Source organism: Herbaspirillum lusitanum, from assembly GCF_026127345.1.
GTDB classification, from domain to species: Bacteria; Pseudomonadota; Gammaproteobacteria; order Burkholderiales; family Burkholderiaceae_D; genus Herbaspirillum; species Herbaspirillum lusitanum.
This window is the reverse complement of sequence record NZ_QXFG01000018.1, coordinates 1-53,564: the sequence shown is the minus strand read 5'-3', so window position 1 is coordinate 53,564 and position 53,564 is coordinate 1. Positions and strand designations below refer to the sequence as shown.

Below are 53,564 nucleotides of genomic sequence, written 5' to 3'. Positions count from 1 at the left end.
CGACGCCCGCAACATGGAGTGGACCACCATCCGGCTGGCGCGCAACCCGGCTTGCCCGGTATGCGGCGCCGCACATCCGGCCTGACCGCGCCGGGCAGGCCCCGGGCGGATGCAGGCAGGCGCGGACGGGCGCACGGCAGTGCGCGAAGTGCTATTTATGCGCCAAGTTCTGGTATACACTGTATTGGATTTGCGTGCCGGATGACACGCTTCCCCATCTGCGTGTCATGGCGTGAGCCAGGCACGATCGTCGATTGACCAGATAACCGGAAGTCTCGGGGGAAGGAATCATGGGCGCCATCGCAAAGAAAGACAGTTCCAAAGTCGTCGCGGCCAAAAGTGCAGTCAAGAAGGCTGGCGCGACTGCCGCAGCGGTCAAAACGCCAACGGCGGCATCTGAAAAACTGAAGCCGAAACCGGCCAGCCGGGCGGCGACGCCAGCCCGCAAAACTGCTGCAGTGAAGACTGCACCGGCCGCGCAGCCCAAGGCCGGCAAGGCGGCGCCGAAGAAGGCAACAACTTCATCGGCAGCCAATGTTGTTGTAGTAAAATCCCTGACCGTTAAAAAAACGGTAGCAGCGACCGCCGGGCCGGGCACAGGGAAGGGCGTCGGCAAGGCAGTCGGAGCGGCGTCTCAAAAAGCGCCTGCAACAGCGGCAACACCGGCAGCAAGGGAAGTGGATTCAAAAGCGACCAAATCCGGTCAGGCTGGCGGCAGCAAAGCCAGCAGCGGCAAGGCAGCAAAGCAGGTTGCAAGCGCCGGATTAAAGGATAAAATTGAAAAACCCGTAGTATTGAAAGTAAGCGAAGTGGCAACTAAAACTCCCAAAACTACCCCTGATACGCAAACCTTGCTCACCGAGGAACAAATCCTCAAGATGGGTGAGAAGGACTACATGAACGAAGCGCAACTTGCTTTCTTCAAGGCCCGTTTGCAACAGCTGGAACGAGATCTGCTCAAGAATGCCGGCGAGACCACCGAGCATCTGCGCGAAACCGTGCTGGTGCCTGATCCTGCCGACCGCGCCACGATCGAAGAAGAACACGCGCTGGAATTGCGCACCCGCGACCGCGAGCGCAAGCTGCTCAAGAAGGTGCAGCAATCCATCGTTTCCATCGACAGCGGCGAATACGGCTGGTGCGAAGAAACCGGCGAACCGATCGGCATTCCGCGTCTGTTGGCGCGTCCTACCGCGACCCTGTCGCTGGAAGCGCAACAACGCCGCGAACTCAAGCAAAAGCTCTACGGCGACTGAGTTCTTGCTGTGATCACAAGCAATGGCGTCGCGAGTCGGCGCCATTGCTTTTGTTTGTACGCCTTCCTTCCTTTCTTCCTCCTTTCGTCCTTCCAGTCCCGACGGCGCGGTAGCCCGTCATCACGTTCTCGCCGTATTTGCGTGCGATATTCTTCCGCAGCATTTCCCGACTTCCGGCGTTTCCCCGGTCGCACCGCTGCGTGATCGTGTGACGGGTGGCGCATTCGTTAATGCAACAGTGTTGCAATTGAGTGCTATAATTCGCGCTCTCCGGCATGCCGGTCGCCGGTTCTTGTCGAACCACCGCTGAATCACCTGCACACCATGGCCGTCGCCATCACCACATTGCTGCGTATTGCCCGTTCTGCCGACGCCGGCACGCTTGTCCGGCGCAGGCGCAGCGGCCGCATGGGTTTGGCGCTGGCATTGGCGTCGATGCTGCTGTTCTCGCAGTGGCTCGGCCTGCTGCACGGCATCGCTCACGCGGGCTGGCCTGAGCAAACGCAGGTGTCGCCGGCTGCGTCCACGGCTGCTTCCTCGGTTGCTTCCTTCCATGCCGCGTTGTTCAACTACCTCGACGCCGACGCCGTCCATCCTGCCGACGGCAAGCATCACGCCGCCCATGAAAAGCAGCACCATTCCTGCGCCGAATACGATGCCGCCGCCGGTGCGGCCGGCATCCACGTCGGCTTCTTTTCTCCTCCGCTGATTCCCGGCGCGCAAGTGCTGGCGCTGTGGCAAGCCTTCGCCTCCTGGGATGCGCCGGCCGTCTGTCACTTTTCCTCGCGCGCGCCGCCACGCTGACATCTGAACGTCTCGATTCTCCGACCGGACCGCCTCGCGCGAATCCGGGTCCGGACGCACGCCATTCATTCATTTGTCAGTCAAGGAACACCATGCAAGTCCAGCCCACTCTGCTGGCCAGCGCCGTCCTGTCCGCGCTCGCCGTCATGTCTGCCGCCGCCTTCGCACAGACCGTGCAAACCGCGCCGCCACCGCAACAATCGCAACAACTGCAGGAAGTCGTCGTCACCGCCAGTCCCTTCGCCGCCGAAGAAAACGCCCAAATCCTCACCCCCGCCAAAGTGCTGGCCGGCGACGAACTGCGCAACAAGCTCGGCAATTCGCTCGGCGACACGCTATCGCAAGAACTCGGGGTCTCGGCCTCCGCCTTCGGCGCCGGCGCGTCGCGTCCCATCATCCGCGGCATGGAAGGTCCGCGCGTACTGATGCTGCAAAACGGCATGTCGACCGCCGACGTGTCGACGGTTTCCAACGACCACGCGGTCGCCACCGAAGCCGCCACTGCCCGCCAGATCGAAATCCTGCGCGGTCCGGCGGCGCTGCTGTACGGCTCGGGCGCCATCGGCGGCCTGGTCAACGTGGTCAACGACCGCATCCCGACCGAGCTGGTGGGCAAGCCGACCGGCCAGGTCGAGGCGCGTTACGGCACCGTCGACGGCCAGAAGAACACGTCATTCTCGGTCGACGGTTCAGCCGGCCAGATCGGCCTGCACGTTGACGGCAACTATCGCGACACCGACAACTACAAGATTCCCGGCAACACCAAGCAAGGCGACGCTACCAGTGCTTCCGGTCGCCTGCCGAACTCCTTCACGCATGAGAGCAGCGTCGGCGTCGGCGGTTCCTATATCGCCGACTGGGGCCACATCGGCGCGTCGGTGTCGTCGCTGGACGACCACTACGGCATCCCGACCGCGGAAAAGTCCTTCATCGACCTGCACCAGACCCGTTACGACATCGACAGCCTGGTCAGGGAGCCGTTTGCCGGCATCGAGTCCTTCAAGTTCAAGCTCGGCTACACCGACTACACCCACACCGAGAAGAAGGAAGACGGCACCGCCAACACGGTGTTCTCCAACCGCGCGCTGCAGACGCGCTGGGAACTGGCGCACAAGCCGCTGGCCGGCTGGCGCGGCAATTTCGGCATCCAGACGGAGCAAAACAATTACTCGGCCTTGTCGGCCGTCGACGGTTCGCCGCAGCTGACGCCGAAGACCAAGTCCGGCACCTTCGCCGGCTTCCTGGTCGAGGAACGCAAGTTCGGCTCGGTGCTGGCCAGCGCCGGCCTGCGCCTGGAGTCGGTCAAGCGCCGTCCGGAAGGCCTGCAGGACCGCGACTTCAACCTGTTCTCCTGGTCCACCGGCGCGCTGTGGAGCTTCGTGCCCGGCTACGGCCTGGGCGCGACCTATTCGGTGGCGCAGCGCGCGCCGACCGTGGAAGAGCTGTATTCCAACGGTCCGCATGAGTCGACCTCGACCTTCGACATCGGCAACGGCAGCCTGCAAAAGGAAACCTCGCACAACATCGAACTGAGCCTGCAAAAGACCGAAGGCCTGGTGCGCTGGAAGGGGAATTTGTTCCAGAACAAGGTGAAGAATTACGTCTACGGTCGCACCAACGGCCAGGTCGACGAGACCGGCAATGCGGATCCGGCCGGCGAATTCCTGCAGCGCTTCTGGTCGCAGGGCGACGCCACCATCCACGGTGCCGAAGTCGAAGTCAGCTACAACCTGAACAACGAAGGCTTCTCGGTGCGCGGCTTTGCCGACACCTCGCGCGGCAAGCTGGATAACCAGGGCAGCCTGCCGCTGCAGCCGGCCACGCGCTACGGCGTCGACCTCGGCTGGAAACAAGGTCCGTGGGCCAGCGGCGCGCGCGTGCTGCGGGCGCTCAAGCAGGACCGCCTGGCGGCCTTCGAATCCAGCCAGACGCCGTCCTATACCCAGCTCGACGCCAACCTGTCGTACACGCAGAAGCTGCAGGCGATGCGCGTGACCTGGTTTGCGCTGGTGAAGAACCTGCTCAATCAGGACATCCGCTATTCCACCGCCGTGCTCAAGGACACCGTGCCGCAATCGGGCCGCAACCTGATCGTCGGGGTGCGCACGCAGTTCTGACCGGAGCCCGCCCGTTTAATGTAATGGCGCGAGGCGCCCGAACCAGTCAAAACCGGCAAAAGACATGTTCTTTTGCCGGTTTTTTGCCAATGAATGGCGGCGTATTGGGCTATTCTGGACCAAGTCACCGGCAATGTCGCCGGACAGCCGGTCCCGGCCCGAGGAGCGCATGCCACCCGTTCGCGTCATTGCAATAGCCCTGTCCTTGCTGTCCGCCTGCGCTTTTGCGCAAGAGCGACAGGTCGTCAGGTTCGGTTTCAGCAGCCCACTGTCGGGGCCGCAGGCCGCCGCCGGCAAGGATGCGCTGAACGGCGTGCAAATGGCGATCGAGCGCCTGAATCAGCAAAACCTGCAGCTGGACGGCAAGGCCATTCGTTTTGAACTGCTGGCGCGCGACGACAAGGCCAGCCCGCAGGAAGGCGCCGCAGTCGCACGCGAACTGGTGGCCGCCGGCGTCAGGGCCGTGCTGGGGCCGTTCAATTCCGGCGTGGCGCTGAGCGTCACCAAGATTTACAACGACGCCGGCGTGGTGTCGCTCACCGTCGCTTCCAATCCCAAAGTCACCCAGACCGCGCTGACGCAAGTGTTTCGCATCGCCGCCAGCGATGCCGACATGGGCGGCAAGATGGGCCTGTATGCAGCGCGCCATCTCAAACTGAAAAAAATGGCGGTCATCGACGACGGTTCGCTCTACGCGCGCGGGCTGATCGACGAGTTCGAGCGGGTCGCCAAGATGAACGGCGTCCAGTTGGTGTACAAGGAAGCGGTCGGCGACAAGGCGGAGGAATTCGGCGCCGCGCTCAACGCCATCGCTGCCGCCAAGGCTGATGCAATCTTTTTCGGCGGTTATGTGTCGCAGGCCGGCGCGCTGCTGCGGCAGATGCAGCAGCGCGGCATGGCGATTCCCCTGCTGGGCGGCGACGCCTTGTGTTCGTCAACCATGCTGGTGCAAGCCGGCAGCGCGCTCGGCGATCGTACTTACTGCGTGCAGGGAGGGGTGTGGCTGACCAGGGTGTCGGACGGCGCCGTCTTCGCCTCCGCCTACCAGGGAAAATACGGCAGCATGCCGGATGTCTACGCGCCGACCTTCTATGACGGCGTACTGTTGCTGTGGCAGGCGATGAAGTCGGCCAATTCGCCCGACCCGCGCGTCTTTGCACCGGTACTGGCACGCATGCGCTACAAGGGCGTGACCGCGACCTACGAGTTCAATTCACGCCACGACATGACCGAAGCGACCGTAACCATCCTGCGGTTCAAGGATGGCAAGCTGGTGCCGCTATCCAGCTTTTGAAGCGGAGTGTTACTTGATCGGCAGCCGGATCGTATTCTTGACCTCTTCCATCACCGCATAGGTGTGCGTCTCGCGCACGCCCTTGAGCTGCAGCAGCGACTTGCCGAGGAATTCCCGGTAGGCGTTCATGTCCTTCACGCGCGACTTGACCAGGTAATCGAAACCGCCCGCGACCATGTGGCATTCCATGATTTCCGGAATGCTCTGCACGCTTTTCTTGAAGGCTTCGAAGACGTCGGCCGTGGTGCGGTCCAGCACCACCTCGATGAACACCAGCAGTGACACGTCCAGCAATTCCGGATTGAGCTGGGCCGCGTAGCCGAGGATGTAGCCGGCGTCCTGCAGCTTGCGCACCCGTTCCAGGCAGGCCGCCGGCGACAGGTTCACGCGCGCGGCCAGGTCGACGTTGCTGATGCGGCCGTCGTTTTGCAGTTCGGACAGAATTTTTTTGCTGATTTTATCAAGCGTAGCCATAGAATCTGAATTTTCTTCTGTGAAATGAAGAATAGCTGAATTAAATTCTGATTATAAGGGCAATTATCGGGACTAATATCATCAAAGAGTAAATAGAATCGAGCACCATAAAAAGTAGTTGCGCCGGACCGCCGGACGCAACGAGCCGACCAAAGCCAGAAGAGAGACTCACCCGCCATGCCTATCTGCAGTTGCGCTTGCGACCGTCTTGCCTTTTTGCCGCCGCGGCTTGAATTCAGTGTTTTATCGCAAGCCTGACCTTCAACCAAGAGAGGAAACAACATGTATAACCGCATGCATATCATCGCCGCTTCACTTGCCATCATCCCGGCATTCGCATCTGCTCAGGAAGTGCAAACAGTGAAGATCGGTTTCAGCAGTCCGCTGACCGGGCCGCAAGCTTCGGCCGGCAAGGATAACCAGGGCGGTTTGCAAATGGCGGTCGAGCGTCTGAATACGCAAGGTCTCGTCATCGGCGGCAAGAAGATCAAGTTCGAAATCGTGGCGGAAGACGACCAGGCCGATCCGAAGTCGGGCGTGGGCGTGGCGCAAAAGCTGGTTGATCAGGGCGTCAAGGCCATCGTCGGTCCTTACAACTCGGGCGTCACCATTCCTGCTTCGCGCGTCTACAACGACGCCGGCATCGTGACCGCGACCGTGGCTTCCAATCCGAAGATCACCCAGCAAGGTTTCGCCACCCTGTATCGCGTTGCAGCAAGCGACAGCCAGCTGGGCGGCAAGATGGCGCTGTACGCAGCCAAGGAACTGAAGATCAAGACCGTGTCCGTGATCGATGACCGCACCGCGTACGGCCAAGGCCTGGCGGAAGAATTCATCAAGCTCGCGCAAGCCAACGGCATCAAGGTCGTCAGCAAGGACTTCACCAACGACAAGGCCACCGACTTCACCGCCATCCTGACCTCGATCAAGGGCAAGAAGCCGCAAGCCGTGTTCATCGGCGGTTACGCGCCACAAGGCGGTCCGATCAAGCGCCAGATGAAGCAACTGGGCATCGACGCGCTGCTGATGGGCGGCGACGGCATCTGCTCGCCTGAAATGGGTCGTCTGGGCGGCGACGCCATCGGCGAAAGCGTCTACTGTACGCAAGGCGGCACGATCCTCGAGAAGGCCAAGGAAGGCAAGGCATTCGCCGACGACTATCAAAAGAAATTCGGTCGTCCTGCGGAAGTCTACGCAGTCTCGTTCTATGACGGCATGATGGTCATCGCCCAGGCAATGAAGGCGGCCAACTCCGTCGAACCGAAGGTCTACGGCCCTGCGCTGGCTAAAATCAAATACAAAGGCGTGGCAGGTCAATACGAGTTCGACGACAAGCATGACCTGAAGCAATCGCCGGTGACGATCTTCCGCTTCAAGGACGGCGTGCCGGTTGCGCTGACCAGCTACTGATCGTCTGTTCGTCTATTTGTTTATTCCCGCGTTTCATTTCTGCCAGGGAACAATCGCAGCTTGCGGTTGCTTCCCTGAAATGATCCCCAGGTAGTCCCCGCAGTTCATCCCCGGCCCTCTGCAATGCAGCAGGGCCGGCGATCGCGTAGCCTCATCTTTCCGATCAGGCCAGGCATTGATGCATCCGTATCACCAATACGGCGCACGTCACGGGAAATGAAATACACTCCCCCTTGCGCATCGTTTCAAGCTGTCGTTCCAGGTTTTTTGTAGAGGAAGTTTCATGCTCAGTTACACCCGCACCGTTCAGACCATTGACGCCCACACCGGCGGCGAACCCTTGCGCATCCTGGTATCCGGCTTGCCGCAAGTCCCCGGCGCCACGATCCTCGAAAAGCGCACCTGGCTGAAGGAAAACCGCGACGACCTGCGCCAGTTCCTCATGAACGAGCCGCGCGGTCACGCCGACATGTATGGCGCCTATCTGTTTCCGCCGCTGACGCCGAATGCCGATTTCGGCGTTATTTTCATCCACAACGAAGGCTACAGCGACATGTGCGGCCACGGCATCATCGCACTGGGCAAAGTGCTGGTCGAAATGGGCTACGTTGAGCGCACTTCACCGGTGACCCGCATCTGCTTCGACGCGCCGGCCGGCTTTATCGACGCCAGCGTGGAGTGGGACGGCCAGCGCGCCGGCAAGGTCACCTTCAAGAACGTGCCTTCCTTCATCTATCAGCGCGACGTCGAAGTCGACACGCCGGGCTTCGGCAAGATCACCGGCGACATCGTCTTCGGCGGCGCCTTCTACTATTACATCAACGCCGACCAGGCCAAGCTCACCGTCAAGCCGGAACAGGTGCGACAACTGATCCAGCTCGGCGCCGAGACCAAGGCCGCCGTCAAAGCCAAGGTCAAGATCCAGCATCCGCTCGAGCCGGGTTTGAACACGCTGTACGGCACCATCATCGACAGCGCCCCCAATTTCCCCGGCGCCGATCAGTCCAACGTCTGCATCTTCGCCGACCGCGAAGTCGACCGCTCGCCGACCGGCACCGGCACCTCCGGCCGCGCGGCGCAGTTGTTCCTGCGCGGCAAGCTGGACCTCAACCAGGACTACGTCAACGGCAGCATCGTCGGCAGCAATTTCAGCGTGCGCGTCACCGGCGCCACCAAGGTCGGCGAGCTCGACGCGGCCTTCACCGAAGTCACCGGTTCGGCGCACATCATGAGCACCAACCAGTGGGTGCTGGAAGAGTCCGACCCGTTCCCGACCGGCTTCTTCCTGAGGTAAATCGATGCACATTCTCGACGCCCGACAAACCGCCGACGCGCTGCCGTACGCGCGCCTGGTGCCGGCGCTGGCGCAAGCCGCGCAGGAATTCGCCGACGGCCGCATCGCCGCGCCCGAACGCCAGGTGGTGCCGATCGACGCCAACAGCGTGCTGCTCAGCATGCCGGCCGTCAGCGCCGACCTCAGCGTCACCAAACTGATTACCGTCCACGGCGACAATGCCAGGCATGGCCTGCCGGCGATCCAGGGCGAAGTCATCGTCTTTGAAACGCAGACCGGCCGCCGCATCGCCTTGCTGCACGGCCCCACCGTCACTGCCCGTCGCACTGCGGCGATGACCTTGCTCGGCATCCAGACGCTGGCGCCGGCCAAACCGAAATCGGCGCTGCTGATCGGCACCGGCGTACAGGCGGCGGCGCATGCCGACGCGCTGGTGGAGTTTTTCGGCGTCACGCAATTCTGGATCGTGGCGCGCGACGTTGCCCGTATGCAGGCCTTCTGCAGCGAGCTCAGCACGCGTCATGAGGGTATCGTCGCCAGTCCGCTGGCAGCCGACGCCATGCAAAAAGACGTGCCCGCGACCGACGTGCTGATCGCGCTGACCACGTCGCGTACTGCCGTGATCCCGGCCAGACTTGCGTCGCACACGCTGGCCATCGGCGTCGGCGCGTTCAAGCCCGACATGGTGGAATTTCCGGCCACGTTGCTGGCTGAACGCACCATCGTCGTCGACGATCTCGGCGGCGCCAAGCACGAAGCCGGCGACCTGATCCAGGCCGGCGTCGACTGGAGCCGCGTACGCGCCATCGGCGACATCCTGGCCGGTCGCGGCGAGCCCGTGCAAGGCGTGCCGGTCTTCAAGACCGTCGGCCAGGCCTCATGGGATCTGGCGGCGGCGCGCGTGGCGCGCGACACGCTTCAAGGCTGATTTTTAAAGCTGATTTGCAAAGATTCAATCCACAGATTTACACAGAACCGCCAGCCAACAAGCAAAGCGGAAAAAAAGGAGCTTAGGAGACATATGGACATATTCATCCAGCAAATCATCAACGGCCTGGTCCTGGGGAGCATGTACGCCCTGATCGCATTGGGCTACACGATGGTGTACGGCGTGCTGAACCTGATCAATTTTGCGCACGGCGACGTGCTCATGATCGGCGCGATGGCGGGCTTGAGCATCCTGAAGCTGATCCAGCACGTGGCGCCGGACCTGCCGGGCATCGTCAAGCTGATCATCGCCATCATCGGCGCGATTCCGGTGTGCGTGATCGTCAGCATGATCATCGAACGGGTGGCCTACCGTCCGCTGCGCAATGCGCCGCGCCTGGCGCCCCTGATCACCGCCATTGGCGTGTCGATCCTGCTGCAGACGCTGGCCATGATGATCTGGGGCCGCAGCCCGCTGCCGTTCCCGCAGATCATGCCGTCGGACCCGGTGCACATCGCCGGCGCGCTGATTTCGCCCACGCAGATCATGCTGTTGCTGCTGGCCCTGGCGGCGATGATCGGCCTGGTCCTGATCGTCGAGAAGACCAAGATGGGCCGCGCCATGCGCGCCACGGCCGAGAACCCGCGCATTGCGGGTTTGATGGGCGTGGATTCGAATCGCGTCATCGTCGTCACCTTCATTATCGGCGCCGCGCTGGCGGCGATTGCCGGCGTGATGTGGGCGGCGAACTACTCCACCGCCCAATTCGCCATGGGCTTCGTGCCGGGGTTGAAGGCCTTCTCGGCGGCGGTGCTGGGCGGCATCGGCAACATCTACGGCGCCATGCTGGGCGGCATCCTGCTGGGCCTGATCGAAAGCCTGGGCGCCGGTTACATCGGCGACCTGACGGGCGACTTCCTGGGCAGCAACTACCAGGACATCTTCGCCTTCATCGTGCTGATCATCGTGCTCACTCTGCGTCCCTCGGGGATCATGGGTGAACGCGTGGCCGACCGCGCCTAAGTTAAACAAAATATCAAAGAGAGACCGACATGGCCTTCCTCACCTTCGACAAGAAACGCAACCCGCAGCAGGCCAGGATCAGCCTGGCGGCGCTGTTGATCATCATGATCGCCTTCCCCTTCGTTGCCAGCATGTTCGGCAACTCGTGGGTGCGCATCATGGACATGGCGTTGCTGTACATCATGCTGGCCCTGGGCCTGAACGTGGTCGTGGGCTTCGCCGGCCTGCTGGACCTGGGCTACATCGCGTTCTACGCGATCGGCGCCTACACCGCCGGCTTGCTGGCCTCGCCGCAGTTCGCCGACGTGCTGCAATCCTTCGTCAACACCTATCCGGCGGTGGGCAACTTCCTCGTGATGGTGTGCGGCCCGCAGATCGTGCAGACCGGCATTCACTTGTCGCTGTGGATCATCGTGCCGCTGTCGGCCTTGATCGCGGCCCTGTTCGGCGCCTTGCTGGGCGCGCCGACATTGAAACTGCGCGGCGACTACCTGGCCATCGTGACCCTGGGCTTCGGTGAAATCATCCGCATCTTCATGAACAACCTGAACGCACCGGTGAACATCACCAACGGTCCGCAGGGCATCAACCTGATCGACCCGATCCGCGTCTTCGGCGTCTCGCTGGCCGGCGAGCCGGGTTCGGGCTCGATCGTCAAGTTCCTCGGTTTCAGCATGCCGTCGGTCAATGCTTATTACTTCCTGTTCCTGCTGCTGTGCATCGGCGTGATCTTCTTCTCGATCCGCCTGCAGGACTCGCGCCTGGGCCGGGCCTGGGTGGCGATCCGCGAAGACGAAATCGCGGCCAAGGCCATGGGCATCAACACGCGCAACGTCAAACTCCTCGCGTTTGCGATGGGCGCGTCGTTTGGCGGTGTGGCCGGCGCCATGTTCGCCTCCTTCCAGGGCTTCGTGTCGCCGGAATCCTTCTCGCTGACCGAATCGATTGCGGTGCTGGCCATGGTGGTGCTGGGCGGCATCGGCCACATCCCCGGCGTGGTGCTGGGCGGGGTGATCCTGGCCGCCTTGCCGGAAGTGCTGCGCCACGTGGTCGAGCCGGTGCAGATGAGCCTGTTCGGCAAGGTGTGGATCGACGCCGAAGTGCTGCGCCAGCTGCTCTACGGGCTGGCCATGGTGATCATCATGCTGAATCGTCCTGCCGGCCTGTGGCCGTCGCCGCGTCACGAAGACCGGCCCGAAGCCGACCACCCGCACGGCAGTGACGCCGTCGGCGTCGTCAAGGCGTAACCACATCGACGCGCATATAAAAGACAGCAGAGGACGAATCCCCCATGAGCACCAACACCCTGTTAAAAATCGCCGACGTCAGCAAACGCTTCGGCGGCCTGCAAGCCCTCTCGGGCGTGAGCCTCACCATTGAACAAGGTCAAATTTACGGCCTGATCGGCCCCAACGGCGCCGGCAAGACCACCTTCTTCAATGTCATCACGGGGCTGTACCAGCCCGACACCGGCAGCTTCGAGCTGGCCGGCAAGCCGTACAGCCCGAGCGCCCCGCACGAAGTGGCCAAGGCCGGCATTGCCCGCACCTTCCAGAACATCCGCCTGTTCGGCGACATGACCGTGCTGGAGAACGTCATGGTCGGCTGCCACGTGCGCACCAAACAGAACGTCTTCGGCGCGGTGTTCCGTCACAAGGCGGCCCGCGACGAAGAAGCGGCGATCAAGGACAAGTCGCAGAAGCTGCTCGACTTCGTGGGCATCGGCACATTCTCGTCCAGAACGGCGCGCCACCTGTCCTACGGCGACCAGAGAAGACTGGAGATTGCCCGCGCCTTGGCGACCGAACCGCAACTGCTGGCGCTGGACGAACCGGCGGCCGGCATGAACGCCACCGAGAAGATCGGTCTGCGCGAACTGCTGGTGAAGATCCAGGCCGAAGGCAAGACCATCCTGCTGATCGAACACGACGTCAAACTGATGATGGGCCTGTGCAACCGTCTCACCGTGCTGGACTACGGCAAGCCGATCGCCGAAGGCGTGCCGGCGGACGTGCAAAAAAATCCCGCCGTGATTGAAGCCTACTTAGGCGCTTCCCATTAAGCCCGCAGGACACACGACAATGACAACGAACATCTTGAAAATCGAAGACCTGAGCGTGGCCTACGGCGGCATCAAGGCCGTCAAGGGCGCGAGCCTGGAAGTCAACGAAGGCGAGCTGGTGACGCTGATCGGCGCCAACGGCGCGGGCAAGACCACCACCTTGAAGGCCGTCACCGGCACCTTGCCGGACTCGAAAGTGCAAGGCCACATCAGCTACCTGGGCCAGCCGCTGAAGGGGCAGAGTTCCTTCAGCCTGGTCCAGAAAAAGCTGGCGATGGTGCCGGAAGGGCGCGGCGTCTTTACCCGCATGAGCATCCACGAGAACCTCCTGATGGGCGCCTACACCAGCGACGACAAGCAGCAGATCGCGCAGGACATCGAGCACTGGTTCACCGTCTTCCCGCGCCTGAAGGAACGCGCCGGGCAGATGGCGGGCACCTTGTCGGGGGGCGAGCAGCAGATGCTGGCGATGGCGCGCGCGCTGATGAGCCATCCGAAGTTGCTGCTGCTGGATGAACCGTCGATGGGCCTGTCGCCGATCATGGTGGAGAAGATCTTCGAGGTGATCCGCAACGTGTCGGCGCAGGGCATCACGATCCTGCTGGTGGAGCAGAACGCCAAGCTGGCGCTGGAGGCGGCGCACCGGGGTTATGTGATGGAGTCGGGGCTGATCACCATGAGCGGCAATGCCAAGGACATGCTGAATGATCCGCGTGTGAAGGCGGCTTACCTGGGTGAAGCGTAGGACAAGAATCCTGCGCTTGTGGTGTAGCATGGCATGGTGTTTCCGCGTTTTCCGTCTTCCTCTCTTTGCATAAAAGGACACTGACATGAGCGATACGAACATCACCATTCTCGGCATTTCCGGCAGCCTGCGCGCGGGCTCTTACAACACGGCGGCGTTGCATGCCGCCGCCGAATTGCTACCGCCCGGCGTGCGCCTGATCCAGGCCGACATTTCAGACATTCCGCTGTACAACGACGACGTGCGCGCCAAAGGATGGCCGCCTTCGGTCGAGCGTTTGCGCCGGCAGATCGCCGAGGCCGATGCGATTCTGTTCTCCACGCCGGAATACAATTATTCGATTCCAGGGCTGCTGAAAAATGCCATCGACTGGGCCTCGCGCCCACCGGAACAACCGTTCGCCGGCAAGGCCGCCGCCATCATGGGCGCCAGTCCCGGCGCCATCGGCACCGCGCGTGCGCAATATCACCTGCGCCAGATCGGCGTGTTCCTCGACCTCAAATTCCTCAACAGGCCGGAGGTCATGATCGGCGGCGCCGGCGATCGGTTCGCCGATGGCAAGCTCACGCATGAGCCGACCCGGGAATTCATCAAGACCTTGCTGGCCGCGTTGCACGACCTCGCGCTGCAATTGAAGCAGAACAAGAAATAAGCGTTCGATTTACCCATGAAAAAAGCGGCTCGCAGGCCGCTTTTTTTAATGCGCGAGGAAAAGCTTAAGCGGCCTTCCTGGCGCGCACCTGATCGCGCAATGCCTTCACACGGTCATGGTTGGCCAGCACGCCCTGATACTGGCGTTCGATGATCAGGCGGACGTCGCTTGGCAGGTCCTCGGCCAATGCCTTGCGATAGGCATTGACGGCAGCGTCTTCGCCGCGCTCGCACTCGTTCAGGATGGCTTCATCATCCTTGCCCATGATGGCGCTCTTGATGTTGACCCATTGGCGGTGCAGGGTGCCGCTCACACTGCTGTGGGTGGCGGGATCGCCGCCCAGCGCGCGCACCAGGTTTTGCAATTCCAGCACGGTCTGGCCGCACGCCTGCGAGCGTTCCAGGAACTGGGTCTTGTAATAGGCCTGACGCTCGGAAGCATCTTCGGCGCAGGTACGGAAGCCCTCTTCGCCGTCCTTGGAGATTTGGATCAGGTCGTTCAGGGTATCAATCAATCGATCGTTTTTCATGATGTTCCTTTCAGTCGAAGAGTGGAAAAGAAGTTTTTATTTTTTGTTAATTCTGCTGCGCATCAGTGCACGAAAAAATAAATCAGCACCAGTACGAATGCGGGGACGCCGAGGATCCAGGCGAGAAAATATTTACCCATGGCTTGCTCCTTGTTGTTCAAGAGTGAGGTCAAGGCGACCGGGCAGATGCGCACGCCGGCATCGACATAAGCAACGTAAGCAACTTCAGCATCGCGCAAATCTGTCATCCATCAGCCAGCGGCGTGCGCCGCTATCCAATGCCTGCATCGTAGTCGCCGCCACGGACAGCCGCCATCAGACGCCTGCGCAATCGGTTGTAGGAGAGCAAGGGGAAATACAGGTAAATATTCCTCCTTTATCTCCTGAATCCCTTTGCCGGCGCGGCTTCTCATCTTGTCCTACAAGACAATGGGCGGGCGTCCTATACCTCTTGCCAAGGGGCATTGCTACGATCTGTTCCATTGCTTCACCCCATCCAACCGAGGAGCGCGCCATGAACAAGGATCAACTGCTGGGCAGCATGAAAATCGCCGTAGCTCGCATGGAACAAAACCTGGCCGGCCTGATGCGCGATCAGGCGCACCTTCGCCACGCCGCGCAGCTGCAGCAAGCCGGCAAGGTGCAGCGCACGATGGGTGACGCGCGCCAGCTTATCAAGCGTTCGCTCAAGCAGCACATGTCTGCCTGACCGCCGCGGCAGAATTACCAAAACACGGAGCCGACCATGCTGAACACGCGAAATTTTCTACTCACGGTGGGACTGACCGGTGCCGCTGTCGTGGCGGTACTGAATGTCTGCGCCAATCGTTTGTCGACCCGTGAAGCACGTTTGCAGCGCAAGGCGCTGCATCGCTGGGAAGGCGAAGGCGGCAACGTCATTACGCCGGCCATGCCAGTCAAGGATGAGTTGTCGCAGGACGCAACGCCTTGATGACAGCCGATTGCGGGCTTGTCCTACAAGGTAATGAGCCGCAGTCCTATCGCTGATAAACGGTACTGCCAGTATCGTTCAGTTATCGGCTTATCGGCGCAAACAGCAAGCAATGCAGCAGTAATCGAATGCAATCGAGGAATAGCACGGAAGAGACAAGCGGTTCGTTTCAACACAAGAACTATCGAAACGGGTGCAACCATGGAAAAAGAAAAACTGGTGATTTGCTGGTTACTGGGCATGCCTCTGCTGATGCTGCTCATCCTTCAGTACTTCATGTATTAGAGCGTCGGCATCGAGAAGATGTCGCCCCGCTACTGAAGCTGCCAACCAACACGAAAGAGAGGAAAAAATGCGCGAAGAAAAATTGCGAACCGTCCGTAGCGACGTCCAGGTCCTGCTGCAGGAAGCACAGGAACTGTTCACCGAAGCCGCAGCCACTACCGGCAAGAAAGCCGAAGATTTGCGCGCCAAGGGTGAAGAAATCCTGGATCGCGCCTTCGTCAAGGCGCAAGGCATCCAATCCTATGTGGTCCAGACCGGCAAGGAGATCGCCTCCACCACCGACGACTACGTGCAGTCGAATCCATGGCGCGCCATCGCGATTTCCACCGGCGTCGGCTTGCTGCTGGGCTTGTGCGTGGCGCGTACCGGCGAACGTTGAATTCGCCTGTTCATTGTCATCGCAGCCATTCGTAGCCATTCAGCCAATCGAATAAAGGAACATCATCATGTCAAGCAACCCATCGACGGTCAGTCATATTTCGGGTGAACGAGGTGCGCCATTTCATATCGACCGCGAGAAAGTGCGCGAAGCCGCTCAGAAGATCGGCGACGGCGCCGTGACCCAAGGTTACAAGGGCAATCGCGAAGAAGTCGTGGCGATGCTCAATGACGCGCTGGCGACCGAGTTGGTCTGCGTATTGCGCTACAAGCGTCATTATTTCACCGCTACCGGTCTGGAAAATGAGCCGATCAAGGCTGAATTCCTGGAGCATGCGGCGGAAGAGGAAGCGCATGCCAACCAGATCGCCGAACGCATCGTGCAACTGAACGGCGAGCCGGATTTCAATCCAGGCAAGCTGTCCGAGCGCAGCCACGCCGATTATGACGATTCCAGCGACATCAAGTCGATGATCCGCGCCAACCTGATCGCCGAGCGCATCGCCATCGAGACGTATCGCCAGATGATCGAACGCATCGGCGACGACGATCCGACCACCCGGCATTTGCTCATTTCCATCATGGCGAAGGAAGAAGAACACGCCGACGACATGAGCGATCTGCTCGATTGACTACGCCTGTCCGGCCTTTGAGCCGGGCATGCATCATCAACACGGCATCCGTGTCATCAACGCGAAGGAGAACACCATGAATTGGGACATCATCGAAGGCAACTGGAAACAGTTCAAAGGCAAGGCCAAGGAACAATGGGGCAAGCTGACCGACGACCAGCTCGATGCCATCAACGGCAAGCGTGAACAGCTGGCCGGTCGCATCCAGGAAGCCTATGGCATCAACAAGGACGAAACCGAGAAGCAGATCAAGGCATTCGAAGACAGCAACGAGGATTGGCGTCACTGATCTTTGCTGAAATCGGCAAGTTGCTTGTTTGTCGTACGCCGGCGCAAAAATCAATTTTTAATAAAACCAGAGGAGCTTACCCATGAAAAAACTCATCGCCGCTTGTATCCTGACTTCCGCCGCATTGGGCGCCCATGGCCTGGCCAGCGCAGCTGATGCCGTCAAATCCCAATACAAGGCCGACGTCGCGGCCGCCGATGCGGATTACAAGACCGCCAAGGCCAAGTGCAAACCGCTCAAGGGCAATGAACAGGACGTCTGTCAGAAGGAAGCCAAGGCTGCTCATGAAACCGCAGTAGCCGACGCCAAGGCAAAGCGCAAATCCACTGACGCCAAGAAAGATGCAAAGAAGACCAGCAATGACGCCGAATACAGCGCCGCCAAGGAAAAGTGCGACGCAATGAACGGTGCTGAAAGGGACAAGTGCCAGGCTGATGCCAAGGTGAAGTTCGCCAAGTAATCCGGGGACGCGCCAGGATGCAATTGAGTAGTTGAATTGAACTGCTGAAATTGAGTAATCGAGTATGCAGTAAGGTCATGGAGAGGTGCGATGCTTCTCCATAAAAAATCGCAGGCAACACGAATTGAATTTACCAACAAGGAGATCCATCATGACTTTATCTTTGACCAAACGTATCACAGGCTTTTTCCTCGCACTGATGATGGTGTCGCTGGTCGGTTGCGCTTCCGGTCCGAACAAGGAAGGCACCGGCGAGTACGTCGATGACGCAGTCATCACCACCAAGGTGAAGACTGCCATCCTCCAGGAACCGAACCTGAAGTCGGCCGAAATCAACGTCGAAACCTACAAGGGCGTGGTTCAGCTGAGCGGTTTTGTCAGTTCGGCAACGGCAGCCAGCCGCGCAACCGAGTTGGCTCGCGGTGTGAAGGGTGTGACTTCGGTCAAGAACGACCTGCGTCTGAAGTAAGTCGCCGGTCGGTCGGGGGTGGCCGCCGCGAATGCGGTCGCCGCCCCTGAGGTGCATTCAAATGGTACGAAATTTGCAATCGTTGAGGTATAGTTAGCCGCGGAAGATGTCCGGGTCCCGGATCACTCTGAACAAATGATGGGCAGGCTGCACCCCGGCAGTTTGACCGCATTTGCCTGATCAATGAGAGATATGCAGCATTGTCTTGATGCTGGTAAAAACTATGACAAAAATATTGGTAGTCGATGATCACGCAGTAGTGCGCGCCGGTGTTCAGCATTTCATTGCCGACATTCCGAACATGGAAGTCGGCGGTGAAGCCAGCACGGCGGAAGAAGCTATCCGCCTGGTGCGCACCCAGGAGTGGGACATTGTCCTGCTCGATATCGCGATGCCGGACAAGAGCGGCGTCGAAGTGTTGAAACAGATCAAGCGCGAAAAGCCCAACCTGCCGGTTCTGATGCTCAGCATGCATCCCGAAAGCCGCTACGCGGTGCAGGTATTGCGCAGCGGCGCCAGCGGCTACGTGCAGAAGGAAGCGCTCGCGACCGACCTGGTCAGCGCCATCAACACGATTTTGCGCGGCCACAAATACATCAGCTACGGCGTGGCCGAGTTGCTGACCACCGATCCGGTGGATTCGGAAAAACCGCTGCACGAGACCTTGTCTCAGCGCGAATACGAAATTTTCTACAAGCTCGGCCAAGGCCAGGGCGTGACGCAAATCGCCGATGAGCTGTGCCTGAGCGTCAAGACCGTGAGCACCTACCGCTCGCGCGTGCTGCAAAAGATGAACATGGCGAACAACGCCGACATCATTTATTACGCGATCAAGAACAACCTGATCGACTGACGGCAGCGTTGCCGGTCGGGAGGGAAATGACGAGGCGGGAAATGAGCGGCCGAGCGCCGTGTTGATTGTTGGGTTGTTAGTCGTTTTGGATAGTTATCATGGAAGATGTGCTGCAACAACTGGTGACGACGAAGGGGCATTCTGTCGATGCGCCGCTCAAGATCTTCCTGGTGGAAGACTCGGAGGACGTACGGGATCTCATCATCGAGAGTCTCACCGAAATTCCGGGTGTGGTGCTTGCAGGCTATTCCGAGACCGAGCAGGATGCCATGGCGCGTCTGGAAAACGAGAGCTATGACGTGCTCATCCTCGATATTCAGCTCAAGCAGGGCAATGGCATGCATTTGCTGCAATCGCTGGCGCTCGCCGGCAAACGTCGCCATGACGAACTGAAGATCGTCTTCAGCAATCATGTCAGTTCGACCTATCGCCGCGTCGGCGTTCAGTACGGCGTGCAGTTCTTCTTCGATAAATCATCGGAGTTCACCAAATTGCGCAGTCTGATCGAACGTATCAGCGGACGGGGCGCAGCGGGCAAGAACAATTCACCGCGCGGATTCGCTCCAGCCTGATTTCCAATGGTGCGGACCTCGTCCCGCCATTGACATCGCCATGATGCGGTGTTGCAACCCAATATAATGTCAATGCATGCCGCCGCGCCTCGCCGTGGGGTCAACGAAAAAATCAAGGGTTTTCAGCACATGCATACGACATCCACCAGAAACGATACCGGCGAAAGCTCTTCGCTCGAACATTACGTCGCCACCCAGGCAAATTTCGCCAGCATCATCAGTGCCGCCATGAGTCTGGCCATGATTATCGCGTTGTTCGGCGTGGTGGTGCTCATCAGCTGCTATGCCGACGACGGCTACCGCAAGATCCTGGCCGACCTCATCTCGGTACAGGGAAGTTCTGCGGCCGGCTTCATCCTGTCCGGGGCTGCCTTGTACCTGCAATGCCTCAATGTCGGCAAGATCAGTCGCAAGCTGGCCTTGGCATCGCGCGTGCTTATCGTGCTGCTGTTGCTGTTGAGCGCAGGATTCCTGCTGCAGAATCTGTTCGGCGTGAAATTGCTCCACGGTGCTTTCTCGGTGTTGTCGACGGCGGGCAGCGCATTCGGCGCCGAAATCCATCCGCTCGCCGCCGGCTGCTTCCTGCTCACCGCGCTGATCCTTATGTTGCAAGACCTGCGTATTCGCGGTGGACATTACCCGGCTGAATATCTGGCCTTCGTACTGCTCGGATTGAGCGCGATCCCGCTGGTCGGCTATCTGTACGGCATCAACAAACTGACCTTCCTGCGCTATTCGACCGGAATTCCCTTGCTGACGGCGCTGGGCTTTTTGCTGCTCGGCGCAGCATTGCTGATGGCGCGGCCGTCGCATCGTCTGATGTCCATCATCATCGGTCACGCACCGGGCGGCAACATGTTGCGGCGCCTGTTGCCTTCTATGCTGTTCCTGATCCTGCTGCTGAACTGGCTGGTGTCGAGGGGTGCTGAACGCGGCTTGTATTCCGATCAATTGATGCTGCCGTTCCTGACGCTGATCGACGGTGCGCTGGTGGTGTTCGTGTTCTGGCGTTTTGCCGGCAAGCTCGATCGCGAATACGGTGCGCGCATGCAAAGCGCAGCCAAGCTGGCCGAGGCCAATTCCCTGCTGACCGCCGTCAGCGACAGCACCCGCGAACCGATCTTCGTCAAGAATCGCCAAGGCTTGCTGGTGTTTGCCAATCCCGCGTTGTTGCAGCAGGTTGGCAAGACCTGGGAAGAAGCCATGTATCGCTCCAGCCGCGAGCTGTTCACCGAGCGGGAAGAAGCCGATCGCATCGACGAGGACGACAAGCGCGTCATGGCGCACGGCCTGCCGGAGACGATCGAGCAGACCTTGCATCTGCAGCATGGCATCTTCACCTATCAGTCCACGCGCGTGCCCTGGTTCGACAAGGCCGGCAACGTACTGGGCGTGATCGGCATCAGCACCGATATTTCCGAGCGCAAGCGCGCCGAAGATTCCCTGCGCGAACGCGAAGCGCAGCTTGAGAAAGCCGTGGTCGAGCGGACCGCCTTGCTGCGCGAGCTGACCAACCATCTGGAAACCGTGCGCGAAGAAGAGAAGCGCGCCATCGCTCGCGAGCTGCATGACAACATGGGCGCCTCGCTGACGGCGTTGAGCATGCATCTCGAGAGCGTCTACAAGATCCTGCCGGAAGACGAGAAGTGGCAAGAGCGCAAGCCGCGCATGCAGGGACTGATGAGTTCGCTGGTGAGCACCACGCGAAGGATCCAGACCGAGTTGCGTCCGAACATGCTGGACTTGTTCGGACTCAAGGCGGCAATCACGGAACAGCTCGACGAACTCGCTGAGCGTACCGGCATCACCTGCAAGTCCAGCTTGCCTGACGAGGATGTGACCATCGGTCACGAGATGGAAATCGCCATCTATCGCATGTTGCAGGAGATGCTCAACAATGTCACCAAGCATGCCAAAGCCACTCAGGTCGACGTCATCCTCGACGTCGATGAAGAACAGGTCTCGCTGACGGTGCGGGATAACGGCGTCGGCATTCCGCAGGAACGCCAGGATAACAACAAGACTTACGGCCTGCGCGGTTTACGCGAGCGCGCCACTTTCTTCGGCGGCAATGTCGTCATTCGTTCCACTCCGGGCAATGGCTCCATTATCTCGATACGCCTTCCCCTGGCGCCCGTCGCCGACGTCTGAACCCCCGGCCTGCACGCTCGCTGCAGGCCGATTCCCCTTTCTGAGACCGACTTTGCGTATTGTCCTACGCCGCAAAGCGAGGCTGTCTTATGGCCTCAAAAAGCGCTCCTGATTAAGATGAGTCATCGCGTTTCCATTCAAGGAGATGTGTGCAGTTGACTGTTTCAAAGACAGTAACTGGTCCCTTCATTTTCAGGAGCCATCATGAATAAAGATCAAGTTCAAGGCAAGGCAAAGGAAGTAGCAGGCAAGGTCCAGCAAAAGGCCGGCGAAATGGTCGATAGCAAGGAACAGCAAGTCAAGGGCGCTGCAAAGCAAATTGACGGCAATGTTCAGGAGAGCTACGGCGACGCCAAGGAAGCGCTGAAGGACCGTTAAGCCGGTTGCTGAAAATGGGGCGCGGCTTTCATTTTCAGGCCCCCGTCATGTCGGGCCTTGGCGAGATTTGTAGGAATCGTCTTACGGCAGAATCGGAGAAGCACGGCTGTCGGGTGCGATCCTCTTTTGTCATGATGCTCCGGTATCGCTGGTGCGCTCCGTTTAAACATTCCCGCGTCGTGATGCGCACGACTTGTCGAGGGAGGGATTATGAAAAAAATAACTACAGTGGCTTTGCTCGTATTGGCCGGCGCAATGGTGTGTCCCCCCACCTTCGCCGCCACCTCGCAGGCGTTGACGCTCATCAAGGCGAACACTGCAAAGTCCAAAGCCGTCGCCGCAGCCGGCGTGGGCAAGAAAAAATTCCTCTACCTCGACATGGTTCAACGCAAGCATCCTCCATCGATCCGCAATGCGGTCATCGTGTATGAGCATCCCGGTCTTAAAAAACAAGCCTGCGATGCCAACGACGCCAAAAGTGTAAGCGAATGTTTGCATAGTCCTTCGACATGAAACTCGCATGCTGAACATGGTCTAAAAAATACCGGCTCTTCATTGGGCCCAATGATCGGCTGCTGCGCTGCTGTATTTTTTCGCAGCAACAACCATTTTTAAAGAGGTGTCATCATGAAAATAAGTAAAATTTCAGTGACTGCGATCACTGTCTGTGCCCTGACAATCCTGAGCGGTTGCAGCGGCATGTCGCAGCGTGACAAGAATACGGCGGTCGGCGCTGGCGTCGGTGCAGTGGGCGGCGCCGTCCTGACCGGCGGCAGCGGCATCGGTACTGCCGGTGGCGCTGCAGTTGGCGGCGTGATTGGTAATCAGGTCGGAAAATAAGGCCGGCAAGTAAAGACCAAAGTACGGCCGGATCGATTCAGCCGCAATGAAAAAAGGGGACCCGCGGGTCCCTTTTTCGCTTCTGTGAAGACGCAGTCTACCGCGAGCGTGTCCGGTTCATTCCACGGCGCTGCGTGCCTTCAGAATGCGTTTGGCGCGTGCCAGATCGCTGTTCTGATTGTCGCGTGCTTCCTTGCGGCAGCCTTTGGCTTCTGCGCCTTTGAGGGATTTGCATTCCTGCAGCGCCTGGGCCCCGGCGGCGCGGGCTTCTTTGACCAGCGTTTTGTAGTGCAACCGGGCGGTGTCGTCGCCTTGATACCAGCGTGCGGGATCTTCCTGGGAAACGTCTTCTTCAGCGGCCAACGCCGGCGCATGCACGGCAGCGGCGGCAATGCCGGCCGCCAGCAGGAGCGGCATCAGAAGCAGGTGTGGTCGGCGATTTTTTCTCATCGTTGCAGACTCCTCGGGTAGAAATGATGAACGGCGTTGCACCCTCAAGGTGCAACGCCGCCATCATATCCTGTTTGCCCTGCACGGCATGAAATCCCCGGGACTATAGTCGTCCGAGCAATACCAGGATCAACAGGATGATGACGATCGTGCCGGCAATCCCGCTGGGGGCATAACCCCATGAGCGGCTATGCGGCCAGGTCGGCAGGGCGCCGATCAGGATCAGGATAAGAACGATCAGAAGTATGGTGCCGAGTGTCATGTTGTTCTCCTTGTTGTTACTGCAGGGTTGCAGCGTTCATCGTCGCCATGCGAAGCCGCATGGCGTCCATGTCAGAAACGTACCTTCACGTAAGCCGACGGACCTTTCAGGCGGATATCCAGATTGGCGTCGTCGATGGCGCCGCCGCCGTCGCGGTTGATCTTGATGCGCGTGATGCCGTAGTCGGCGCCGATACCCAGGTTGGCCAGCGGATACCACTCGGCGCCGACTGCTGCGCCATAGATGTGGCCGGTGACCCTGCCCCAGTTTTTCTTCACGCCGGAGGCTTCCGCATAGAGACGGAGGTCCTTGCTGAAGGCATGCTTCCAGCCGACTTCCAGCAGCGGCGCCCAGGTTTTTTCGGAGTAGCTGTCGCTGAACGTGCCGGCCGCGCCGTTGAGCGTGGCTGCCGCATTGACGTCAATCTTGGCGCGATAGTAGCCGGCGCCGAGGCCGATGCCGAAGACGTCGTTGCCTTGGCCGATCCACCACTTGTAGGCCAGCGACGCCATGTCCACCTGGATATTGGCGTCGCCATTGCCATTGAGGGTGGAGCCGGTGCCCACGGGAATGGTGCGGTTGATGGCGCCGCCGTAATTTTTCTTGTAAGTGAAATAGTCGAACGACAGTCCTTGGCTGTCGAACAGCAGCAGCTCGGCGCGGACGCGCGGCAAGGCGGTGCGGTCGCGGTCGATGTCGCCGGACTGGTACGAGCCGTACTGCGAGTTGGCGTTGACGCGGAAAGTCGGGTCAACGTAGTAGGCGCCTGCCGACAGGCTGAAGCGATCCAGCGCCGGCGACGGGTCGGCCAGCGCGCTGGCCGACGTCAATGCAAGGGCACTGCCTGCGGCAAAATAGGTAGCGAGTTGCACGGACTTGCCGACAACCGGCAGGCAACGAATGCGACGTGACATGGGTAATCTCCTCCGGGCTGATAGGGTGCAAGTGCGAAGCAATGTTGATGCGATGGATGTTAACAATCGCCTTGCCTGCGGTAGATAGGCGTCTGCCTCAATTTCCTGTAGGAAAAGGCGAGTGGCGGAGTAGGGGATTCGGAATGGCGATACCGTTGCACCGTGTTTTCTGGTTTGATTTTTGCTTGTTGCTGACAAGCGCGCAGCGGCGTCCCATTTAAAATGCCTCACAAGATGAGGGAAAGTGTGCAGCATTTCCAAATGGGTTACTATTCGCCCGCTGCATCCGGAGGATATTCGGGCGGGCATGCAGCGTGGAGGTGTGGCAACATGAAACCGGCGCAGTCCAGGTCCGGTACGGGATGCGCCACAACCATCCAGACCCGTAACGAGTTCAGAAGCGATTCACGATGTCCAGTCGAACATTGGAACCTCACATGCGCAATCTACGCATTGTCGTCGTCAACACCATCATCGACCACGCCGATGAGACCGACACCGACCTGCAGGAGCAGGCCGAGCGTAGCAAAGCCTTGCGCATCGGATTGCTGGAGGCGGGCTACAATATCGTCGCCTCGCTACCGGCCGACCTGTATCTGCCCGAGCGCATCGCCCAGCTCCAGCCCGACATGATCATCATCGACGCCGAATCCGACGCGCGCGACGTGCTCGAGCACATCGTCATCGCCACGCGCGACGAACGCCGCCCCATCGTCATGTTTACCGAAGACGACAACACCAGCAGCATGGAAGCCGCCATGGAAGCCGGCGTCACCGCCTACATCGTGGCCGGGCTGCAAGCCGAGCGCATCAAGCCGGTGCTCGACGTGGCGCTGGCGCGCTTTCGCCGGGAACAGAAGCTGCTGACCGAATTGTCGGACACCAAACACAAGTTGGCCGAGCGCAAGGTGATCGAGCGCGCCAAAGGTCTGCTGATGTCCCGGCACAAGCTCTCGGAAGACGAGGCCTATCAGAAGTTGCGCAGCATGGCCATGAACAAGAACCTCAAGCTTTCCGAAATCGCCCAGCGCCTGCTGGACGTCGAAGATTTGCTCGGCTGACACTTTTCTTCGCTGTGGCGGCGTGCATGCACCGCCAAATTGGTGCGCAGCACAAAGCCGGTGCGCCGCCGGCATCGTCAATTTCTCTCTTTTTGCTTTCCATCCGGCCACGGCGGATTGCCGCCATGCCCATGAACGGCGCGGCTTTCACGTGCTTTTCCATGTGCTTGGCACGCTCTTTGCTGAATCGTCTGCATTAGCGCAAGGTTTGCGCAATGAACGATCCGGCCAATGGCGGTCGGATCCATCCAAGACAAAGGCGTCTTTCGACATGACTCAGTGCATGCCGGAGGGACGCCTTTTTTTTTGCCGCCGAACAAATGGGGAATGCGATGGAATTCAAAGAGCAAGCGAGCAAGGCCGTGGAAGCTGTGAACGAAGTGGATTTCAAGCGTCGTCAATTGATTCAGACTGCAGGACTTGCAACGGGAGCGAGCATGTTGGGACTAGCCACGGGAGGAGCCTGGGCGGCCGGTTCCGACAAACCGGAGAAGGAAGAAGTGAAGATCGGTTTCATTCCGCTGACCGACTGCGCTTCCGTCGTGATGGCCTCGGTGCTCGGCTTCGACAAGAAATACGGCATCAAGATCGTGCTCAGCAAGGAAGCCTCCTGGGCCGGCGTGCGCGACAAGCTGACCAACGGCGAGCTGGACGCGGCACACGTGCTCTACGGCCTCATCTACGGCGTGCAGATGGGCATCGGCGGTCAGAAGAAAGACATGGCCGTGCTCATGAGCCTGAACAACAATGGCCAGGCCATCACGCTGTCGAAGAAGATTGCCGACAAGGGCGGCGTCGACGGCGCGTCGCTGGCCAAGCTGATGCAAACCGACAAGCGCGAATACATCTTTGCGCAGACCTTCCCGACCGGCACCCATGCCATGTGGCTGTACTACTGGCTGGCCGCCAACGGCATCAATCCGATGAAGGACGCCAAGGTGATTACCGTGCCGCCGCCGCAGATGGTGGCCAACATGCGGGTCGGCAACATGGACGGTTTCTGCGTCGGCGAGCCCTGGGGCCACCGCGCGATCGTCGACGGCGTCGGCATCACCGCCACCACCACGCAGGACATCTGGAAAGACCATCCGGAAAAAGTCCTCGGCACCACGCTCGACTTCGCCAGGAAATATCCGAATACCTGTCGCGCCATGATGGCGGCAATCCTCGAGGCCAGCAAATGGATCGACGCCTCGCTGGCCAACAAGAACAAGATGGCCGAAGTGATCGCCGACAAGTCCTACGTCAACACCAGCAAGGACGTCATCGATCAACGCATCATGGGCCGCTACCAGAACGGTCTCGGCAAGACCTGGGACGACCCCAACTACATGAAGTTCTACAACGACGGCGCGGTCAACTTCCCATACCTGTCGGACGGCATGTGGTTCATGACGCAGCATCGCCGCTGGGGTCTGCTCAAGGAAGATCCCGACTACCTGGCCGTAGCCAAGTCGGTCAACCAGATCGATTTGTTCAAGGACGCCGCGACCATGACCAAGACCAGCATTCCGAAGGACGTGATGCGCACCTCGAAGCTGATGGACGGCACCGTATGGGACGGCAAGAATCCGAAAGCCTACGCCGCTTCGTTCAAGGTCAAGGCTTGACCAGACAAGCCGCCGGATCGCAGGACATTTTGCAGCAGCACCAAGTGAAGGAATCGATATGAGCGCAGTCATGGACACGATGATGAACGACAAGCCGGCACCAGCTACCGCAGAAGTGGCGATACCCGCTGCCGTTGCTGTTCCGAAGGTAAAGAAGACGAAGGCCGCGAGAAGAAACCTGCCGTTTGCGGGTTGGCTGATGAAGATATTGCCTCCCGTGACCGGCCTCGCTTTCCTGGTGCTGGTGTGGCAGATCGTCGCCGCCAAGACCGGCAATTTCCCGACGCCGCTGGTGACCTTGCAGGAGGCGATCAAACTGTTTTCCGATCCGTTTTATCGTACCGGTCCGAACGACCAGGGTATTGGCTGGAACGTGCTGGCATCGCTGCAGCGCGTGGCGATCGGTTTCGGCATGGCGGCGCTGGTGGGGATTCCGCTGGGCTTCATGATCGGTCGCGTGCGCTTTTTGTCGGGTATGTTCGGTCCCATCATCAGCTTGTTGAAACCGGTGTCGCCGCTGGCCTGGTTACCGATCGGCCTGCTCGTGTTCAAGTCGGCCAATCCGGCAGCGATCTGGTCGATCTTCATCTGCTCGATCTGGCCGATGATCATCAACACCGCCGTCGGCGTGCAGCGCGTGCCGCAGGATTACATGAACGTGGCGCGCGTGTTGAATCTGTCGGAATGGAAGATCCTGACCAAGATCCTGTTCCCATCGGTCCTGCCGTACATGCTGACCGGCGTCCGTCTGGCCATCGGCACCGCCTGGCTGGTGATCGTGGCGGCGGAAATGCTGACCGGCGGCGTCGGCATCGGCTTCTGGGTCTGGGATGAATGGAACAACCTGAACGTGCCGCACATCATCATCGCGATCGTGGTGATCGGCGTGGTCGGCCTGATTCTCGAGCAATTGCTGGTGGCGCTGGCCAAGGCCTTCACCTACGAAGAAGTCAGCAGCTGATTCCGTTTCGGTGCAACGCAATGCAATGACTCAATGACTTAACGCTTAACAAAGCAACAGGGGATTCTGATGGACATGCACAACAAGTTTATCGACATCAATGACGTCGAGATGGTGTTTCACACCAAGAAGGGCAGCTTCCACGCGCTGCGCGACATCAACCTGACCGTGCAAAAGGGCGAGTTCATTACGCTGATCGGTCACTCCGGCTGCGGCAAGTCGACGCTGCTGAACCTGATCGCCGGCCTGCTCAAGCCGAGCGACGGCTTGCTCCTGTGCGCCAACCGTGAAATCGCCGGTCCGTCGCCGGAGCGTTCGGTGGTGTTCCAGAACCATTCGTTGCTGCCGTGGCTGACCTGCTACGAAAACATTTTTCTTGGCGTCGAGCGCGTCTTCGGCGCCACTGAAAATCGCACCCAATTGCGCGACCGTACACGCGCCGCACTGGCGCTGGTGGGATTGACGGCGGCCGAGAGCAAGCGTCCCAATGAAATCTCCGGCGGCATGAAGCAGCGTGTCGGCATCGCCCGCGCGCTGGCGATGGAACCCAAGGTCTTGCTGATGGACGAACCGTTCGGCGCACTCGATGCGCTGACCCGCGCGCATTTGCAGGACGAGTTGCTGAAGATCGTCGCCAAGACCGAGTCGACCGTCGTCATGGTCACGCACGACGTCGACGAAGCGGTGCTGCTGTCGGATCGCATCGTCATGATGACCAACGGCCCGGCCGCCACCATCGGCGAGATCCTCGAGGTCAAGCTGGCGCGTCCGCGCGAGCGCGTGGCGCTGGCGCAGGATGCACGGTATTCCGAATACCGTACGACGGTGCTGGAATTCCTGTATCGCAAGCAGGCGCATCCGGCCAAAGAAGCGGCATAAGAATCTCTTCGGGACTCACATGAAAGGAATGCCATGACGGCGTCCGCACAAATCAGGCTGGTGCAGAACAACGAGACCGGAGAGGACGACAGCGGCATCAAGCCGTTGTCGGGTGAAGTGTTCGGCGCATTGATCAACCTGTCGGGACGCCGGCGATTCACCTCGCAGCGCCTGGTGCTGTATGCGGTGCTGGCGTCGCAAGGCCACGACGGTGCAGTGAAGACGGCGCGCGAGGCGCTGGCCTTGTTCCGCGGTGCGCACACGGCGCTGGTCAGGGGCTCCGATACGGTGCCAGGAATTTTTTGCGAAGAAGTGCGCGAAGCTTATTTCGGCAAGCTCGCCGGCGATGCGCAGATCGTCTACTTCATGAACCTGGCCGAACGCACGCTCAACGCCATCGAGGATCGCCTGCGCGATGCGCCGGCGCTGCTGGAAGAACTGGTGCGCATCACCACGCCGCTGTTGGGCGTGCTGAACCAGATCACCACCGTCTACGAAGAGCAATCGAAACGCCACGCCGTGCTGATGAAGAAGCAGTTGCGCGGCATCATGACCGACATCGAAACCATCGCCAAGCAAGCCAAGATGGTGTCCTTCAATGCACGTATCGTGGCTGCACGCGCGGGACAGGCGGGCAAGGAATTTTCGGTGGTTGCGGGCGTGCTGTCGAACATCACCACCGAGATCGACGACCTCGTCAGGGCGGCGCTCAGCGGCGCGGCGGCTTAGGTTTTTCGTCGTGGATTGAGCTCATTTCCCTGATTCTGTTCTAATTGAGGCAACTCAAAACAAAACAGGCAGGGAAGGGCGATGAAAAAACTCAGCGAGCAGCGGCTCGTCTATTTCTTTGAAGCGGTCCAGTGCGGCAGCGTACGCGCGGCAGCCGACAAGCTCGACATTGCGCCCTCGGCGGTGAGCCGCCAGATCGCGCTGCTCGAACAGGAAATCGCCATTCCCGTGATGGAGCGCCATCGCCGCGGCGTGGTGCCGACCGAAGCGGGTCAGTTGCTGATTGATTACTACCGTGAGCAAGGGGCTCACCAGGCCGACCTGTTGTCCAAACTGCAAGGCCTGCGCGGGCTCAAGCGCGGGCATGTCAGCATCGTCATCGGCGAAGGTTTCGTGAGCGATTTCATGAGCCGGCCGATGACGTATTTCTGCGAACGCCATCCGCAGATTTCAGTTTCCCTTGACCTCGCCGGCACCAACGACGTGCTGCGGATGGTGGCCGAGGACATCGCCGAAATCGGCCTGGTCTACAATCCTCCCGCCGATCCCAAGATCGTCTCGCGCTCGGTGCAGCGGCAGCCGATGATGGCGGTGGTCAGCGCCAACTCGCCGCTGCGCAACAGCAAGTCCTGCACCTTGCAGGAGCTCAGCGAATATCCGGTCGGACTGATGCACACGTCCTATGGCACGCGGCAATTGCTGGCGCTGGCCGAATACGCCGCCAAGATCAAGCTCAATCCGACGCTCACCACCAACTCCATCAATGTGCTCAAGCATTTCGTCAAGTCCGAACTGGGCGTGACGCTGCTGCCGCGCTTTGCCGTCTCGACCGAACTGGCGGCGGGAGAATTGTTCGCGATCCCGCTGGAAGACGATGTGCTGGCGGTCGCCGAGGTGCATCTGGTCACGCGTGTCGGCCGCAAGCTGTCGGTGGCGGCCAATCGCTTCGTGTCGTACTCGAGTTCGCTGATGCAGGCGTTCCAGGTCACCAGCTGATCTTTTTCCTGTGTTCTCATAAATAGAACAATATTGGCTTTTCGATGTAATTGACGCTCATTCCCTCAGCTTGCACACTGGACCCGTCTGATTTGACGTACGACTTATCCAGTGAGGAGCGGCATGAAACATATCGGTGTGGCAGGGTTGGGCAACATGGGACGCGGCATGGCGCTGTCGTTGCAGCGCGGCGGCTTTACGGTGTCCGGTTATGATCCGGCGAGCGCAGCGGTGGAAAATATCGCCCGTGAAGGCGTCAATACATTTGCGTCCGTGGCGGCGCTGGCGGCGGAGGTCGACGTGCTGATCCTGTCGCTGCCGACGTCGGACGTGGTCGAGGCGGTGGTGTTCGGCGCCGACGGCGTGCTTGCCGGCGCCAAGGCCGGCCTGCTGGTGGTCGACACCACCACGGCCGACCCCAACAGCACGCGCAAGGTCGCTGCCGCGCTGGCGGAAAAGGGCGTGCGTTTCATCGACGCGCCGGTCAGCGGCGGTCCCAAGGGCGCGATCACGGGCACCATGACCATGGTGCTGGGCGGCGCGGCGGAAGACGTTGCGGCCGTCACGCCGGTGCTCGAAGCGATGAGCGCCAAGCGTGTGCATGTCGGCCCGGTCGGCGCCGGCCACGTCACCAAATTGCTCAACAACCTGATGTGCGGCGCGCACCTGATCGTCGCCGGCGAAGCGGCGCGCATCGCTGCCGCAGCCGGCCTCGACGCGCAACAAATCTTTGAAGGAATCAACGCCGGCTCGGGCCGCAGCGGCGTCACGCAAGTCAACTATCCCACCTGGATTTTCAACGACGCCTTCGACTCCGGATTCACGATGAAGCTCATGCGCAAGGACCTGCGCCTGGCCATGGGTTTGCTGGACGAGCTCGGCACCTCGGCGCCGCTGTCGGGCGAGGTCGGCCGCCTGTGGGCCGCGAGTGCGGACGCAGCGGGCACCGCCGACGGCGAGGATTTCAATCGCATCGTGCAGTTCATCGAAAAATAACTCACCTACGTCATCAGGAGTCTTGAATGCAATCGAATGAAGCAGAACAATTGTTGGCGGCGTTCGCGCCGTTCTTCCCCGGCGCCGGATTTGTCGGTTCATATGTCGGCGGCAAGCTGGTAGAAGGCGACGGCGCGGCCGTGGTGCTGCAAAATCCCGCTACCGGCGCCGACAGCCTGAGCTATCGCGACGCCGGTGCGGCAGTGGTGCAACTGGCGGCCGAGGCTGCAGTCACGGCGCAGGCCGAATGGTGGAAGCTGACGCACGCCGCGCGCGGCCGCATTGTCTTCGCCGTTGGCCAGAAAATCCGCGACAACACCGAAGCGCTGGCGCAGCTGGAGTCGCTCAGCGCCGGCAAGCCGATCCGCGATTGCCGCGGTGAAGTCGGCAAGGTCGCCGAGATGTTCGAGTACTACGCGGGCTGGACCGACAAGTTTTACGGCGACGTGATTCCGGTGCCGAGTTCGCATCTGAATTACACGCGCCGCGAGCCGGTCGGCGCGGTGCTGCAGATCACGCCATGGAATGCGCCGATCTTCACCTGCGGCTGGCAGGTCGCGCCGGCGATTGCGATGGGCAACGCGGTGTTGCTCAAGCCGTCCGAGCTGACGCCGTTTACCTCGCTGGCGGTGGCGGCGCTGGCCGAACAGGCCGGCGTGCCGAAGGGGCTGATCAACGTGCTGGCCGGGCAGGGCCACACGGTCGGCCAGGCGGCCATCGATCATCGCGTCGTCAAGAAAGTGGTGTTCGTCGGCTCGCCGCAAACCGGCAAGAAGATCGCCGAAGCCGCTGCACGCCGCTTGCTGCCGTGCGTGCTGGAGCTGGGCGGCAAATCGGCCAACATCGTGTTCGCGGACGCCGACCTCAAGCGCGCCTGCCTCGGCGCCCAAGCGGCGATCTTTTCATCAGCGGGGCAAAGCTGTGTGGCCGGATCGCGCCTGCTGGTGCAGCGTTCCGTCTATGAGGAGTTCGTCGCCATGCTGGCCAACGGTGCGAGCAAGATCAAGGTCGGACAACCGCTCGATGCACAGACCGAAGTCGGGCCGATTTCCAACCGCAAGCAATACGAACACGTGCGCGGCATGATCGCTGAAGGCGTGCGCAACGGCGCGCGGCTGGCGACGGTGGCGCAGGATTTTTCAACGCCGGGATTCTTTGTGCGGCCGACCGTGCTGGCTGACGTCAGCAACGACATGGCCGTGGCGCAGCAGGAAATCTTCGGGCCGGTGGTGGCGGCAATTCCGTTCGATACCGAAGAAGACGCGGTGCGCATCGCCAACGACAGCGACTTCGGCCTGGCCGGCGCGGTCTGGACCAACGACGTGGCGCGCGCGCATCGCGTGGCGGCCAGCATCAACGCCGGCACCTTCTGGATCAACGGCTACAAGACCATCAACGTGACCTCGCCGTTCGGCGGTTACGGCCAGAGCGGCTATGGCCGTTCCAGCGGCGTTGAAGCCCTGTACGAATACACGCAGACCAAGAGCGTGTGGGTCGAGACGGCGAAGGAGCCGGCTGCCGCCTTCGGCTACGTATGACATGAACCGGCGAGGCGAACCGGATGGCGGTTCTGTTCCCGTCCGATGAGAACGTTTTCATTTTCATTGCAGCGCGGAGCAGGGCAAGGCATGATTGACGCCGGACAACGAAGGCATCAGGAAACACGTCGAAAACACGTCATCCATCGTTGCAAAAAGAACAGCTGTACCAGGGAGGGCCGCGCACAATGCGGCTTTAAATAGTCCTCGCACACAGGACTCAAGATCCGGAGGGAAAATATGCAAGCATCCGCAACAACTACACCCGTCATCCAGCCAGGGCTGCAGACATGGAAACTCTATGTCTACGCGGTGCTGATCCTCGTCGTGGCCGAACTGATCGGGTCGGTGGCATTCAAGATGGGACCGGGCAAAGTCGTGCTCCTGCCGATGGTCTGGGCGCTCATCATGGGCGCCGTGATCGGCAGTCTGCAATCGAAAATGGGACCGCTGGCGCTGACCCAGCCGCTGCAGTTCCGCGCTGCGGCGATCCTGCAGCCGGCGCTGCTGCTGTTCGTCGCCAAGCTGGGCCTGATGGTCGGCAGTTCGCTGCCGAAGATCATCGGCGCAGGCTGGGCGCTGGTGTTCCAGGAGTTCGGCCACTTTGTCGGCACCATCTTGATCGGCTTGCCGCTGGCGCTGCTGCTGGGCATCAAGCGTGAAGCCATCGGTGCGACGTTCTCGGTCGGTCGTGAACCGAGCCTGGCGATCATCGGCGAACGCTACGGCATGAATTCGCCGGAAGGACGCGGCGTGCTGGCCGAGTACATCACCGGCACGCTGTTCGGTGCGGTCTTCATCGCGATCTTCGCCGGCTTCATCACCAGCCTCAACATCTTCCATCCGGTCGCACTGGCGATGGGCGCGGGCGTTGGTTCGGGCAGCATGATGGCGGCCGCAGCGGGCGCCATCGCGGCGCAGCAGACGCCGGAGATGGCCAAGGACGTGGCGACTTTCGCCGCGGCCAGCAACCTGATCACGACCACCATCGGCACCTACTTCACGCTGTTCATTTCGCTGCCGCTGGCGGTGTGGGGCTATCGCGTGCTGGAACCGATCATCGGCCGCACTACCTCGTCCTCGAGCACGACCGCCGACGACAAGCTGCATGAGCAGACCCATACCGAAGTGGCCGACCTGAACCTGGCCGGCCGCATCGGCGCCTGGGTGTTTGCCGGCGTGCTGACCATCATCGCCAACTGGATCGCCTACAAGGTCGCGCCGTTGGAATCGGTGGGCTGTATCGTGATCATGATCGGCGCGGTACTGGTTGGCGACCTGCTGTGCAACCTGACCGGCAGGAAGATCCCGGCGGTCTGCTGGGTGACGCTGGTGGCGATGTTCCTGACCTCGCCGGCCTGCCCATGGGCCGACGCCATCGTGGCCATTACCGGCAAGATCAACTTCCTTGCCGTGATCACGCCGATGCTGACCTTCGCGGGTCTGTCGATCGCCAAGGATATTCCGGCGTTCCGCAAGCTCGGCTGGCGCATCGTGCTGGTGTCGTTCGCCGCCAATGCGGGCACCTTCATCGGCGCCACGCTGATCGCGGAGTTCTTCCACTGATCTGCATGCAAGTTGTTCGTAAAAATGAAAAGGCCGGTAATGCGAATTACCGGCCTTTTTTGTCTTTGCACGTTTGCAGCGAGGATTATCGCGCCTTGTAAGCCGCCCACGCCACCAGCAGCCAGCCGGCCAGGAAAGCCAGGCCGCCGATCGGCGTGATTGCGCCGAGGAAGCGCACCCCGCTCAATGCCAGCACATACAGGCTGCCGCTGAAGATCACGATGCCGATGAACATGGCACTGCCGGCCCAGCCGAGGATGGCGGGACCGAACTTGGGCATCAGCAGCGCCACGGCGAACATGCTCAACGCATGCACCATCTGGTAGATCACGGCGGTTTGCCAGATCGCCAGCATGTCGGCGTCGAGGATCTGCTTGAGGCCGTGTGCGCCGAATGCGCCGGCGCCAACCGCGATGAACATGTTGAGACCTGCCAGGATGACGAGAAGACGTTCGCTCATGTGTGATTTTCCAAAATAGTAGATGCGTATTTTAATTCTTCTGCCGCAGCGTCATGGATGACGCTGCGCGGCTGCTTCAGACCCCGAAAATCGGCATCAGCCGCATGATGGCTTCGCGCCATTCGCGCGGCTCGGGCTGGCCGTTGGACTTCTTGCTCAGGAAGCTGGCGATGTGCGTGCCCTGGCGGTTGAACAATTCCAGCGAGGTGATGATGCCGTCGGTAGTCGGTTTCTTGGCGACCCAGATCGAATCGATATGGTCTTCGCGCAGCTGCATGCGGAAACCCGCGTTCATGATCTTCAGGCGTGAATCCTTGACGCGGATGTTCTTGATCTTGCCGTAGTAGGCCTGGACGATGCCGGCGTTGCCGACCTGCGCCATGATGGACGTGCCGAATTCGGTCATGCGCTGCAGGATCACGCGCGCAGAATCGTTGGCGACCTGATAGGCGAACGCTTTGCCGGCCAGCCGCAGCTTGCGCAGCCGTTGCTGGTCGAAGGCTTCCTGACGCTGGACGAAATCGTCGTGGTTGTGGGTGTGCGCCCACTCGGCGCGCAAGGCGTCGACGTCGATCTGGCTCAGGGTGTCGTCGTTGCCTTCCGTATCGCTCTCGCGCGGATGGATCAGGTGCGGCGCGAGCTGTTCTGCTGCGGCATGGTCTCTGACCAGTTGCCGGAACGAGGCGATGTCGCCGTTTTCGCCCAGCACGATCTTGTGCATCATGTTGCCGTAGCGGTCGAAGAATTGCAGGCTGTGTTGTTTGCCGCCATTGCAGGCGTCGTGCTCTTCGAGCGCGTAGCCGTGTTCCCATTGCGGGTAGAAAATGCGCAGGTGCATGGCTTCGGCCGGGGCCAGTTCGATTTCATTGTTGACGTAGAGCGCGCCGCTGACGTTGTCTTTCTCAAGCAGGGCAGAGGGATTGCGCGTCACTTCAGTGAGATTGCCGAGTGCGGCGAGACGCTGTATCAGAGGGGCGAAGTCGCCGTTCAGGCGCGTCGCGCGCGGCTGCAGCGCAATGCGTTGTACATCGGTCAGGTTGGGCAGTTGCTGATCGTCGAGGGGGCGCGGACGCATCATGATTTTTCCTTCTGGTGTTCTTCACGGCTTCATTTCCGGCGGCCGGGGCGAATGGTTGGCAGCTTCGCTGATGTGCTTTGCATGTTCCGGATTCCTGATTCCGACCCATGTGGGGGCGGGTTGCCAATATCCAAGAGATCAGGAGATATCGAGGCCGCCGATGGAGTCTCATCGGAAGAAAAAATCAAATGCACTCTGCGTGCTGGATCTCGAAATCCTTCAAATGAGAATAATTCTCATCAATTGTCATGCATGCCTCTCCAAATAGCAAGTCCGGTTAAACACTTTTACAGAAAGTTGATGGCGTCCAGCTGTCAGGAAAGTGTTGAGAGTGTGTCCATGTGTAAGTCCTGTGGCGACCGATGCTGCGCTGCGATAACCTGCATCTGTCTCCTCCGATTCCTCCCCTGAATTGGATTCAGCCCCCGGTCTGCGAAGCCCGGGGGCTTTTTTTCGCCGTGCTCCACCGCCTTCCGGCGCGTCTCGGCAACGGCGTATTCCGCTCCCACCCTGCTGCTGTGCGCCATCGAAGTTCGCCCGTTTATCCCGATTTCAGGTTGACAGCGAATTTTTGCAGACCTAATATGTTCGCGCGAACATCGATTTTTGCTTTCATCCGGATCGCGGCGAATTTCTCTGCCGCGGCCGTTCCAACATCAAGGAGAGCACCCATGCTGACCCCTGCGCAGATCGAACAGTATCGAACCGATGGCTTGCTGGTCGTCCCCGGTTTATTGGACGTTTTCACGCTGCAGCGGATGAAGGAGGCGCTCGCGCAATGGCTGGAGCAATCGCGTGCCGTCAACACCCACACTCAGGTCTTCGATCTGGAGAACGGCCATAGCGCCGACGATCCGCGCCTGCGCCGCATCAAGCAGCCGCACAAGCATCACCCCGTGTTCGAAGAGTTCATCCGCTCGCAACCGGTGGTGGCGGTGCTGCGCGATTTGCTGGGGGAGGGGCTGCGATTGCAGAGCTCCAAGCTCAACCTGAAATCGCCGCGCTTCGGTTCGCCGGTGGAATGGCACCAGGACTGGGCCTTTTATCCGCACACCAACGACGACATCCTGGCGGTCGGCGTGATGCTTGATGACACCTCGCTGGAAAACGGCGCGATGCTGGTGGTGCCGGGTTCGCATACCGGTCCTACTTATGATCACCACGCCGACGGCCGTTTCTGCGGCGCCATCGATCCGGCCACGCCGGGACTCAATCTGGACCGGGCGGTGCCGGTGACGGGCAAGGCGGGGTCGGTGTCGTTTCACCACGTGCGGGCGGTGCACGGTTCAGCGCAAAACCGCTCGACCATGTCGCGCAATTTCCTGCTGTATGAAGTGTGCGCGGCGGATGCTTTCCCGTTGTTGGGCGTGGCGGATTTCGATGAATTCAACTCGCGCCTGCTCAGTGGGACGCCGACCATCGTGCCGCGCTTCCGCGACGTGCCGGTGCGCATGCCGTTGCCGCCGGCCTTGAATCAAGGCTCGATCTACGAGAACCAGGCGTCCAGCGGAAAACGCTTTTTCGACATTGCCGACGATGCGGCAGTGCAAGCGGCCTCCACCTGAGTCGGATGCGCATCATGCAACAGCTACGCGTCTATCAATCCCTGTGGGCCATGGAACGCCGCCGTCCCGACGGCCATGAATGGACCCTGGAGCAGAAGCTCGCCATGATCCGCGACGCCGGTTTCGACGGCGCCGGCGTGCGTTTCTTCGATCGCGACTATGCGCGCGAAGTCACGGCCTTCCTGCGTGAACATGGCATGAGCTGGCAGGCGCAGTGTTATCCGCGCAGCGTCGACGAGCTCAAGCCCATCATCGAGCATGTGCAGGAGTTCGGCGCCGATCACATCAACCTGCAGGCTGACGTGCGTCCTTATACGCTGGACGAATGCATTCCTTACATCGAGGGATGGCGGCGGCTGGCCGATGATGCCGGCATCGCGCTGCACATCGAGACGCATCGCGACCGCATGACCACCGACCTGTTCTTCACGCTGCAGTTGCTGGACCGGTTTCCGGATCTGCGGCTTACCGCGGACTTGTCGCACTACGTGGTGGGCCGCGAATTCGCCTGGCCGATCTCGGACGAGAACCATGCACTGATGCACCGGATCATCGACAACGCCTGGGGCTTCCACGGCCGCGTCGCGAGCCGCGAGCAGATCCAGCTGCAACTGGCGTTTCCCCAGCATCAGCAATGGCTGCAACTGTTCATGCAGTGGTGGGAGTACGGATTCCGCAGCTGGCGTCGTCGCGCGCCGGCCGATGGCGTCCTGACTTTCCTGTGCGAACTCGGTCCGCCGGAATACGCCATGACCGGCGCCGACGGCTATGAATTGTCGGACCGCTGGCAGGAAGCCGGCGTCATGAAGGACAGCGTGCGTGCGCTGTGGCAGACCTGCGCAGACGATGCGGCAACGGCGGCGGGTGCGACGCAGGAACGGGCTGCCGCGTGATTTCAAGTTTTCACATTTTCATTTCAACCAGCAAGGCCAAGGAGAAGTATCGCTTCCATCAATGAGCACATGGCGCCCCCGCCGGTCGTAGATCGAGACAACACGACACGCCCCCATGCTTTACCATGGGACCGGCAAGGGCGCCGACATCCACCAGGAGACAGACAGCATGAATACAATCGCCAGCAGCCCGCGCGCGGACCACGCCCTCGGGTCCGTTTCAGAGCACCAGACTGAACGCGACGCCAGCAATGCTGCAGACCGCGCCAACGCCGGCGCCGGACTCGAACGCCAGCGCGTCATCGCGCTGCGCTCTTCGGTGGTCGGCACCGCGCTCGAATGGTATGACTTCTTCCTTTACGGCACCGCCGCGGCGATCGTCTTCAACGTCCTGTTCTTCACCAAGCTCGATCCGATGATCGGCACGCTGGCTGCCTTCGGTTCGTATGCGCTGGGGTTTGTGGTGCGCCCGCTGGGCGGTTTCGTGTTCGGCCATATCGGCGACCGCATCGGGCGCAAGAATGTGCTGGTGATCACTTTACTGATGATGGGACTGAGCACGACGCTGATCGGCTTCCTGCCGACCTATGCCAGCATCGGCATTGCCGCGCCCATCCTGTTGACGTTGTTGCGATTGATCCAGGGTTTTGCCGCCGGCGCGGAGTTCGGCGGCGCGGTCACCATGTCGGCCGAATATGCGCCGGTCAACAAGCGCGGCTATTACGCCAGCTGGCCGGGCGTCGGTGTGGCGCTGGGCGTGGTGCTGTCGGCCGGCGTCTTCACGCTGGTGCGGCAGATGCCGGAAGCCGATTTCATGAACTACGGCTGGCGCATTCCCTTCATCCTGAGCAGCATCGGCCTGGCGGTCGGGATGTACATCCGCCTGTACGTGCTGGAGTCGCCCGCGTTCGAAAAAATCAAGTCGAAGAAGGCCGTGCGGAAGTCGCCGGTTTCAGCGGTGTGGAAGCACCATCGCCGCCATCTGTTCATCGCCATCGGCGCGCGTTTTTCCGAAAACACGGCGGGCTATATCTTCCAGGTGTGGGCGCTGTCCTACCTGACCGCGCAACTGAAAATCGATGCCAGCATCGGCCTGGTGGCGGTGCTGATCGGCGCCGGCCTGGGCGCATTGCTCAATCCGTTCTGGGGCATGCTGTCGGACCGCATTGGCCGCAAGCCGGTGTACATCCTCGGCATCCTGGTCATGATCCTGGGTTCGTGGCCGTTCTTCATGATGCTGGAGACGCGGGAAACCCCGATGATCATCGCCGGCTTCGTGATGATGATCGTGTTTGGTCTGTATCCGATGTTCTCGGTGCAGGCGGCGTTCTTCGCCGAGTTGTTCCCGCCGAGCGTGCGCATGAGCGGTATTTGCATGGCGCGTGAATTGTCGTCGGTGATCACGGGCGGCATGGCGCCGGTCATTGCGACTGGGCTGCTGGCGTACTACGGCGGCAGCTATTATCCGATCATCGGTTATCTGGTGTTCATGGGCGGTGTCGCGCTGATTGCGCTGCTGATGGCGCCGGAGACTCGCGGCGTGATCTACGAAGAAGACGCCTGAAAGCAAAAGGTCGCGGGCAGCGTCTGCGTTCAGGCGCTGCCGCGGCGCACGATGGAGAAGCCGAGATCGCTGACCGTGTCGGCCTCGGCGTCTTTACCGCCCAGCCGGGCCAGCAGCATCCTCGCTGCGGTCTCGCCGATGCGATGGCTGCTGACGTGCACGGTGGTGAGCGGCGGATTGATTTCCGAAGCGATGTCGAGATTGGCGAAGCCGGCGATGGCGATGTCCTGCGGAATGCGCACCTTGCGCCGATCGCATTCCAGCACCGCACCGGCAGCGATGACGTCGTTGCTGAAGAAGGCGGCATCGACGTCGCGATGCTGCTCCAGCAGCGTCACCATGGCTTCGCGGCCGCCCTGCAGGAATGATCCCGGCGATGCCGTGATGCGCACCGGCGCGTGCAGGCGATGCCGCTTGAGCGCGGCGCTGAGACCGGCCAGGCGCGCCACGCCGCGCGGATCTTCACCGCCGACGAAGGCGATGCGCCGATAACCTTGTTCCACCAGGTAATCGCCCATGGCCGCGCCGGCGTCGTAGTTGGAGAAGCCGGCCAGCATGTCGATCGGCTCGGACGTCAGGTCCCAGGTTTCCACCACCGGAATGCCGGCAGTCTTGAGGCGTTGCAGCGTCGCAGGGGTATGCTGCACGCCGGTCAGCACCAGGCCGTCGACACGACGGCCGATGAAGGCTTCAACCAGCCTGGTTTCGATGTCTTCGGAGTAATCGCTCTGGCCCAGCAGCAGCTGGTAGCCGTGCGCCATCAGATATTCCGACATGCCGCGCACGGTTTCCGCAAAGATCGAGTGGCCGATGGTCGGCACCACGGCCGCGACAATGCGCGTGCGCCGCGACGCCAGTCCACCCGCCAGCAGGTTGGGGATGTAGCCCATCCGGGTAATCTCGGCCTGGACTTTTTCACGCGTGGCCGGCGCCACCTTGTCGGGTGAATTGATCACGCGCGACACGGTGATGTGCGACACGCCGGCGACGCGCGCTACATCTTCCTTGGTGACGGCCCGCGCAGGCCCGCCGTCTTCTTGCGATGTAATTCTTTTTGCCATGCAGGGACCAGAGTGACGGATTGTCGCCGGAGAAGCCTTCCCGGCGACGCCTATTCTGACATTAAAAATGCGGTTTGCGATGCTGACTTGTCGACGCGGCGAGCCTGGCAACGCCACATGTGGAAAAGGGCGCGTGTTTGTGGGCGAGGGTTTTGGGCAGAGGGCGTGGCGGTATGTATTTACCGCCGGAAATGGAAAAAGGGTTCCAATTGCTTGGAACCCTTTTTACTTGCTGCTTATCGTGCTTATCGCTGCGTATTATTTCTACTGCTGAATTTCTGGTAGGCCGTGCGGGATTCGAACCTGCGACCAACGGATTAAAAGTCCGCTGCTCTACCAGCTGAGCTAACGACCCGAAAGACCGCTATTATATGCAAAATCGATCAATCGTGTCAAACGCACAGGGAAACTATTTCAACGTCGCCAGTTTTTCCTTGCCGGTCTGCGCTGCCGGACTTTCCGGATACTTCGCAATCAGTGCATCCCAGGCCTTCTTCGCGGCCGCCTTGTCCTTGAGCTCCACGTAGGAACTGCCGATGTTGAGCATCGCGTCCGCTACCTTGGGGCTGTCCGGATAATTCTTCACCACGACTTGCTGGGCGGCGATCGCTCCCTTGTAGTCGCGTTGCGCATACAGAGAGTTGCCAACCCAGTATTGCGCCGACGGTGCGTAAGCGGATTGCGGATAACGTTTCAGGAAGTCGCTGAAGGCTGCGCCGGCGCCCTTGTAGTCGCCGCCCTTGAACAGGTTCAGTGCGGCGTCATAGGTCTTTTGCTCATTCAGGTCGACGCTGGATTCCTTGCCGTCGATCGTGACTTTTTGCGGTTCCAGCTTGCGCACGCGCGCGTCCAGGTCGACGTAGAAGTCTTTCTGGCGTTGCTGCGTGTTGGCGAGTTCATTGCTGAGGACTTCGACCTGGCCGCGCAAGCGGGCGATTTCCTGGCGCAATTGGTCGTTCTGGTCGGACAGGCTTAGCGCGCTGGTCTTGTCCGTCTTGTTGGCGACGTCTTTTTGCAGGGCATCGATCTTGTTGCGGATATCGAGGATGGCCTTGCGCGCTTCATCGTCGTCAAACAAGCCTGCGCGCGCCGTTGCCGGCAGCACGGACAGGCTTGCGACAGCGGCCATCAAGGCCGCTGCGGAAAACGACTTGAACGCAGTCTTCAGGGAAGTGCGCATAAGTCTTATTGGTACGCGATGTCGGCACGACGGTTTTCAGCCCATGCGGCTTCGTCGCTGCCCAGGGCCTTCGGCTTTTCCTTGCCGAACGAGACTGCTTCAACTTGCGCATCGGACACGCCCAGCAGGACCAGTGCCTTGCGAACTGCTTCGGCACGCTTCTGGCCCAGCGCCAGGTTGTACTCGGTGCCGCCGCGATCATCGGTGTTGCCCTGGATGATGACCTTGCGATCCTTGTGCGAATTCAGGTACTTGGCATGCGCTTCGACCACCGAACGGAACTCGTCCTTGACGGTGTAGCTGTCATAGTCGAAATAGATGCTGCGCTTGGAGAGGATGCCTTGCGGGTCGTTCAGCGGGTCGGAACCGGCGTTGACGGTGTTGACTGCGCGCGGATCTGCGCCGTTGGTGGTGCCTGTGCCGGCGCGGTTTTCAACCGGGGCGTTCTTGTCGTCCAGTTTGGTGGACGAGCATGCCGCCAGCAGCATGGCTGCCGAAAGAACGATTGCAAAAGAACTGAATGTACGCATGTGAAACTCCTTTGTCGTGAATGAATGTGAATAATTGTTTATTTCATGAACGGCCCCCAGGTTGGCTCCCTGATATCGCCGACCTGGGTTGTTAAGCGCTGTTTGATCCGGCCATCAGTGGAAACGATGGCCAGCGACCCGCGACGACCTGATTCTGTCGCGTACATGATGTATTTGCCGTTTGGCGAGAAGCTTGGCGACTCATCTTTGACGGTGTCGGACAGGCGTTGTTCCTGACCGTTGGTCAAATCCAGCGCGTAAAGCTGGAATTTGCCTTCGCGGCGCGAAATAAACGCCAAAGTCTTGCCGTCCGGGGAAATCCGCGGGCTGATGTTATAGCTGCCGCCGAAGGTCACGCGCTGGGCGTCGCCGCCGTTCGGGCTGACCTTGTAGATCTGCGGGCCGCCGCTGCGGTCGCTGGTGAAGTAGACGTAATTGCCGTCCGGCGAGAAGCGCGGCTCGGTGTCGATGCCGGCAGTGTTGGTCAGGCGGCGCAGGCCGCTGCCGTCGGCGTTGATCACGTAGACCTGGGTCAGGCCATCGCGGGTGAGCGCCACGGCGAGGCGCTGGCCGTCAGGAGCCCAGGCCGGGGCCGAATTGCTACCTTTGAAGTTGGCCACCAGCGTGCGCTGGCGCGTCACCAGGTTCTGGATGTAAATGACCGGTTTCTTGGCTTCGAAGGAAACGTAGGCGACCTTGCCGCCGTCCGGCGACCACGATGGAGAAATGATCGGCTCGTTGGAGCGCAACGCGACTTGCACGCCTTCGCCGTCGGCGTCGGCCACTTCCAGGCGATATTCCTTGCCCGAACGTGTCACATAGGCAATCCGGGTCGAGAAAATGCCGGGGATGCCGGTCAACTTTTCATAGATGTCGTCGGCGATCTTGTGCGCGGTGAGGCGCATCAGTTGCGGCTGGCTGCCGAACGACAGCGCCGACAGTTGCGCCGCCTTGATGGTGTCGAACAGGCGATAGCGCACGTCGAAGCGGCCGTCGGCCAGGCGCTGCACGCTGCCCACGGCAAGCGCATTGGCGCCGCGGTTCTTCCAGTCGCCATAGTTGATGGCGGAGGCGTCGGACAGCGAATCGCTGTTGTCGATCAGCTTGAAGACGCCGCTGCGCGCGAGGTCGGCCTTGACGATGGAAGTGATCTGTTGCGGAGCGCTTTCTTCGCCCGGGAAAGCGGCGATGGCGACCGGAATCTGGCTGGCGCCGACGCCGGAAATCTCAAAGCGCAATTCGGCATGCGCGGCGGATGCCGCGGCGATGCCCATGACGGTCAGTGCAACGCCGGTCAGGCGGCGAAACCCAAAAGGTTGATTAAAACCATGCGGTGATTTCGGTGCGGTGCGCGAGTTTTTGATCATCAGTTTTGATCCTTCGGGTAGTGTTTAAAGGTAAAGCTGTTCGGCACCTTGCCGTCCTTGTCGGGAGGGAAAGGTTGCGATTTGTTGATCGCTTGCTGGACTGCTTCGTCAAAGCCCGGAATGCCGGATGACTTGTTCTTGCGGATGCCGCGCACCGTGCCGTCGGGCAGCAGTTCGACAGTGTATTCTACCGCCGGGTTTGCACTCAACTCGCCTGGCATGTCGAAGATGGTGTTGGAGCGGATCTTCGCGCCCAGCTTGTTGCCGTAGTCGGCTGTGCCGCGCGGGCCCTGCGACTGCGCCGCCGTGCCGGTGCCGCCGCTTGCGCTGGTGGCCTGGCCCATCATGCGCTTCAAGTCATCCTGGCGGCGTTGTTCGGCGGCCTTGTTGTCGGCGGCTTGCTGCTTCTGTTTCTTCTCGGCGGCGAGCTTGTCGACTTCGGCTTTCTTCTTGGCCTCGGCGTCGTCCTTCTCTTTCGCCAGCTTCTTGTCGGCGTCGATCTTTTCCTGTTTCTCTTTCTTCAGGCGATCGGCTTTTTCACGCTCGAGCCTGGCTTCTTTTTCCTTCTCGTCGCGTTCTTTCTTTTCCGCTTCCTTGCGCTTCTTTTCTTTCTCTTTTTCGAGCGCGATATCAGGCTTCGCCACGGGCGGCTCTTCCACCTTCGGTGGCGGCGGCTTGACGGGTTCAGGCACAGGTTGCGGCGTTGGAGTTGGCTTTGGCGGTTCCGGCTCGGGCGCCGGTTGCGGCAGCGGCGCCGCCTCCTTGATGTTCGGATCCCAGATTTCCGCTTCGACGGTCAGCGGCGTTTCGCTTTGCCAGTTGACGCCGAACCAGAGGAAAGCCAGCAAGGCCATGTGGACCACCACCGCCAGTGCGATGGCGCGCCAGCGGCCCGGTTGTCTCGGTACTTGGTAAGGAGTGCTCATATTACTTCGTTGCCAGTCCCACGCGTGCTATGCCCAGTTTCTTTGCTGCTGCGATAACCTGCACGACTTCGTCGTACTTGATTTCCTTGTCGGCGGAAATCATCACCGGCATGTCCGGGCTGTCGGCGTGCAGCGCCTGCAGTTTTTGCGCCAGGTCGGGACGGCCGGAGGCAGTCTGCGTTTCACCGCGCTTGGGGCCGTTGACCTTGATGGTGGCCTTGGCGTCGGGTTTCAATGCGATCTCGATGTACTCGCTCGGCGGCACGGTCGACTTGCCGGCGGTCGGCAGGTTGATGACGCTCGGATCGTTCACCGGCGCCGCCACCATGAAGATGATCAGCAGCACCAGCATCACGTCGATGTACGGCACGACGTTGATTTCCGACTTGAACTTGCGGGGACGTCCCCCGCGCATGGATGAGCCTGCCATCAGCGTGCCTGACGTTGCAAGATGTTGGAGAATTCTTCGATGAAGCTTTCGAAGCGGATCGCCAGGCGATCAATGTCGTGCGAGAAGCGGTTGTAGGCGATCACCGCAGGGATCGCGGCGAACAGGCCGATGGCGGTGGCGATCAACGCTTCGGCGATGCCGGGAGCGACCGCCGCCAGCGTTGCCTGTTGCACGTTGGCAAGGCCGCGGAAGGCGTTCATGATGCCCCACACGGTGCCGAACAGACCGACGTAAGGCGATACCGAACCGACCGTCGCCAGGAAGGCCAGATGTGATTCCAGGGCATCCATTTCGCGTTGATAGGCAGCGCGCATGGCGCGACGGGCGCCATCGAGCAGGCCGCTGGAATCGATCGTCGCGCCTTTGCCGACTTGCGCCTTGGCCTTGTTGAATTCACCCATGCCGGCCTGGAAAATGCGTTCCAGCGCGCCGCCGTGGCCGCCGCCCTTGCGGCGGTTGGACAGCGTGTCCTGGTACAGCGCAATCAGATTGCCGCCGGACCAGAATGAACGCTCGAATTCCTCGGTCTGCGAGCGTGCGCTGCGGATCGTGAACATCTTGCGGAAGATGTAAGTCCAGCTGAAAACGGAGGCCAGCAACAGCAGCAGCATGACAAACTGCACGATGACGGAGGCGTTGGTGATCAGGGCAAAGAAGGATAGATCTTGAGTGACGTTCATGGAGGCGTGTGGGGTCGAGGTTCAGTACGGGATTCGGTTTGGTGCAGTCTGGCGTTCGGTCGAGAGGCTCAATTGTACGTGCAAAAAATTTTCTGTCCGGTTGCGGCAGGTGTAAAGATGCCGCTGCGGTCGTGCGTAGCGATGATGAATTATAAATTTCCCTTGAGGCGGGCCAGCATTTCTTCCGGAATGGCCTGGGGCCGGAAGTTGGCGGCGTTGACGCAGGCAATCTTGATTTGGCCGCGCGCCAGCAATGTTTGTTCTGTTCCCTGAAGGCGCCAGGCCTCTTGTACAAAAGACATGGACGCGTTGCGGAACTGTTCGACCACGACGGTCAGTTTCAGTTCATCGTCAAGCCGCGCGGGCGCAAAGTAGTCCACCGCGGTGTTCTTGACCACGAAGATCAGGCCGCTCGACTCAACCAGGGCTTGCTGGGAAAAACCCAGCGCGCGCAGCCATTCGGTGCGCGCGCGCTCAAAGAACTTGAGGTAGTTGGCATAAAACACGACGCCGCCGGTGTCGGTGTCTTCATAGTAGACCCGGACCGGCCACGAAAAGGCGTCGTTGCTTTTGCTGCTCTCGACGCTGTTGCTGCTATTGTTTTTATTGGTTGAATCGGACATTGAGGAGCGTTTTTATTGGGTGCGTTTGATGTTCAACGGACCGAAACCCTGGCAAGTCGGCATCAGTTCGATGTAGTTGATGTTGACGTGTGCCGGCAGCGTGGCGACCCAGAATGCGGCTTCGGCGATATCGACGGCGGTCAGCGGCGTGGTGCCTTCGTAGACCTTGGCGGCGGCGCCGTCGTTGCCTTTGAAGCGCACGTTGGAAAACTCGGTGCCGCCGCACAGGCCGGGCGCCAGGTTGGTGGCGCGCACGCCGGTGCCGACCAGGTCAGCGCGCAGGTTCAGCGTGAACTGGTCGACGAATGCCTTGGTGGCGCCGTAAACATTGCCGCCCGGATACGGATAGGCGCCGGCAATCGAACCGAGGTTGATGATGGTGCCGGTGCCGCGCTTGACCATGTTCGGCAGGATGTGATGGGTGACCGTGACCAGGCCCTTGACGTTGGTGTCGATCATGGTTTCCCAGTCTTCCAGCGCAACCTGGTGTGCAGGCTCCAGACCCAGCGCCAGACCGGCGTTGTTGATCAGGACGTCGATATCCTGCCAGCCTTGCGGCAGCGAGGCGAGGGCGCTCTTGATCGAATGCTTGTCGGTGACGTCAAGCACCAGCGGCAGCACCTTGTCGGCGCCGAATTCGTCAGCCAGCGCATCAAGGCGGTCCTTGCGGCGACCGGTGGCGATGATCTTGTGACCATTTTGGACGAACTTGCGCGCCATTTCGGCGCCGAAACCGGCTGTTGCACCTGTAATCAAAACGATCATCTGTAGTCTCCCTGTTGGCGTAGGACAATGCAAACAATGCAATGCATGTTTGCGTCAATAACCCGAAATTGTAGCCCAAAGCGCCGCTGCGCGAGATGCAACGCTTTCCTGACCCTGCACGGAGGCAAATCTTGCCGAATCCGAAGGCATCACTTACAATGCGCAGACCATTTCGTCTCACGTGACTGGCGAAAAACCGGGACCTTGTTCCGGCTCAAGATGGGTATCCATCGGGAAGCGTGAGATTTCATTAGCCGTGCGCCTGGGCAGCCCTGAATGGAAAGTACGATTGAGGCTGCCTGCAATTCCCTTATTCACCCTGGCCCTCATTCGATTTGGAAGTCTTCAAGTCGGCATCGCCTATTGTGTTTTCGGCGCTTCCAGGTGTTACCGGCTGATGTGCTTCAGGCGCACCCTTATCCATTGGAGAAATCATGTTTGCAAAGAATCACACCATCGCGAATGTCGACCCGGAACTGTGGTCCGTCATCCAGAAGGAAAACGTCCGTCAGCAAGAACATATCGAGCTGATCGCTTCCGAGAACTACACCTCGCCTGCAGTCATGGAAGCGCAAGGCACGCAACTGACCAACAAGTATGCCGAAGGCTATCCGGGCAAGCGTTACTACGGCGGCTGCGAGTTCGTCGACATGGCCGAGCAACTGGCCATCGATCGCCTCAAGAAACTGTTCGGCGCCGAAGCCGCCAACGTGCAACCGAACTCCGGTTCGCAAGCCAACCAGGGCGTGTTCTTCGCCATGCTCAAGCCGGGCGATACCATCATGGGTATGTCGCTGGCTGAAGGCGGCCACCTCACGCACGGTATGGCCTTGAACATGTCCGGCAAGTGGTTCAACGTGGTTTCCTACGGCCTGAACGACAAGGAAGAAATCGACTACGAAGCCATGGAAGCACTGGCGCGCGAAAAGAAGCCGAAGCTGATCATCGCCGGCGCCTCCGCTTACGCGCTGCGCATTGACTTCGAACGTTTCGCCAGGATCGCCAAGGAAGTCGGCGCTTACTTCATGGTCGACATGGCGCACTATGCCGGTCTGATCGCAGCAGGCGTCTATCCCAATCCAGTGCCGCACGCCGACTTCGTCACGTCGACCACGCACAAGTCATTGCGCGGTCCGCGCGGCGGCGTGATCCTGATGAAGGCCGAGCACGAGAAGGCCATCAACTCCGCGATCTTCCCGGGCATCCAGGGCGGTCCGCTGATGCACGTCATCGCCGGCAAGGCCGTGGCGTTCAAGGAGGCACTGTCGCCGGAATTCAAGGCGTATCAACAGCAAGTCGTGAAGAACGCCGATGTGTTGGCCAAGACGCTGATCAAGCGCGGCCTGCGCATCGTCTCCGGTCGTACAGAGTCGCACGTGATGCTGGTGGATCTGCGTCCGAAGAATCTGACCGGCAAGGAAGCCGAAGCGATTCTGGGAACGGCCCACATGACCTGCAACAAGAACGGCATTCCCAACGATCCTGAGAAGCCATTTGTGACTTCCGGTATTCGTCTGGGCAGCCCGGCGATGACCACGCGCGGTTTCAAGGAAGCGGAAGCGGAAAAGGTCGCCAACCTGATCGCCGACGTGCTGGACAATCCACATGACGCCGCCACCATCGAACGCGTGAAGGTCGAAGTCAAGAAATTGACGGATGCCTTCCCGGTCTATGCCGCGTAACCGGCAAGCACGGCAATAAAGTAGTTGTTTGATCTTGCGGCCTTCGCTGTTGCGAAGGCCGCAGGCGCAGTAAGATGGTCTCCGGTATCCAACCTGTAGTCTGCTTCGATTTGCCTCTATGAAATGTCCCTTCTGCAATCATGACGACACGCCGGTGTTGGACACGCGCATCTCGGAAGAGGGCGACGCGATCCGCCGCCGCCGCCGTTGCGCCAATTGCGACAAGCGTTTCACGACTTACGAGCGCATCGAGCTGACCATGCCGGTCATCGTCAAGAAGAACGGCAGCCGCAGCGAGTTCGATCCTTCCAAATTGCGGGCCAGCCTGATGCTGGCCTTGCGCAAGCGTCCGGTGTCGGCCGAAGCGGTCGATGCGGCGATCCAGAGTATCCAGGAAAAACTGTTGTCCAGCGGCGCCCGGGAAGTGGTGTCGGGGCAGGTCGGGGAACTGGTGATGCGCGAATTGAAGCGTCTGGACAAGATCGCGTACATCCGTTTCGCGTCGGTTTACAAGAGTTTTGAAGACGTCACCGAATTCCAGGACGCCATTGCCGAAGTCGGCCAGGAACGCAAGGCCGCAGCGAAGAAGCGCAACGACTGAGGTTGCCGATCGTTGTCGTTGCATGCACATTGCTGAGCATGTCATTCTTCTGTTTTACATTTCCCGTTCTGCTTATAAAACAGGCATAAAAAAAGCGACTGTATTTCTACAGTCGCTTTAGTAATTCAGTCCCGCCTGTGCCGCTATGCTGGCATCCTGAACCAAGCGGTTCAAGTTGGCTGCAGTTAGTTTAATTTCGGGTTCATCGGACTAGCGACGCTCACGCCCACCAAACAAAATCCCACAGCCTGTGCACATAAATGGTTCAAGGAATATAAGCATTCGCGAACACGGCAGGAGACTTAAGTCTACTCTATTCGGAATTCTTGTCAAAGCCTTTGCGTAAAAATTCCGAGGTATTTTCACTCTGTGGCAGGTATAAATTTTTCATGCGCGCGCGGCAACGTCCGTGCACATCAAAATGCCGCGCCAACACGTTTCTCGCAGACCAATGCTTGGACAGGACGACAGGAAAGCGGAAAGAAATTGCGGCGCGTGCATGAACGCACGCACGCGCAAAGAGAAAGAAAATCCGCAGGGAATTCAGAGGGAAATCAGCCGGCGCTCAGAACAATTTTTCCTGCGGCGCCAGCGCATCGTCAAGCACGCTATGCATGGAGGCGATGCTCTGCTTCCACTCCGCCACCGTCAGGCCGGCGAACGAACCGTCGCCGCCCGGTTGGATCGACAGCAGTTCGGCGGCGATGCCGAGTGCAGCCATCACGGCGATGCGATCGTTGCCCTTGATCTTGCCTGCATCGCGGATTGCGCACATTTTTTCATCGAGGTAGGCGACCGCCTGGCGCAGCGTCGCTTCTTCATCTTCCTTGCACACCAGCGTGTAGGCGTGACCCATGATCGAAACGTTGAGCTGCATCACGCGGTCTCCTCTTCATTGTCGGCTAACGTCGGCATCGGCGCTGCAACCGGAAGTTTGTCCAGCAATGCGGCGACGCGCTGGTGGGCTTCATCCATGCGCTGCGACAATTCGGCATTCTCGGTGGTCAGGGCCGCAACGTTAAGACGCAGGTCGGCGTTTTCACGGCGCAAAGATTGCGTCATTGCGGCGAGTTGCGCGACTTTCTCTGAGAGTTGGTGGAATTCGGAGCTCATGGCCTCAGCTGTAGTGCAAAAGATGTGCGCCATTATATTCTGTTGGCGGCGTCCGGCACGACAAATAGCGCGACGGTTGCAGACGGTTACAGAATTCCCGGCGTCATTTTGCAATGTTGCCAATCGTCCGTGTCAAAACCGGATGATTTGTTGTCAGAGGATTAATCGTTCACGGCCGGCGCCATGATGACGATCGGTTGCTCATCATGTTCGCGAAATTGCGCGGCGATGACTTCAGCCTCCGCGCGTTTGTCCCATGCGGTCGGCGATCTCATTCCAGAGATGCATCGCGACATAGGCGCGCCATGGTCGCCAGATCTCCGCACGGCTTTTCTGGTGCGCCAATTTGAGCAAGGAAGGATCACGGTCGTTGATTGCTTGCATCAACACCAGATCGGACGCCGGCCAGGCATCGGCGTCGCGCCAGGCGCGCATGGCGACGTATTCGACCGTCCACGGACCGATGCCGGGCAAGCCGAGCAAAGCCTTCCGCAGGTCGGCCGTGTCGGCCGCAGGGTCATCCACGGGCACGTCACCGTGTGCCACCGCATGAGCAAAACCCTGTAGCGCGGCGACGCGTTTTCCCGGCATGCCGATTGCTGCGAGGTCGACTGCCGCCAGCGCATGCGGCGTCGGGAAGCGCCATGCGGTTGCCGCGTGCGGATGGCCTTCGATACGCTCGCCGGCGCGTTCGACCAGCCGGCCGACGATGGTGGTCGCAGCTTTTACGCTGACTTGCTGGCCGACGATGGTGCGCACCACCAGTTCGAACGCCGACCACGCGCCCGGCACGCGCAGTCCGGGGGCCACCTTGAACAGCGGCGCCAACCACGGATCTTTCGCCAGATGTTTGCGGATGCGTCTGGTATCCGTCTGCAGGTCGAACATGCGGCTCAACGGTGCGACCAGCGCATCGGCGTGACGGCTGGCCTTGCCGTTGATCGCGACGACCAGGCAATCCTTGTCGGGATGACGCGACACGGCCAGCGTCCCGTGGTCGCCGTTCCGTTCGATGGCGCGCAGGTAAACGCCATTTTCAACTGCTTCCACACCGGCCGTGGCGCGCCCGCCGAAGAAACGCAGCAGGCGCTCCCAGTCGAGCGGCGGCTGGAACGCCAATTCACGAACGGCAGCGGATGGGGGCTTGTGGGCGGACATGTTTGCGCGGGAGAGAATTGTGCCGGAGGGTGGAAGCACGATCATATATTGCTTCGCCCGCACCAACACGAAGAGAGGGGATTTGCTGATCGCGCCGCACGTTCGTCAGCTTGATGATGGCGTGGCGCATATAAGCGCTTACTCGCAATTCATCCGTGATTGAAGTCTCCCCTCGTGGCGAATTTATGATGCGGCGGAAAAGAAAAAGACTAAAGAAGGTTCTCCTTCAATAGAAAATTTCAACGCGCAAAAAACATTCTTATGAGTATAATGTTTCAAAACAAGAACTTATTGTTGTGCCGTGAGAGCGGATTTATCCGGGGGGACAATCGATGATTTCATTTGCAACTGCGCCATTCCTGGGCGCAACCTTGGCGGCGCTGTGCTTGGTGCTGGCAGGCTTGGTGTTTATTTTTCAACAAGTCATTGCTGAGCGACGCTACGTGCGTTTGCGTGCCGAGTATGAAGCGCGCCGGACGGCTTATTTTGCAGCCGAATCCACAGTCGCATCTGAAGCGGGCGACGATCTGCGCGTCATCGACGAAAGCGTTGTGCGCTGCTGATTTCTGTTACGCAATTCTCCAATGTAGTTCACCTGCGGGGAATCTTCCGCAATTTGGCTTGCAAGCCAAACCGGCTTGTCCCGCGCGAAGCAGTGCTTCACGCAACACCGGACTCGCCCCGCGCCCGTGCCGGACGCGGATCCGATCTCGCTGACGCATTACCAATACAAAAGGCCACCCTTGCGGGTGACCTTTTGTATTGGTGGCGGAGCCGGCGGGAATCTCCCGCAGTTTGGCTTGCAAGCCAAACTGGCTCGTCCGGCATGAAGCGATGCTTCATGCAACCCCGGACTCGCCCCGCGTCCGTGCCGGACGCGGATTCGATTTCTCTGCGCATTACCAATAAAAAAGGCCACCCTTTCGGGTGACCTTTTGTATTGGTGGTGGAGCCGGCGGGAATCTCCCGCAGTTTGGCTTGCAAGCCAAACCGGCTCGTCCGGCATGAAGCGATGCTTCATGCAACCCCGGACTCGCCCCGCGTCCGTGCCGGACGCG

At 60.2% G+C, this 53,564-nt stretch carries 64 protein-coding genes, 1 tRNA gene, 1 other RNA gene and 1 riboswitch (1 of these 67 running past the window's edge); of the genes, 42 read left to right on the top strand and 24 right to left on the bottom strand.

The annotated features are described in order from the left end of the window. The 5 genes from DXT88_RS21970 to DXT88_RS21950 form a co-directional block, all read left to right on the top strand. Positions 1-85 carry the 3' end of a HesA/MoeB/ThiF family protein gene (locus DXT88_RS21970; protein ID WP_265216039.1) on the top strand. The gene continues 674 nt to the left of window position 1, outside the view, so only the last 85 of its 759 coding nucleotides appear in the window; its start codon lies beyond the left edge, outside the window; its stop codon occupies positions 83-85. Between the two features lie 766 nt (positions 86-851). Further along, positions 852-1,256 carry an RNA polymerase-binding protein DksA gene (gene dksA / locus DXT88_RS23435; protein ID WP_016835981.1) on the top strand — a complete coding sequence of 135 codons (405 nt, stop codon included), beginning with the start codon at positions 852-854 and terminating at the stop codon, positions 1,254-1,256. A gap of 324 nt (positions 1,257-1,580) precedes the next feature. After that, on the top strand, positions 1,581-2,060 hold the full coding sequence (locus DXT88_RS21960; protein WP_265216037.1) for a hypothetical protein: 480 nt from the start codon (positions 1,581-1,583) through the stop codon (positions 2,058-2,060). A gap of 92 nt (positions 2,061-2,152) precedes the next feature. Then, on the top strand, positions 2,153-4,177 hold the full coding sequence (locus DXT88_RS21955; protein ID WP_265216036.1) for a TonB-dependent receptor: 2,025 nt from the start codon (positions 2,153-2,155) through the stop codon (positions 4,175-4,177). Between the two features lie 169 nt (positions 4,178-4,346). Continuing rightward, positions 4,347-5,471 carry a branched-chain amino acid ABC transporter substrate-binding protein gene (locus tag DXT88_RS21950; RefSeq protein WP_265216035.1) on the top strand — a complete coding sequence of 375 codons (1,125 nt, stop codon included), beginning with the start codon at positions 4,347-4,349 and terminating at the stop codon, positions 5,469-5,471. Positions 5,472-5,480: 9 nt separating this feature from the next. Here DXT88_RS21950 and DXT88_RS21945 read toward each other — a convergent pair whose 3' ends face one another. Continuing rightward, entirely contained in the window at positions 5,481-5,945 is a 465-nt protein-coding gene (locus DXT88_RS21945) for an Lrp/AsnC ligand binding domain-containing protein (protein ID WP_016832045.1), read from the bottom strand. 282 nt (positions 5,946-6,227) lie between these two features. On the opposite strand from DXT88_RS21945, the gene DXT88_RS21940 reads away from it, so the two are divergent. From DXT88_RS21940 to DXT88_RS21905, 8 genes are all read left to right on the top strand, one after another. Further along, positions 6,228-7,355, top strand: coding sequence for a branched-chain amino acid ABC transporter substrate-binding protein (locus DXT88_RS21940; protein WP_016832044.1), 1,128 nt, complete (start codon positions 6,228-6,230; stop codon positions 7,353-7,355). A 283-nt stretch (positions 7,356-7,638) separates the two neighbouring features. Then, the gene (gene lhpH, locus DXT88_RS21935) at positions 7,639-8,649 is read left to right on the top strand and encodes a trans-3-hydroxy-L-proline dehydratase (RefSeq protein WP_265216034.1); all 1,011 of its coding nucleotides are present in this window, start codon (positions 7,639-7,641) and stop codon (positions 8,647-8,649) included. 4 nt (positions 8,650-8,653) lie between these two features. Then, a complete protein-coding gene (locus DXT88_RS21930) occupies positions 8,654-9,577 on the top strand; it encodes a delta(1)-pyrroline-2-carboxylate reductase family protein (RefSeq protein ID WP_265216033.1) in 924 nt (307 codons plus the stop codon). A 93-nt stretch (positions 9,578-9,670) separates the two neighbouring features. Beyond that, complete coding sequence (locus tag DXT88_RS21925; protein ID WP_016833192.1) at positions 9,671-10,600, top strand: branched-chain amino acid ABC transporter permease; 930 nt, start codon at positions 9,671-9,673, stop codon at positions 10,598-10,600. Between the two features lie 29 nt (positions 10,601-10,629). Continuing rightward, entirely contained in the window at positions 10,630-11,847 is a 1,218-nt protein-coding gene (locus DXT88_RS21920) for an ABC transporter permease subunit (protein WP_016833191.1), read from the top strand. 44 nt (positions 11,848-11,891) lie between these two features. After that, positions 11,892-12,662, top strand: a complete 771-nt coding sequence (locus DXT88_RS21915) for an ABC transporter ATP-binding protein (protein WP_016833190.1) — start codon at positions 11,892-11,894, stop codon at positions 12,660-12,662. A 19-nt stretch (positions 12,663-12,681) separates the two neighbouring features. Then, the gene (locus tag DXT88_RS21910; RefSeq protein WP_265216032.1) at positions 12,682-13,407 is read left to right on the top strand and encodes an ABC transporter ATP-binding protein; all 726 of its coding nucleotides are present in this window, start codon (positions 12,682-12,684) and stop codon (positions 13,405-13,407) included. Positions 13,408-13,492: 85 nt separating this feature from the next. Beyond that, complete coding sequence (locus DXT88_RS21905) at positions 13,493-14,059, top strand: NADPH-dependent FMN reductase (RefSeq protein ID WP_265216031.1); 567 nt, start codon at positions 13,493-13,495, stop codon at positions 14,057-14,059. Between the two features lie 64 nt (positions 14,060-14,123). Here DXT88_RS21905 and DXT88_RS21900 read toward each other — a convergent pair whose 3' ends face one another. Beyond that, on the bottom strand, positions 14,124-14,588 hold the full coding sequence (locus DXT88_RS21900) for a PA2169 family four-helix-bundle protein (protein WP_016833186.1): 465 nt from the start codon (positions 14,586-14,588) through the stop codon (positions 14,124-14,126). Positions 14,589-14,650: 62 nt separating this feature from the next. Next, a complete protein-coding gene (locus DXT88_RS21895; RefSeq protein ID WP_265216030.1) occupies positions 14,651-14,836 on the bottom strand; it encodes a hypothetical protein in 186 nt (61 codons plus the stop codon). 266 nt (positions 14,837-15,102) lie between these two features. Here DXT88_RS21895 and DXT88_RS21890 point away from each other — a divergent pair, with 266 nt between their 5' ends. The 14 genes from DXT88_RS21890 (at position 15,103) to DXT88_RS21825 (ending at position 22,847) form a co-directional block, all read left to right on the top strand. After that, positions 15,103-15,297: a hypothetical protein gene (locus tag DXT88_RS21890; RefSeq protein WP_265216029.1), complete on the top strand. Its 195-nt coding sequence runs from the start codon at positions 15,103-15,105 to the stop codon at positions 15,295-15,297. Positions 15,298-15,333: 36 nt separating this feature from the next. Further along, positions 15,334-15,540, top strand: coding sequence for a hypothetical protein (locus tag DXT88_RS21885; RefSeq protein WP_265216028.1), 207 nt, complete (start codon positions 15,334-15,336; stop codon positions 15,538-15,540). A 33-nt stretch (positions 15,541-15,573) separates the two neighbouring features. Further along, positions 15,574-15,825, top strand: a complete 252-nt coding sequence (locus DXT88_RS21880; RefSeq protein WP_265216027.1) for a hypothetical protein — start codon at positions 15,574-15,576, stop codon at positions 15,823-15,825. A 67-nt stretch (positions 15,826-15,892) separates the two neighbouring features. Continuing rightward, a complete protein-coding gene (locus DXT88_RS21875) occupies positions 15,893-16,204 on the top strand; it encodes a DUF883 family protein (RefSeq protein ID WP_016833139.1) in 312 nt (103 codons plus the stop codon). Positions 16,205-16,271: 67 nt separating this feature from the next. Then, positions 16,272-16,835, top strand: a complete 564-nt coding sequence (locus DXT88_RS21870) for a ferritin-like domain-containing protein (protein WP_016833137.1) — start codon at positions 16,272-16,274, stop codon at positions 16,833-16,835. 76 nt (positions 16,836-16,911) lie between these two features. Further along, complete coding sequence (locus tag DXT88_RS21865; protein WP_265216026.1) at positions 16,912-17,124, top strand: CsbD family protein; 213 nt, start codon at positions 16,912-16,914, stop codon at positions 17,122-17,124. An 82-nt stretch (positions 17,125-17,206) separates the two neighbouring features. Then, complete coding sequence (locus DXT88_RS21860) at positions 17,207-17,584, top strand: hypothetical protein (protein WP_016833132.1); 378 nt, start codon at positions 17,207-17,209, stop codon at positions 17,582-17,584. A gap of 151 nt (positions 17,585-17,735) precedes the next feature. Beyond that, entirely contained in the window at positions 17,736-18,053 is a 318-nt protein-coding gene (locus tag DXT88_RS21855) for a BON domain-containing protein (RefSeq protein WP_029363192.1), read from the top strand. A 223-nt stretch (positions 18,054-18,276) separates the two neighbouring features. Beyond that, positions 18,277-18,906, top strand: coding sequence for a response regulator (locus DXT88_RS21850; protein WP_029363191.1), 630 nt, complete (start codon positions 18,277-18,279; stop codon positions 18,904-18,906). Between the two features lie 98 nt (positions 18,907-19,004). Next, a complete protein-coding gene (locus DXT88_RS21845; RefSeq protein WP_016833126.1) occupies positions 19,005-19,478 on the top strand; it encodes a response regulator in 474 nt (157 codons plus the stop codon). A gap of 129 nt (positions 19,479-19,607) precedes the next feature. After that, the gene (locus DXT88_RS21840) at positions 19,608-21,629 is read left to right on the top strand and encodes a PAS domain-containing sensor histidine kinase (RefSeq protein ID WP_265216024.1); all 2,022 of its coding nucleotides are present in this window, start codon (positions 19,608-19,610) and stop codon (positions 21,627-21,629) included. Positions 21,630-21,833: 204 nt separating this feature from the next. Further along, on the top strand, positions 21,834-22,007 hold the full coding sequence (locus DXT88_RS21835; RefSeq protein ID WP_265216023.1) for a CsbD family protein: 174 nt from the start codon (positions 21,834-21,836) through the stop codon (positions 22,005-22,007). A gap of 210 nt (positions 22,008-22,217) precedes the next feature. Continuing rightward, positions 22,218-22,520, top strand: coding sequence for a hypothetical protein (locus DXT88_RS21830; RefSeq protein WP_265216022.1), 303 nt, complete (start codon positions 22,218-22,220; stop codon positions 22,518-22,520). Between the two features lie 114 nt (positions 22,521-22,634). Next, positions 22,635-22,847, top strand: coding sequence for an osmotically-inducible lipoprotein B (locus tag DXT88_RS21825; RefSeq protein ID WP_407649390.1), 213 nt, complete (start codon positions 22,635-22,637; stop codon positions 22,845-22,847). A 117-nt stretch (positions 22,848-22,964) separates the two neighbouring features. On the opposite strand, the gene DXT88_RS21820 is transcribed toward DXT88_RS21825, so the two are convergent. The 3 genes from DXT88_RS21820 to DXT88_RS21810 all read right to left on the bottom strand — a co-directional run bounded on the left by DXT88_RS21820 (position 22,965) and on the right by DXT88_RS21810 (position 24,473). Further along, positions 22,965-23,297, bottom strand: coding sequence for a hypothetical protein (locus tag DXT88_RS21820; protein WP_029363190.1), 333 nt, complete (start codon positions 23,295-23,297; stop codon positions 22,965-22,967). A 103-nt stretch (positions 23,298-23,400) separates the two neighbouring features. Next, positions 23,401-23,559 carry a DUF3309 family protein gene (locus DXT88_RS21815; RefSeq protein WP_016833119.1) on the bottom strand — a complete coding sequence of 53 codons (159 nt, stop codon included), beginning with the start codon at positions 23,557-23,559 and terminating at the stop codon, positions 23,401-23,403. A 71-nt stretch (positions 23,560-23,630) separates the two neighbouring features. Continuing rightward, positions 23,631-24,473 carry a hypothetical protein gene (locus DXT88_RS21810; protein WP_265216021.1) on the bottom strand — a complete coding sequence of 281 codons (843 nt, stop codon included), beginning with the start codon at positions 24,471-24,473 and terminating at the stop codon, positions 23,631-23,633. A gap of 437 nt (positions 24,474-24,910) precedes the next feature. Between DXT88_RS21810 and DXT88_RS21805 the strand changes: the two genes are divergently transcribed. Beyond that, positions 24,911-25,534, top strand: coding sequence for an ANTAR domain-containing response regulator (locus DXT88_RS21805; protein WP_016833117.1), 624 nt, complete (start codon positions 24,911-24,913; stop codon positions 25,532-25,534). A gap of 77 nt (positions 25,535-25,611) precedes the next feature. Here DXT88_RS21805 and DXT88_RS21800 read toward each other — a convergent pair whose 3' ends face one another. Continuing rightward, positions 25,612-25,935: a hypothetical protein gene (locus DXT88_RS21800; protein WP_265216020.1), complete on the bottom strand. Its 324-nt coding sequence runs from the start codon at positions 25,933-25,935 to the stop codon at positions 25,612-25,614. Between the two features lie 36 nt (positions 25,936-25,971). Between DXT88_RS21800 and DXT88_RS21795 the strand changes: the two genes are divergently transcribed. From DXT88_RS21795 to DXT88_RS21760, 8 genes are all read left to right on the top strand, one after another. After that, positions 25,972-27,144 carry a CmpA/NrtA family ABC transporter substrate-binding protein gene (locus DXT88_RS21795; protein WP_265216019.1) on the top strand — a complete coding sequence of 391 codons (1,173 nt, stop codon included), beginning with the start codon at positions 25,972-25,974 and terminating at the stop codon, positions 27,142-27,144. A 58-nt stretch (positions 27,145-27,202) separates the two neighbouring features. Beyond that, positions 27,203-28,105, top strand: a complete 903-nt coding sequence (gene ntrB, locus DXT88_RS21790; protein WP_029363189.1) for a nitrate ABC transporter permease — start codon at positions 27,203-27,205, stop codon at positions 28,103-28,105. Positions 28,106-28,174: 69 nt separating this feature from the next. After that, on the top strand, positions 28,175-28,984 hold the full coding sequence (locus DXT88_RS21785; protein ID WP_016833114.1) for an ABC transporter ATP-binding protein: 810 nt from the start codon (positions 28,175-28,177) through the stop codon (positions 28,982-28,984). Positions 28,985-29,017: 33 nt separating this feature from the next. Then, the gene (locus DXT88_RS21780; protein WP_016833113.1) at positions 29,018-29,713 is read left to right on the top strand and encodes a methyl-accepting chemotaxis protein; all 696 of its coding nucleotides are present in this window, start codon (positions 29,018-29,020) and stop codon (positions 29,711-29,713) included. Between the two features lie 81 nt (positions 29,714-29,794). Beyond that, complete coding sequence (locus DXT88_RS21775) at positions 29,795-30,709, top strand: LysR family transcriptional regulator (protein WP_016833112.1); 915 nt, start codon at positions 29,795-29,797, stop codon at positions 30,707-30,709. A 123-nt stretch (positions 30,710-30,832) separates the two neighbouring features. After that, entirely contained in the window at positions 30,833-31,705 is an 873-nt protein-coding gene (locus tag DXT88_RS21770; protein WP_265216018.1) for an NAD(P)-dependent oxidoreductase, read from the top strand. A gap of 26 nt (positions 31,706-31,731) precedes the next feature. Further along, positions 31,732-33,243 (top strand): aldehyde dehydrogenase family protein, encoded by a 1,512-nt coding sequence (locus DXT88_RS21765; protein WP_265216017.1) that lies wholly within the window; start codon positions 31,732-31,734, stop codon positions 33,241-33,243. A 240-nt stretch (positions 33,244-33,483) separates the two neighbouring features. Then, entirely contained in the window at positions 33,484-34,809 is a 1,326-nt protein-coding gene (locus tag DXT88_RS21760) for a DUF3100 domain-containing protein (protein WP_029363188.1), read from the top strand. Between the two features lie 85 nt (positions 34,810-34,894). Here the strand turns inward: DXT88_RS21760 and DXT88_RS21755 are convergent, their stop codons facing one another. The 3 genes from DXT88_RS21755 to DXT88_RS21745 form a co-directional block, all read right to left on the bottom strand. Further along, the gene (locus tag DXT88_RS21755) at positions 34,895-35,269 is read right to left on the bottom strand and encodes a DUF423 domain-containing protein (RefSeq protein ID WP_265216016.1); all 375 of its coding nucleotides are present in this window, start codon (positions 35,267-35,269) and stop codon (positions 34,895-34,897) included. 76 nt (positions 35,270-35,345) lie between these two features. After that, positions 35,346-36,347: a ChuX/HutX family heme-like substrate-binding protein gene (locus tag DXT88_RS21750; protein ID WP_265216015.1), complete on the bottom strand. Its 1,002-nt coding sequence runs from the start codon at positions 36,345-36,347 to the stop codon at positions 35,346-35,348. Between the two features lie 541 nt (positions 36,348-36,888). Next, complete coding sequence (locus tag DXT88_RS21745; RefSeq protein ID WP_265216014.1) at positions 36,889-37,020, bottom strand: hypothetical protein; 132 nt, start codon at positions 37,018-37,020, stop codon at positions 36,889-36,891. Between DXT88_RS21745 and DXT88_RS21740 the strand changes: the two genes are divergently transcribed. From DXT88_RS21740 to DXT88_RS21730, 3 genes are all read left to right on the top strand, one after another. Then, the gene (locus DXT88_RS21740) at positions 37,019-37,912 is read left to right on the top strand and encodes a phytanoyl-CoA dioxygenase family protein (RefSeq protein ID WP_016833107.1); all 894 of its coding nucleotides are present in this window, start codon (positions 37,019-37,021) and stop codon (positions 37,910-37,912) included. The two genes, DXT88_RS21745 and DXT88_RS21740, sit on opposite strands and share 2 nt — an antisense overlap. 14 nt (positions 37,913-37,926) lie before the next feature. Then, on the top strand, positions 37,927-38,805 hold the full coding sequence (locus tag DXT88_RS21735) for a sugar phosphate isomerase/epimerase family protein (RefSeq protein ID WP_265216013.1): 879 nt from the start codon (positions 37,927-37,929) through the stop codon (positions 38,803-38,805). Between the two features lie 169 nt (positions 38,806-38,974). Continuing rightward, positions 38,975-40,369 (top strand): MFS transporter, encoded by a 1,395-nt coding sequence (locus tag DXT88_RS21730; RefSeq protein ID WP_265216012.1) that lies wholly within the window; start codon positions 38,975-38,977, stop codon positions 40,367-40,369. A gap of 29 nt (positions 40,370-40,398) precedes the next feature. Here DXT88_RS21730 and DXT88_RS21725 read toward each other — a convergent pair whose 3' ends face one another. The 10 genes from DXT88_RS21725 to DXT88_RS21680 form a co-directional block, all read right to left on the bottom strand. Then, entirely contained in the window at positions 40,399-41,430 is a 1,032-nt protein-coding gene (locus DXT88_RS21725; protein WP_016833104.1) for a LacI family DNA-binding transcriptional regulator, read from the bottom strand. Positions 41,431-41,709: 279 nt separating this feature from the next. Then, a tRNA-Lys gene (locus DXT88_RS21720) sits at positions 41,710-41,785 on the bottom strand. Between the two features lie 54 nt (positions 41,786-41,839). Next, entirely contained in the window at positions 41,840-42,610 is a 771-nt protein-coding gene (gene ybgF / locus DXT88_RS21715; protein WP_265216011.1) for a tol-pal system protein YbgF, read from the bottom strand. Between the two features lie 5 nt (positions 42,611-42,615). Then, positions 42,616-43,140, bottom strand: coding sequence for a peptidoglycan-associated lipoprotein Pal (gene pal, locus DXT88_RS21710; RefSeq protein WP_029363186.1), 525 nt, complete (start codon positions 43,138-43,140; stop codon positions 42,616-42,618). Positions 43,141-43,178: 38 nt separating this feature from the next. Beyond that, the gene (gene tolB / locus DXT88_RS21705; RefSeq protein WP_265216213.1) at positions 43,179-44,414 is read right to left on the bottom strand and encodes a Tol-Pal system beta propeller repeat protein TolB; all 1,236 of its coding nucleotides are present in this window, start codon (positions 44,412-44,414) and stop codon (positions 43,179-43,181) included. Between the two features lie 92 nt (positions 44,415-44,506). After that, the gene (gene tolA, locus DXT88_RS21700; RefSeq protein ID WP_265216010.1) at positions 44,507-45,433 is read right to left on the bottom strand and encodes a cell envelope integrity protein TolA; all 927 of its coding nucleotides are present in this window, start codon (positions 45,431-45,433) and stop codon (positions 44,507-44,509) included. Between the two features lies 1 nt (position 45,434). Then, positions 45,435-45,863, bottom strand: coding sequence for an ExbD/TolR family protein (locus tag DXT88_RS21695; protein WP_016833098.1), 429 nt, complete (start codon positions 45,861-45,863; stop codon positions 45,435-45,437). Continuing rightward, positions 45,863-46,564, bottom strand: a complete 702-nt coding sequence (gene tolQ / locus DXT88_RS21690) for a protein TolQ (protein WP_016833097.1) — start codon at positions 46,562-46,564, stop codon at positions 45,863-45,865. The genes DXT88_RS21695 and tolQ overlap by 1 nt, the downstream gene beginning before the upstream one ends. A gap of 149 nt (positions 46,565-46,713) precedes the next feature. Beyond that, positions 46,714-47,187, bottom strand: coding sequence for a tol-pal system-associated acyl-CoA thioesterase (gene ybgC, locus DXT88_RS21685; protein ID WP_265216009.1), 474 nt, complete (start codon positions 47,185-47,187; stop codon positions 46,714-46,716). A 12-nt stretch (positions 47,188-47,199) separates the two neighbouring features. After that, positions 47,200-47,952 carry an SDR family oxidoreductase gene (locus DXT88_RS21680; protein WP_265216008.1) on the bottom strand — a complete coding sequence of 251 codons (753 nt, stop codon included), beginning with the start codon at positions 47,950-47,952 and terminating at the stop codon, positions 47,200-47,202. Between the two features lie 171 nt (positions 47,953-48,123). After that, positions 48,124-48,227: riboswitch (ZMP/ZTP riboswitch) on the top strand. Positions 48,228-48,386: 159 nt separating this feature from the next. Here DXT88_RS21680 and glyA point away from each other — a divergent pair. Both glyA and nrdR read left to right on the top strand, forming a co-directional pair. Further along, positions 48,387-49,634, top strand: coding sequence for a serine hydroxymethyltransferase (gene glyA, locus DXT88_RS21675; RefSeq protein ID WP_016833094.1), 1,248 nt, complete (start codon positions 48,387-48,389; stop codon positions 49,632-49,634). A gap of 118 nt (positions 49,635-49,752) precedes the next feature. Beyond that, positions 49,753-50,235, top strand: coding sequence for a transcriptional regulator NrdR (gene nrdR, locus DXT88_RS21670; protein WP_016833093.1), 483 nt, complete (start codon positions 49,753-49,755; stop codon positions 50,233-50,235). 124 nt (positions 50,236-50,359) lie between these two features. On the opposite strand, the gene ssrS is transcribed toward nrdR, so the two are convergent. The 4 genes from ssrS to DXT88_RS21650 all read right to left on the bottom strand — a co-directional run bounded on the left by ssrS (position 50,360) and on the right by DXT88_RS21650 (position 52,506). Beyond that, a non-coding RNA gene (gene ssrS / locus DXT88_RS21665) (6S RNA) lies at positions 50,360-50,538 on the bottom strand. Positions 50,539-50,800: 262 nt separating this feature from the next. Beyond that, positions 50,801-51,112 (bottom strand): cell division protein ZapA, encoded by a 312-nt coding sequence (locus tag DXT88_RS21660; RefSeq protein ID WP_016833092.1) that lies wholly within the window; start codon positions 51,110-51,112, stop codon positions 50,801-50,803. Continuing rightward, positions 51,112-51,348: a hypothetical protein gene (locus tag DXT88_RS21655; protein WP_016833091.1), complete on the bottom strand. Its 237-nt coding sequence runs from the start codon at positions 51,346-51,348 to the stop codon at positions 51,112-51,114. Before DXT88_RS21655 ends, DXT88_RS21660 begins: the two co-directional genes overlap by 1 nt. A gap of 234 nt (positions 51,349-51,582) precedes the next feature. Beyond that, a complete protein-coding gene (locus tag DXT88_RS21650) occupies positions 51,583-52,506 on the bottom strand; it encodes a DNA-3-methyladenine glycosylase family protein (protein WP_265216007.1) in 924 nt (307 codons plus the stop codon). Positions 52,507-52,838: 332 nt separating this feature from the next. Here DXT88_RS21650 and DXT88_RS21645 point away from each other — a divergent pair, with 332 nt between their 5' ends. Continuing rightward, positions 52,839-53,069: a hypothetical protein gene (locus tag DXT88_RS21645; RefSeq protein WP_265216006.1), complete on the top strand. Its 231-nt coding sequence runs from the start codon at positions 52,839-52,841 to the stop codon at positions 53,067-53,069. The last annotated feature ends 495 nt before the right edge of the window (positions 53,070-53,564 follow it).

What these genes read in the sequence shown, in the direction of transcription:
- DXT88_RS21960 (WP_265216037.1), top strand. Translation starts at nt 1,581, where the DNA reads ATGGCCGTCGCCATCACCACATTGCTGCGTATTGCCCGTTCTGCCGAC.
- DXT88_RS21955 (WP_265216036.1), top strand. Translation starts at nt 2,153, where the DNA reads ATGCAAGTCCAGCCCACTCTGCTGGCCAGCGCCGTCCTGTCCGCGCTC.
- DXT88_RS21950 (WP_265216035.1), top strand. Translation starts at nt 4,347, where the DNA reads ATGCCACCCGTTCGCGTCATTGCAATAGCCCTGTCCTTGCTGTCCGCC.
- DXT88_RS21945 (WP_016832045.1), bottom strand. Translation starts at nt 5,945, where the DNA reads ATGGCTACGCTTGATAAAATCAGCAAAAAAATTCTGTCCGAACTGCAA.
- DXT88_RS21940 (WP_016832044.1), top strand. Translation starts at nt 6,228, where the DNA reads ATGTATAACCGCATGCATATCATCGCCGCTTCACTTGCCATCATCCCG.
- lhpH (WP_265216034.1), top strand. Translation starts at nt 7,639, where the DNA reads ATGCTCAGTTACACCCGCACCGTTCAGACCATTGACGCCCACACCGGC.
- DXT88_RS21930 (WP_265216033.1), top strand. Translation starts at nt 8,654, where the DNA reads ATGCACATTCTCGACGCCCGACAAACCGCCGACGCGCTGCCGTACGCG.
- DXT88_RS21925 (WP_016833192.1), top strand. Translation starts at nt 9,671, where the DNA reads ATGGACATATTCATCCAGCAAATCATCAACGGCCTGGTCCTGGGGAGC.
- DXT88_RS21920 (WP_016833191.1), top strand. Translation starts at nt 10,630, where the DNA reads ATGGCCTTCCTCACCTTCGACAAGAAACGCAACCCGCAGCAGGCCAGG.
- DXT88_RS21915 (WP_016833190.1), top strand. Translation starts at nt 11,892, where the DNA reads ATGAGCACCAACACCCTGTTAAAAATCGCCGACGTCAGCAAACGCTTC.
- DXT88_RS21910 (WP_265216032.1), top strand. Translation starts at nt 12,682, where the DNA reads ATGACAACGAACATCTTGAAAATCGAAGACCTGAGCGTGGCCTACGGC.
- DXT88_RS21905 (WP_265216031.1), top strand. Translation starts at nt 13,493, where the DNA reads ATGAGCGATACGAACATCACCATTCTCGGCATTTCCGGCAGCCTGCGC.
- DXT88_RS21900 (WP_016833186.1), bottom strand. Translation starts at nt 14,588, where the DNA reads ATGAAAAACGATCGATTGATTGATACCCTGAACGACCTGATCCAAATC.
- DXT88_RS21895 (WP_265216030.1), bottom strand. Translation starts at nt 14,836, where the DNA reads ATGACAGATTTGCGCGATGCTGAAGTTGCTTACGTTGCTTATGTCGAT.
- DXT88_RS21890 (WP_265216029.1), top strand. Translation starts at nt 15,103, where the DNA reads ATGAACAAGGATCAACTGCTGGGCAGCATGAAAATCGCCGTAGCTCGC.
- DXT88_RS21885 (WP_265216028.1), top strand. Translation starts at nt 15,334, where the DNA reads ATGCTGAACACGCGAAATTTTCTACTCACGGTGGGACTGACCGGTGCC.
- DXT88_RS21880 (WP_265216027.1), top strand. Translation starts at nt 15,574, where the DNA reads ATGAGCCGCAGTCCTATCGCTGATAAACGGTACTGCCAGTATCGTTCA.
- DXT88_RS21875 (WP_016833139.1), top strand. Translation starts at nt 15,893, where the DNA reads ATGCGCGAAGAAAAATTGCGAACCGTCCGTAGCGACGTCCAGGTCCTG.
- DXT88_RS21870 (WP_016833137.1), top strand. Translation starts at nt 16,272, where the DNA reads ATGTCAAGCAACCCATCGACGGTCAGTCATATTTCGGGTGAACGAGGT.
- DXT88_RS21865 (WP_265216026.1), top strand. Translation starts at nt 16,912, where the DNA reads ATGAATTGGGACATCATCGAAGGCAACTGGAAACAGTTCAAAGGCAAG.
- DXT88_RS21860 (WP_016833132.1), top strand. Translation starts at nt 17,207, where the DNA reads ATGAAAAAACTCATCGCCGCTTGTATCCTGACTTCCGCCGCATTGGGC.
- DXT88_RS21855 (WP_029363192.1), top strand. Translation starts at nt 17,736, where the DNA reads ATGACTTTATCTTTGACCAAACGTATCACAGGCTTTTTCCTCGCACTG.
- DXT88_RS21850 (WP_029363191.1), top strand. Translation starts at nt 18,277, where the DNA reads ATGACAAAAATATTGGTAGTCGATGATCACGCAGTAGTGCGCGCCGGT.
- DXT88_RS21845 (WP_016833126.1), top strand. Translation starts at nt 19,005, where the DNA reads ATGGAAGATGTGCTGCAACAACTGGTGACGACGAAGGGGCATTCTGTC.
- DXT88_RS21840 (WP_265216024.1), top strand. Translation starts at nt 19,608, where the DNA reads ATGCATACGACATCCACCAGAAACGATACCGGCGAAAGCTCTTCGCTC.
- DXT88_RS21835 (WP_265216023.1), top strand. Translation starts at nt 21,834, where the DNA reads ATGAATAAAGATCAAGTTCAAGGCAAGGCAAAGGAAGTAGCAGGCAAG.
- DXT88_RS21830 (WP_265216022.1), top strand. Translation starts at nt 22,218, where the DNA reads ATGAAAAAAATAACTACAGTGGCTTTGCTCGTATTGGCCGGCGCAATG.
- DXT88_RS21825 (WP_407649390.1), top strand. Translation starts at nt 22,635, where the DNA reads ATGAAAATAAGTAAAATTTCAGTGACTGCGATCACTGTCTGTGCCCTG.
- DXT88_RS21820 (WP_029363190.1), bottom strand. Translation starts at nt 23,297, where the DNA reads ATGAGAAAAAATCGCCGACCACACCTGCTTCTGATGCCGCTCCTGCTG.
- DXT88_RS21815 (WP_016833119.1), bottom strand. Translation starts at nt 23,559, where the DNA reads ATGACACTCGGCACCATACTTCTGATCGTTCTTATCCTGATCCTGATC.
- DXT88_RS21810 (WP_265216021.1), bottom strand. Translation starts at nt 24,473, where the DNA reads ATGTCACGTCGCATTCGTTGCCTGCCGGTTGTCGGCAAGTCCGTGCAA.
- DXT88_RS21805 (WP_016833117.1), top strand. Translation starts at nt 24,911, where the DNA reads ATGCGCAATCTACGCATTGTCGTCGTCAACACCATCATCGACCACGCC.
- DXT88_RS21795 (WP_265216019.1), top strand. Translation starts at nt 25,972, where the DNA reads ATGTTGGGACTAGCCACGGGAGGAGCCTGGGCGGCCGGTTCCGACAAA.
- ntrB (WP_029363189.1), top strand. Translation starts at nt 27,203, where the DNA reads ATGAGCGCAGTCATGGACACGATGATGAACGACAAGCCGGCACCAGCT.
- DXT88_RS21785 (WP_016833114.1), top strand. Translation starts at nt 28,175, where the DNA reads ATGGACATGCACAACAAGTTTATCGACATCAATGACGTCGAGATGGTG.
- DXT88_RS21780 (WP_016833113.1), top strand. Translation starts at nt 29,018, where the DNA reads ATGACGGCGTCCGCACAAATCAGGCTGGTGCAGAACAACGAGACCGGA.
- DXT88_RS21775 (WP_016833112.1), top strand. Translation starts at nt 29,795, where the DNA reads ATGAAAAAACTCAGCGAGCAGCGGCTCGTCTATTTCTTTGAAGCGGTC.
- DXT88_RS21770 (WP_265216018.1), top strand. Translation starts at nt 30,833, where the DNA reads ATGAAACATATCGGTGTGGCAGGGTTGGGCAACATGGGACGCGGCATG.
- DXT88_RS21765 (WP_265216017.1), top strand. Translation starts at nt 31,732, where the DNA reads ATGCAATCGAATGAAGCAGAACAATTGTTGGCGGCGTTCGCGCCGTTC.
- DXT88_RS21760 (WP_029363188.1), top strand. Translation starts at nt 33,484, where the DNA reads ATGCAAGCATCCGCAACAACTACACCCGTCATCCAGCCAGGGCTGCAG.
- DXT88_RS21755 (WP_265216016.1), bottom strand. Translation starts at nt 35,269, where the DNA reads ATGAGCGAACGTCTTCTCGTCATCCTGGCAGGTCTCAACATGTTCATC.
- DXT88_RS21750 (WP_265216015.1), bottom strand. Translation starts at nt 36,347, where the DNA reads ATGATGCGTCCGCGCCCCCTCGACGATCAGCAACTGCCCAACCTGACC.
- DXT88_RS21740 (WP_016833107.1), top strand. Translation starts at nt 37,019, where the DNA reads ATGCTGACCCCTGCGCAGATCGAACAGTATCGAACCGATGGCTTGCTG.
- DXT88_RS21745 (WP_265216014.1), bottom strand. Translation starts at nt 37,020, where the DNA reads ATGGGTGCTCTCCTTGATGTTGGAACGGCCGCGGCAGAGAAATTCGCC.
- DXT88_RS21735 (WP_265216013.1), top strand. Translation starts at nt 37,927, where the DNA reads ATGCAACAGCTACGCGTCTATCAATCCCTGTGGGCCATGGAACGCCGC.
- DXT88_RS21730 (WP_265216012.1), top strand. Translation starts at nt 38,975, where the DNA reads ATGAATACAATCGCCAGCAGCCCGCGCGCGGACCACGCCCTCGGGTCC.
- DXT88_RS21725 (WP_016833104.1), bottom strand. Translation starts at nt 41,430, where the DNA reads ATGGCAAAAAGAATTACATCGCAAGAAGACGGCGGGCCTGCGCGGGCC.
- ybgF (WP_265216011.1), bottom strand. Translation starts at nt 42,610, where the DNA reads ATGCGCACTTCCCTGAAGACTGCGTTCAAGTCGTTTTCCGCAGCGGCC.
- pal (WP_029363186.1), bottom strand. Translation starts at nt 43,140, where the DNA reads ATGCGTACATTCAGTTCTTTTGCAATCGTTCTTTCGGCAGCCATGCTG.
- tolB (WP_265216213.1), bottom strand. Translation starts at nt 44,414, where the DNA reads ATGGGCATCGCCGCGGCATCCGCCGCGCATGCCGAATTGCGCTTTGAG.
- tolA (WP_265216010.1), bottom strand. Translation starts at nt 45,433, where the DNA reads ATGAGCACTCCTTACCAAGTACCGAGACAACCGGGCCGCTGGCGCGCC.
- DXT88_RS21695 (WP_016833098.1), bottom strand. Translation starts at nt 45,863, where the DNA reads ATGGCAGGCTCATCCATGCGCGGGGGACGTCCCCGCAAGTTCAAGTCG.
- tolQ (WP_016833097.1), bottom strand. Translation starts at nt 46,564, where the DNA reads ATGAACGTCACTCAAGATCTATCCTTCTTTGCCCTGATCACCAACGCC.
- ybgC (WP_265216009.1), bottom strand. Translation starts at nt 47,187, where the DNA reads ATGTCCGATTCAACCAATAAAAACAATAGCAGCAACAGCGTCGAGAGC.
- DXT88_RS21680 (WP_265216008.1), bottom strand. Translation starts at nt 47,952, where the DNA reads ATGATCGTTTTGATTACAGGTGCAACAGCCGGTTTCGGCGCCGAAATG.
- glyA (WP_016833094.1), top strand. Translation starts at nt 48,387, where the DNA reads ATGTTTGCAAAGAATCACACCATCGCGAATGTCGACCCGGAACTGTGG.
- nrdR (WP_016833093.1), top strand. Translation starts at nt 49,753, where the DNA reads ATGAAATGTCCCTTCTGCAATCATGACGACACGCCGGTGTTGGACACG.
- DXT88_RS21660 (WP_016833092.1), bottom strand. Translation starts at nt 51,112, where the DNA reads ATGCAGCTCAACGTTTCGATCATGGGTCACGCCTACACGCTGGTGTGC.
- DXT88_RS21655 (WP_016833091.1), bottom strand. Translation starts at nt 51,348, where the DNA reads ATGAGCTCCGAATTCCACCAACTCTCAGAGAAAGTCGCGCAACTCGCC.
- DXT88_RS21650 (WP_265216007.1), bottom strand. Translation starts at nt 52,506, where the DNA reads ATGTCCGCCCACAAGCCCCCATCCGCTGCCGTTCGTGAATTGGCGTTC.
- DXT88_RS21645 (WP_265216006.1), top strand. Translation starts at nt 52,839, where the DNA reads ATGATTTCATTTGCAACTGCGCCATTCCTGGGCGCAACCTTGGCGGCG.